The 57358-nt window shown below is 47.6% G+C and carries 55 protein-coding genes and 1 pseudogene (1 of these 56 cut by a window edge); 21 read left to right on the top strand and 35 right to left on the bottom strand.

Features of this window, described 5'->3' with window-relative positions:
• Positions 1 to 3: the 3' end of a LexA family transcriptional regulator gene (locus tag Q0323_RS04250; RefSeq protein ID WP_298051835.1), read on the top strand. It extends 726 nt beyond the left edge of the window; the window shows 3 of its 729 coding nt (coding positions 727-729); the start codon falls outside the window, past its left edge; its stop codon occupies positions 1 to 3.
• Between the two features lie 23 nt (positions 4 to 26).
• Positions 27 to 1100 (top strand): type I restriction endonuclease, encoded by a 1074-nt coding sequence (locus Q0323_RS04245; protein ID WP_298051834.1) that lies wholly within the window; start codon positions 27 to 29, stop codon positions 1098 to 1100.
• Positions 1101 to 1406: 306 nt separating this feature from the next.
• Here Q0323_RS04245 and Q0323_RS04240 read toward each other — a convergent pair whose 3' ends face one another.
• Both Q0323_RS04240 and Q0323_RS04235 read right to left on the bottom strand, forming a co-directional pair.
• Entirely contained in the window at positions 1407 to 2789 is a 1383-nt protein-coding gene (locus tag Q0323_RS04240) for an FAD-linked oxidase C-terminal domain-containing protein (RefSeq protein WP_298051831.1), read from the bottom strand.
• The gene (locus Q0323_RS04235; protein ID WP_297995600.1) at positions 2782 to 3510 is read right to left on the bottom strand and encodes a plasminogen-binding N-terminal domain-containing protein; all 729 of its coding nucleotides are present in this window, start codon (positions 3508 to 3510) and stop codon (positions 2782 to 2784) included. The genes Q0323_RS04240 and Q0323_RS04235 overlap by 8 nt, the downstream gene beginning before the upstream one ends.
• Positions 3511 to 3648: 138 nt before the next feature.
• Here Q0323_RS04235 and Q0323_RS04230 point away from each other — a divergent pair, with 138 nt between their 5' ends.
• From Q0323_RS04230 to Q0323_RS04180, 11 genes and pseudogenes are all read left to right on the top strand, one after another.
• Complete coding sequence (locus Q0323_RS04230; protein WP_005871954.1) at positions 3649 to 4818, top strand: peptidoglycan DD-metalloendopeptidase family protein; 1170 nt, start codon at positions 3649 to 3651, stop codon at positions 4816 to 4818.
• Between the two features lie 8 nt (positions 4819 to 4826).
• Entirely contained in the window at positions 4827 to 6206 is a 1380-nt protein-coding gene (gene mgtE / locus Q0323_RS04225; protein ID WP_298051828.1) for a magnesium transporter, read from the top strand.
• A complete protein-coding gene (locus Q0323_RS04220; RefSeq protein WP_298051827.1) occupies positions 6191 to 6778 on the top strand; it encodes an NUDIX hydrolase in 588 nt (195 codons plus the stop codon). Before mgtE ends, Q0323_RS04220 begins: the two co-directional genes overlap by 16 nt.
• Before the next feature lie 67 nt (positions 6779 to 6845).
• Positions 6846 to 7892 carry an alpha/beta fold hydrolase gene (locus Q0323_RS04215; RefSeq protein WP_298051825.1) on the top strand — a complete coding sequence of 349 codons (1047 nt, stop codon included), beginning with the start codon at positions 6846 to 6848 and terminating at the stop codon, positions 7890 to 7892.
• A gap of 598 nt (positions 7893 to 8490) precedes the next feature.
• Positions 8491 to 9108, top strand: coding sequence for a TRIC cation channel family protein (locus Q0323_RS04210; RefSeq protein WP_295151609.1), 618 nt, complete (start codon positions 8491 to 8493; stop codon positions 9106 to 9108).
• Positions 9105 to 10274: an acetylornithine transaminase gene (locus Q0323_RS04205; RefSeq protein WP_298051821.1), complete on the top strand. Its 1170-nt coding sequence runs from the start codon at positions 9105 to 9107 to the stop codon at positions 10272 to 10274. The genes Q0323_RS04210 and Q0323_RS04205 overlap by 4 nt, the downstream gene beginning before the upstream one ends.
• A complete protein-coding gene (locus Q0323_RS04200) occupies positions 10271 to 11362 on the top strand; it encodes an SAM-dependent methyltransferase (RefSeq protein WP_298051819.1) in 1092 nt (363 codons plus the stop codon). The genes Q0323_RS04205 and Q0323_RS04200 overlap by 4 nt, the downstream gene beginning before the upstream one ends.
• Positions 11362 to 11694, top strand: a complete 333-nt coding sequence (locus tag Q0323_RS04195) for a hypothetical protein (RefSeq protein ID WP_298051816.1) — start codon at positions 11362 to 11364, stop codon at positions 11692 to 11694. The genes Q0323_RS04200 and Q0323_RS04195 overlap by 1 nt, the downstream gene beginning before the upstream one ends.
• Positions 11687 to 12052, top strand: a pseudogene (locus Q0323_RS04190) (RsmD family RNA methyltransferase); the annotation flags it as partial. The gene Q0323_RS04195 and the pseudogene Q0323_RS04190, both read left to right, overlap by 8 nt.
• 180 nt (positions 12053 to 12232) lie before the next feature.
• Positions 12233 to 13060, top strand: a complete 828-nt coding sequence (locus Q0323_RS04185) for an RsmD family RNA methyltransferase (RefSeq protein WP_366939551.1) — start codon at positions 12233 to 12235, stop codon at positions 13058 to 13060.
• Complete coding sequence (locus tag Q0323_RS04180; protein ID WP_298051813.1) at positions 13057 to 13824, top strand: TIGR02757 family protein; 768 nt, start codon at positions 13057 to 13059, stop codon at positions 13822 to 13824. The genes Q0323_RS04185 and Q0323_RS04180 overlap by 4 nt, the downstream gene beginning before the upstream one ends.
• Before the next feature lie 8 nt (positions 13825 to 13832).
• On the opposite strand, the gene Q0323_RS04175 is transcribed toward Q0323_RS04180, so the two are convergent.
• A complete protein-coding gene (locus tag Q0323_RS04175; protein WP_297920886.1) occupies positions 13833 to 14453 on the bottom strand; it encodes a hypothetical protein in 621 nt (206 codons plus the stop codon).
• A 110-nt stretch (positions 14454 to 14563) separates the two neighbouring features.
• Here Q0323_RS04175 and Q0323_RS04170 point away from each other — a divergent pair, with 110 nt between their 5' ends.
• Positions 14564 to 15325: a TSUP family transporter gene (locus Q0323_RS04170; RefSeq protein WP_298051810.1), complete on the top strand. Its 762-nt coding sequence runs from the start codon at positions 14564 to 14566 to the stop codon at positions 15323 to 15325.
• Between the two features lie 453 nt (positions 15326 to 15778).
• On the opposite strand, the gene Q0323_RS04165 is transcribed toward Q0323_RS04170, so the two are convergent.
• Entirely contained in the window at positions 15779 to 15994 is a 216-nt protein-coding gene (locus tag Q0323_RS04165; protein WP_298051807.1) for a hypothetical protein, read from the bottom strand.
• Positions 15995 to 16501: 507 nt separating this feature from the next.
• Between Q0323_RS04165 and Q0323_RS04160 the strand changes: the two genes are divergently transcribed.
• The 3 genes from Q0323_RS04160 (at position 16502) to Q0323_RS04150 (ending at position 18721) form a co-directional block, all read left to right on the top strand.
• Positions 16502 to 16876, top strand: a complete 375-nt coding sequence (locus Q0323_RS04160) for a RidA family protein (RefSeq protein ID WP_298051804.1) — start codon at positions 16502 to 16504, stop codon at positions 16874 to 16876.
• 214 nt (positions 16877 to 17090) lie between these two features.
• Complete coding sequence (locus Q0323_RS04155; RefSeq protein WP_298051801.1) at positions 17091 to 17672, top strand: hypothetical protein; 582 nt, start codon at positions 17091 to 17093, stop codon at positions 17670 to 17672.
• A gap of 32 nt (positions 17673 to 17704) precedes the next feature.
• A complete protein-coding gene (locus Q0323_RS04150) occupies positions 17705 to 18721 on the top strand; it encodes a hypothetical protein (protein ID WP_298051798.1) in 1017 nt (338 codons plus the stop codon).
• A gap of 808 nt (positions 18722 to 19529) precedes the next feature.
• Here Q0323_RS04150 and Q0323_RS04145 read toward each other — a convergent pair.
• From Q0323_RS04145 to Q0323_RS04135, 3 genes are all read right to left on the bottom strand, one after another.
• The gene (locus tag Q0323_RS04145) at positions 19530 to 20216 is read right to left on the bottom strand and encodes an MOSC domain-containing protein (protein WP_298051796.1); all 687 of its coding nucleotides are present in this window, start codon (positions 20214 to 20216) and stop codon (positions 19530 to 19532) included.
• Between the two features lie 147 nt (positions 20217 to 20363).
• The gene (locus Q0323_RS04140; RefSeq protein ID WP_298051793.1) at positions 20364 to 21776 is read right to left on the bottom strand and encodes a sodium:alanine symporter family protein; all 1413 of its coding nucleotides are present in this window, start codon (positions 21774 to 21776) and stop codon (positions 20364 to 20366) included.
• 232 nt (positions 21777 to 22008) lie between these two features.
• Positions 22009 to 22839, bottom strand: coding sequence for a class I SAM-dependent methyltransferase (locus Q0323_RS04135; RefSeq protein WP_298051790.1), 831 nt, complete (start codon positions 22837 to 22839; stop codon positions 22009 to 22011).
• A 354-nt stretch (positions 22840 to 23193) separates the two neighbouring features.
• Here Q0323_RS04135 and Q0323_RS04130 point away from each other — a divergent pair, with 354 nt between their 5' ends.
• Positions 23194 to 23832: a Crp/Fnr family transcriptional regulator gene (locus Q0323_RS04130; RefSeq protein ID WP_005871915.1), complete on the top strand. Its 639-nt coding sequence runs from the start codon at positions 23194 to 23196 to the stop codon at positions 23830 to 23832.
• Between the two features lie 281 nt (positions 23833 to 24113).
• On the opposite strand, the gene Q0323_RS04125 is transcribed toward Q0323_RS04130, so the two are convergent.
• Genes Q0323_RS04125 through Q0323_RS04075 form a run of 11 tightly spaced genes read right to left on the bottom strand, consistent with a single transcriptional unit; the run spans position 24114 to position 34506 of the window.
• A complete protein-coding gene (locus tag Q0323_RS04125) occupies positions 24114 to 24977 on the bottom strand; it encodes a formate/nitrite transporter family protein (protein ID WP_005871911.1) in 864 nt (287 codons plus the stop codon).
• Positions 24978 to 25430: a hydrogenase 3 maturation endopeptidase HyCI gene (locus Q0323_RS04120; protein ID WP_297897443.1), complete on the bottom strand. Its 453-nt coding sequence runs from the start codon at positions 25428 to 25430 to the stop codon at positions 24978 to 24980. It lies immediately after the preceding gene.
• Positions 25430 to 25774 (bottom strand): formate hydrogenlyase maturation HycH family protein, encoded by a 345-nt coding sequence (locus tag Q0323_RS04115; protein WP_291936431.1) that lies wholly within the window; start codon positions 25772 to 25774, stop codon positions 25430 to 25432. Before Q0323_RS04115 ends, Q0323_RS04120 begins: the two co-directional genes overlap by 1 nt.
• Positions 25771 to 26595 (bottom strand): NADH-quinone oxidoreductase subunit B family protein, encoded by an 825-nt coding sequence (locus tag Q0323_RS04110; protein WP_177386901.1) that lies wholly within the window; start codon positions 26593 to 26595, stop codon positions 25771 to 25773. The genes Q0323_RS04115 and Q0323_RS04110 overlap by 4 nt, the downstream gene beginning before the upstream one ends.
• On the bottom strand, positions 26592 to 27131 hold the full coding sequence (locus Q0323_RS04105) for a formate hydrogenlyase complex iron-sulfur subunit (protein WP_177386902.1): 540 nt from the start codon (positions 27129 to 27131) through the stop codon (positions 26592 to 26594). Before Q0323_RS04105 ends, Q0323_RS04110 begins: the two co-directional genes overlap by 4 nt.
• Positions 27128 to 28864: an NADH-quinone oxidoreductase subunit C gene (locus Q0323_RS04100; protein ID WP_005871901.1), complete on the bottom strand. Its 1737-nt coding sequence runs from the start codon at positions 28862 to 28864 to the stop codon at positions 27128 to 27130. The genes Q0323_RS04105 and Q0323_RS04100 overlap by 4 nt, the downstream gene beginning before the upstream one ends.
• 2 nt (positions 28865 to 28866) lie before the next feature.
• Positions 28867 to 30348, bottom strand: coding sequence for a hydrogenase 4 subunit F (locus tag Q0323_RS04095; protein ID WP_298051787.1), 1482 nt, complete (start codon positions 30346 to 30348; stop codon positions 28867 to 28869).
• Positions 30349 to 30350: 2 nt separating this feature from the next.
• Positions 30351 to 30995 carry a hydrogenase 4 membrane subunit gene (gene hyfE / locus Q0323_RS04090; protein WP_297879995.1) on the bottom strand — a complete coding sequence of 215 codons (645 nt, stop codon included), beginning with the start codon at positions 30993 to 30995 and terminating at the stop codon, positions 30351 to 30353.
• Between the two features lies 1 nt (position 30996).
• Positions 30997 to 31926, bottom strand: coding sequence for an NADH-quinone oxidoreductase subunit H (locus Q0323_RS04085; RefSeq protein ID WP_298051785.1), 930 nt, complete (start codon positions 31924 to 31926; stop codon positions 30997 to 30999).
• A gap of 10 nt (positions 31927 to 31936) precedes the next feature.
• A complete protein-coding gene (locus Q0323_RS04080) occupies positions 31937 to 33910 on the bottom strand; it encodes a proton-conducting transporter membrane subunit (RefSeq protein ID WP_298051783.1) in 1974 nt (657 codons plus the stop codon).
• Positions 33907 to 34506: a 4Fe-4S dicluster domain-containing protein gene (locus tag Q0323_RS04075; protein ID WP_298051780.1), complete on the bottom strand. Its 600-nt coding sequence runs from the start codon at positions 34504 to 34506 to the stop codon at positions 33907 to 33909. The genes Q0323_RS04080 and Q0323_RS04075 overlap by 4 nt, the downstream gene beginning before the upstream one ends.
• 394 nt (positions 34507 to 34900) lie before the next feature.
• On the opposite strand from Q0323_RS04075, the gene Q0323_RS04070 reads away from it, so the two are divergent.
• Entirely contained in the window at positions 34901 to 37168 is a 2268-nt protein-coding gene (locus tag Q0323_RS04070; RefSeq protein WP_298051778.1) for a molybdopterin-dependent oxidoreductase, read from the top strand.
• Positions 37169 to 38055: 887 nt separating this feature from the next.
• Here the strand turns inward: Q0323_RS04070 and dctP are convergent.
• The 4 genes from dctP to Q0323_RS04050 all read right to left on the bottom strand — a co-directional run bounded on the left by dctP (position 38056) and on the right by Q0323_RS04050 (position 42011).
• Entirely contained in the window at positions 38056 to 39249 is a 1194-nt protein-coding gene (gene dctP / locus Q0323_RS04065; protein WP_298051775.1) for a TRAP transporter substrate-binding protein, read from the bottom strand.
• A gap of 1067 nt (positions 39250 to 40316) precedes the next feature.
• Complete coding sequence (locus Q0323_RS04060) at positions 40317 to 40559, bottom strand: hypothetical protein (RefSeq protein ID WP_298051772.1); 243 nt, start codon at positions 40557 to 40559, stop codon at positions 40317 to 40319.
• On the bottom strand, positions 40549 to 41601 hold the full coding sequence (locus Q0323_RS04055) for a 3'-to-5' oligoribonuclease B (protein WP_298051770.1): 1053 nt from the start codon (positions 41599 to 41601) through the stop codon (positions 40549 to 40551). The genes Q0323_RS04060 and Q0323_RS04055 overlap by 11 nt, the downstream gene beginning before the upstream one ends.
• Positions 41598 to 42011 (bottom strand): Rrf2 family transcriptional regulator, encoded by a 414-nt coding sequence (locus Q0323_RS04050; RefSeq protein WP_298051767.1) that lies wholly within the window; start codon positions 42009 to 42011, stop codon positions 41598 to 41600. The genes Q0323_RS04055 and Q0323_RS04050 overlap by 4 nt, the downstream gene beginning before the upstream one ends.
• A 104-nt stretch (positions 42012 to 42115) precedes the next feature.
• On the opposite strand from Q0323_RS04050, the gene rpsO reads away from it, so the two are divergent.
• Complete coding sequence (gene rpsO, locus Q0323_RS04045; protein ID WP_005871877.1) at positions 42116 to 42388, top strand: 30S ribosomal protein S15; 273 nt, start codon at positions 42116 to 42118, stop codon at positions 42386 to 42388.
• 458 nt (positions 42389 to 42846) lie between these two features.
• Here rpsO and cmoA read toward each other — a convergent pair whose 3' ends face one another.
• The 13 genes from cmoA to nadE all read right to left on the bottom strand — a co-directional run bounded on the left by cmoA (position 42847) and on the right by nadE (position 56480).
• Positions 42847 to 43551, bottom strand: coding sequence for a carboxy-S-adenosyl-L-methionine synthase CmoA (gene cmoA / locus Q0323_RS04040; RefSeq protein WP_298051764.1), 705 nt, complete (start codon positions 43549 to 43551; stop codon positions 42847 to 42849).
• Between the two features lie 868 nt (positions 43552 to 44419).
• Positions 44420 to 45802 carry a bifunctional riboflavin kinase/FMN adenylyltransferase gene (locus Q0323_RS04035; RefSeq protein WP_298051761.1) on the bottom strand — a complete coding sequence of 461 codons (1383 nt, stop codon included), beginning with the start codon at positions 45800 to 45802 and terminating at the stop codon, positions 44420 to 44422.
• Entirely contained in the window at positions 45802 to 46314 is a 513-nt protein-coding gene (locus tag Q0323_RS04030) for a lipocalin family protein (RefSeq protein WP_298051758.1), read from the bottom strand. Before Q0323_RS04030 ends, Q0323_RS04035 begins: the two co-directional genes overlap by 1 nt.
• Complete coding sequence (locus Q0323_RS04025; protein ID WP_298051756.1) at positions 46304 to 47488, bottom strand: SAM-dependent methyltransferase; 1185 nt, start codon at positions 47486 to 47488, stop codon at positions 46304 to 46306. Before Q0323_RS04025 ends, Q0323_RS04030 begins: the two co-directional genes overlap by 11 nt.
• Positions 47485 to 48060 (bottom strand): hypothetical protein, encoded by a 576-nt coding sequence (locus Q0323_RS04020; RefSeq protein WP_298051754.1) that lies wholly within the window; start codon positions 48058 to 48060, stop codon positions 47485 to 47487. Before Q0323_RS04020 ends, Q0323_RS04025 begins: the two co-directional genes overlap by 4 nt.
• Positions 48057 to 50063, bottom strand: a complete 2007-nt coding sequence (ligA, locus tag Q0323_RS04015; RefSeq protein ID WP_298051751.1) for an NAD-dependent DNA ligase LigA — start codon at positions 50061 to 50063, stop codon at positions 48057 to 48059. Before ligA ends, Q0323_RS04020 begins: the two co-directional genes overlap by 4 nt.
• The gene (locus Q0323_RS04010; RefSeq protein ID WP_298051748.1) at positions 50060 to 50248 is read right to left on the bottom strand and encodes a hypothetical protein; all 189 of its coding nucleotides are present in this window, start codon (positions 50246 to 50248) and stop codon (positions 50060 to 50062) included. Before Q0323_RS04010 ends, ligA begins: the two co-directional genes overlap by 4 nt.
• Positions 50238 to 50960: a 3-deoxy-manno-octulosonate cytidylyltransferase gene (gene kdsB, locus Q0323_RS04005; RefSeq protein ID WP_298051746.1), complete on the bottom strand. Its 723-nt coding sequence runs from the start codon at positions 50958 to 50960 to the stop codon at positions 50238 to 50240. Before kdsB ends, Q0323_RS04010 begins: the two co-directional genes overlap by 11 nt.
• Positions 50957 to 52495 carry a threonine synthase gene (gene thrC / locus Q0323_RS04000; RefSeq protein WP_298051743.1) on the bottom strand — a complete coding sequence of 513 codons (1539 nt, stop codon included), beginning with the start codon at positions 52493 to 52495 and terminating at the stop codon, positions 50957 to 50959. Before thrC ends, kdsB begins: the two co-directional genes overlap by 4 nt.
• A gap of 119 nt (positions 52496 to 52614) precedes the next feature.
• Positions 52615 to 53472, bottom strand: coding sequence for an acetylglutamate kinase (gene argB, locus Q0323_RS03995; RefSeq protein WP_298051740.1), 858 nt, complete (start codon positions 53470 to 53472; stop codon positions 52615 to 52617).
• Between the two features lie 18 nt (positions 53473 to 53490).
• Entirely contained in the window at positions 53491 to 54537 is a 1047-nt protein-coding gene (locus tag Q0323_RS03990; RefSeq protein WP_298051738.1) for a tetraacyldisaccharide 4'-kinase, read from the bottom strand.
• Entirely contained in the window at positions 54530 to 55666 is a 1137-nt protein-coding gene (locus Q0323_RS03985) for a DegT/DnrJ/EryC1/StrS aminotransferase family protein (protein WP_297948298.1), read from the bottom strand. The genes Q0323_RS03990 and Q0323_RS03985 overlap by 8 nt, the downstream gene beginning before the upstream one ends.
• A gap of 10 nt (positions 55667 to 55676) precedes the next feature.
• The gene (gene nadE / locus Q0323_RS03980) at positions 55677 to 56480 is read right to left on the bottom strand and encodes an NAD(+) synthase (RefSeq protein ID WP_298051735.1); all 804 of its coding nucleotides are present in this window, start codon (positions 56478 to 56480) and stop codon (positions 55677 to 55679) included.
• A 95-nt stretch (positions 56481 to 56575) separates the two neighbouring features.
• Between nadE and Q0323_RS03975 the strand changes: the two genes are divergently transcribed.
• The gene (locus Q0323_RS03975) at positions 56576 to 57175 is read left to right on the top strand and encodes an MBL fold metallo-hydrolase (protein WP_298051732.1); all 600 of its coding nucleotides are present in this window, start codon (positions 56576 to 56578) and stop codon (positions 57173 to 57175) included.
• The last annotated feature ends 183 nt before the right edge of the window (positions 57176 to 57358 follow it).

Below are 57358 nucleotides of genomic sequence, written 5' to 3'. Positions count from 1 at the left end.
TGAAATCAATATAAAAGGATAAATTTATGGATTTATATGAGGATTTACAGCGCCTGGGTGCTCGAATATCGAGCATCAAGGACTCCGTGCAAACCGAAGAGGCCACGAAACACTCGTTTGTGATGCCGTTTTTTCAAATTTTAGGCTACGATATATTTGACCCTAACGTCATAGTGCCTGAATTTACCGCGGACGTAGGCATAAAAAAGGGCGAAAAGGTAGATTACGCCATAATGTATGATGGCAAGCCGCTCATCATCGTAGAGGTCAAGAAGCACACCGAAGTGTTAGACAATCATTCAAGCCAACTCTATCGATATTTCGGCGTTACGGACGCTAAATTTGCATTGCTGACCAACGGCGTAGAGTATCGCTTTTACTCCGATATCAACAAGGAAAACAAGCTCGACGATAGCCCCTTTCTTATCGTAAATCTCGATGACCTCAATAAACGTGATGTAAAGGCCCTTGAACGTTTCACAAAAAGCGATTTAAATATCAGCTCGATACTGGAGATGGCGAATAAGCAGCGCCGCATACTTGAGATAAAAAAGATATTTGAGGAAGAAACCGCTAAACCTAGCGATGATTTGGCTAGAATGTTTGCCTGCAGAATACTTCCACAAGGAACGCGCATAACCGGAAGTGTGCTAGAGGACTTTAAGAGCTATACAAAAACCGCTCTGAGTGAGATAGTGACCGATCTTGCCTCAAAAAAGATAAATTCTGTACGTGCGGGCTTAACGGCAAATATCACGGACGAGGATGACGAAAGTAGTAATGATGAAGCCAAGATTGTAACTACACAAGATGAGCTGCAGGGCTTTTTTATCATCAAATCAATACTGGGCGAATATGTGGAGCTTGATAAAATTTATGCAAGGGATACTCAAAGCTATTTTGGAGTACTCTTTGACGACAATAACCGCAAATGGATAGCTAGATTGCACTTTAATACGGCGAAGAAATATATTGGCATTCACGAGATAGAAAAACAAGAGACTAGATATCCGCTCGAAAAGCTCGAAGATATTTATAAATTTAGAGATAATCTTATCGCCACGCTCAAAAGAGTGCAGGGCACAGAGAGCGCGGAATGATAAAATGCTTTTAATGCCCATTTAAACGGGTGTTAAAAGCGGTGTAAAATTTCGTAAGGTTTTTGTCAAAAAATTTAAATCGAATTTTGCCACTTTGATTTTGAATAAATTTGCTCCCAATCCCTATCCTTGGGCGACTATCTCAAATTTTTTCTCACTTTGACTTCTGACAAAACTTTACAAATAAACCAAATTGTAAGCAAGATAAATTTTAAGTAGGCATATTGTAAGAAAGTAAAATTTTAGATGAGATAAGTGGAATAAATCGATTTCAAATCACCGTAGAAGTTGGATGACAGTCCTAATTTAAAGCCCCATTTTTCCGGGATTTAAGATGCCTTTTGGATCGAAAGCCCTTTTGATTGTGCGAAATAGCTCCATCTCTGCTGCGCTAAAAGCTAGTGGCATAAATTCTGCTTTGCTTAGCCCGATGCCGTGCTCGCCGCTGAGCGTACCGCCAAGATTAACTGCAGCTTTGAAAATTTCGGTGATTGCGTCATGTCCGCGTCGCACCTGAGCTTCGTCCTTTTTGTCGGCGACCATGACGTTGGTGTGGACGTTGCCATCGCCCGTGTGCCCGAAGCAGGGCACGCGCACGCCGTATTTATCGCCGATGCGCGCGATACGGCGCAGTAGCTCGGGCAGCTGCGAGCGCGGGACGGTGATGTCCTCATTTAGCTTAAGCGTGCCGTAGATATTGATCGCCTGCGAGCAGTTGCGTCTCGCAAACCAAATGCCCGCACGCTCTTCTTCGCTTTCTGCGATGCGAAAGTCGCTCGCGCCGTTTTGAACGAAAATTTCTTTTATGAGTGCGAGCTCCTCCAAAAGCACTGCTTCTAAATTGCCGTCTGTTTCGCAGATCAAAATCGCGCCCGCGCCCTTCGGCAAGCCTTTATGAAATTTCTCCTCGACCGCGGCTATGCACAGCGCGTCTAAAAATTCCATCGCCACGGGCGTGATACCGGCTGCCATTGTCTTATACACGGCATTCATTGCTGCATCTACGCTAGGAAAAACGCCCATCGCGGTCTTTTTAAGCTTTGGCATCGGGATTAGTTTGAGCGTGATTTCGGTGATGATGGCAAGCGCGCCTTCGCTTGCGATTAAAATTCCTGCCACGTTGAAGCCTGCGACATCTTTTATAGTGCGTTTGCCCGCTCGGATCACCTCTCCATTAGGCAGTACCGCACGCAGTGCCATTACGTAGTCTTTGGTGATGCCGTATTTTGCGGCGCGCATGCCACCGGAGTTTTCGGCGACGTTGCCTCCTAGCGTGGAATAATCCTGGCTTGCGGGATCGGGCGGATAAAAAAGCCCGCGCGCTGCGGCTGCTTTTTGCAGATCGATATTTATGCAGCCGGGTTGGACTACGGCGAGTAGATTTTGCATGTCGATTTCTAGAATTTTATTCATATGTTTTTCAAATGCTAAAATCACTCCGCCGTTTGCGGCTAAAGATCCGCCCGTAAAGCCGCTACCTGCGCCTCTTGGAACTATGGGGATTAAATTTTCGTTGCAGAATTTTAAAATTTGACTGACATCGTCCTCACTTCGCGGGAAAAGCACGCCGTCCGGCAGACAGCGTCTTTTCGTCGCGTCGTAGCAGTATGCCGTGCGATGAGCCTCGTCAAAATAGGCGTTATCCGCGCCTAATAGATTTGTAAAAAACGCTCGCGCAGCGCTATTCATCGCCGTCTAAGCCCAGCAAATAGCGGTAGTGCTTGTCGTAATCGCTGATCGGGCCGTTAGTAAAGTCCCAAATGACGGTCTTTATCTCGCCCACGCGTGAGTAAAACGGCAGCTGATAATAAGCCACGCTGCCGCTAGCGAACGTGCGCAAAGGCTTGAAGCTGCCGCAGTCGGCAAATACGCCTTGTTTATCCATCGCGATAAAAATCAGTCCGGCGCTGTTTTGCGCGCAAATTTTACGAAAATCGTCTCGGCTGGGATTTGGCTTGTGGTTGTAGCTAAGATAGGCGCCGCCAAGATCTGGGTGGATAAAATTTATATTAGGGAAAGCCTTGATAACCTGCTCGTAAATTTCAGCGTTAGGCGCGACGATTATGGCGCGGTCATAGAGGAAATTTAAGATCACTTTATCGCCGCTTGAGGGTAAAATTTTAGGCAGTGGCAGTGCCTCTTGAGCTAACATATCAAAGACCTCAAATCGCACCTTTGCCTTGCCTGCGCTTTTTTGTGTCACGACGGCACGCGCGATGATGGAGCTTGCGCCGCTACCGAAATTATGCATCACCACTCCGCTGCTACCTACGGCAATCGTAGGGCTATCTGTGATCTCGCCCGAACCATCCGCTACGCTAAGTAGGGCGGTTTCGTATCGCGGCATGTTAAATTCCGCCCCTATCGCCGCGCTTAAAAATAGACCTAAAATAAGTAAAGCTTTTTTCAAAATTCTACTCCTGAATAAAATTTCGGCTAATTATACATAAAACTTTGAAATTAGCGATAAAATTCCGCGGTATTTACGAAATATAAGAGTTTTTTCGTTACAATCCCGCCTTAAAATAATATTTCAAAGCGGTTTTATATGACTAGAATTTTTATATTGCTTTTTCTGTGGATAGGCGTAGTTTTTGCGAATAACCCCAGCGTAGAGAAGTTTGCCTGGCCAGATGGCGTGAGTCTGCTGCAATTTATGGAAACCGCGGGCATCCCCGCATCTGTATATTACGACCTGGATAAAGAAGACCAAGAGCTTGCCGCTGAGGTGCGAGCGGGCGTGGAGTGTCAAATTTTGCGTGATCCAGCAGGTCGCGTCTCCCAGCTGTTAATCCCCGTCAGTGAGGAGCTTCAGATCCACATTTACCGCGATAAATTCGGCACTTTTAGATTCGTTTATACTCCGATAGTTTATGAGGAAAACAGCTACTCTTTAGGAATTCAGATCGAAAGCTCGCCCTATCAAGACATCATCAAAGCTACGGGCAATGCGGCTTTAGCGAATGAGTTTATGCTTGTTTTTAAAAATGAGGTAAATTTTAAAAAGCTGCAAAAGGGCGATCGGCTTGTGATCTTGTATGAGCAAAAAACGCGCCTTGGCAAGCCTTTTGGCGGAGTAAATATCACCGCAGGAATGATCGAGGAAAATAAAAAGCCCAAATCGCTATATTTTTTCGATGATAAATACTACGATCGAAGCGGTAAAAAGGTCGAATCTTTTCTACTTATCACGCCGCTTGTTTATACTAGAATTTCATCCTATTTTACCCCTAAAAGATTTCATCCGATTTTAAAGCGATATCGTGCGCATTTGGGCGTGGATTATGCAGCTCCCAAAGGCACTAGGGTAAATGCAGCAGGAGCGGGTAAGATTAGCTTCGTAGGGCGTAAAAACGGCTACGGCAACACCGTAGAGATCAACCACGGCGGCGGTATCAGCACGCTTTATGCGCATCTTAGCGGCTTTGCTAGCGGCACAAAAGCAGGCGTTAGTGTCAAGCAAGGTCAGTTAATCGCCTACGTAGGCTCGACCGGGCTTAGTTCGGGACCGCATCTGCACTTCGGACTTTATAAAAATAAGCAGGCTATAGATCCGCTCAAGGTAGTCAAGATTGAAAAAACTAACGTCATAAGCGCCGAAGAGCTTAAATTTAAAGCTCTCGTCAAAGATATGGACGCCAGAATGGCTGCGGCTAAAGACGGCTCGAAAAACCCTGCTAAATTTGAAAACTACGAGTCGCTTATCACGATAAATTAAGGCTGAAAATGGAAAATAAAGAGCAGCTGGACGACGTCGAGGAAGCCAAAGCGCTTCTTGATGCGCACTTGGACGATACGCTTGAGCATGAGCTGAGTGCCGCCGATCTTACGGAGCATTTAAAAACTCTAAAAAAGCACGACGAAGAAAAATACGTAGAATTCTTAAAAAAGCTAGATCCTGAGGATCTTGCCGATGCTGCGCTTGAGATGCCCGAGCATATGCTCGAAGATGTCATCGAAACTCTGCCTCACGAAAAGATCGTCAAAGCGATCGAGGAGCTCGAAAGCGACGATCAGGCAGAGCTTTTGCAAAACATCGGCGAAATCGACGAGGACAAGGCCGAGCAGATTTTCTATGGGCTTGACGAGGACGATCGTCACGATATTCTTACTATCTCCAAATATAGCGAAGATGAGGCGGGCGCGTATATGCAGACCGAGGTCTTTAGCGCGAGGCAGGATCAGACCCTGGGGCAGGCGGTCGAGATGCTACGCGTTATGCGCGAAAAGGATGAGATCGAGAATGTCTTTCAGCTCTTCGTGCTCGATAAAAAGGGGCATCTGCTTACTACCTTTTCGACGTCCGATCTGATTTTATATGATTTTTCGCTCACGCTGGAGCAAATTTCACGAAAATTCGGCGCCGAAAATAAAATCCACTTCGCCACCGATACCGATAAGATCGACGATGTGATCAAGGACTTTGAAGAATTCGATCTTAACGTCATCCCCGTTGTCGATGCTAACGGCGTGCTTATCGGGCGTATCACCGCCGATGATATCCACGATCTCATCCAGGAGCGCGCTACTGAGCAAATTTACAACCTCGCGGGCGTCGATGACGAAGCCGAAGACGACGAGACTACGATCTTTAAGGCGGGTCGCGCGCGCGCTGTGTGGCTAGCGGTAAATTTATGCACGGCGATCGTAAGCTCCACGATCATCGGACTTTTTGACGCCACTATCGAAAAGCTGGTCGCACTTGCCGTGCTTATGCCGATAGTTGCCTCCATGGGCGGCAATACCGGCACGCAGGCGCTTACCGTAACCGTGCGCCGCCTAGCCTTGGGCGAGATAGCATTTAAAGACAAAAAGCAGGTTCTCTTTCGCGAGATCACGATCGCTTTCATAAATGGTCTAATTTTTGCCACGCTAATGGGGCTGGTGGCGTATTTTTGGTTCGGCATTAAGCTTTTGGGGCTGGTGATTGCGATGTCGATGGTGCTAAATTTAACGCTAGCGGGGCTTTTCGGCGCCGTCATTCCGATCACGCTTAAAAAATTAAATATCGATCCCGCCGTCGGTAGCTCCGTGCTGCTTACTACGGTGACGGACATCGTGGGGTTTTTTAGCTTTTTAGGACTTGCGACATGGATACTACTATAAAAAATTTTAAAATTTCCGAGCTTAAAAGCTCCAATTTCGTTAAACCCTTTCGCTTAAGCTTCGAAATGGACGGCGTAGCGCGCGCGTGGGACTGCGTCAAAGTGCACGATAGCGTCTCGATTTTGCTCTACCATATGCAGCGCGACGCGCTTTTGCTCGTTAAGCAGTTTCGCCCCAGCGTGTGGTTTTATCAAGAGGAAAATTTAATAAATTCGCCCGAAAAGGGCTACACCTATGAGCTTTGCGCTGGCATTTTGGACAAGGGTATCAGCGAGGAGCAAACGGCGATCGAAGAGGTACTCGAAGAGACTGGCTATGCCGTGAAGGATCTGAAATTTATCACGAGCTACTACAGCGCCCTGGGCTTTGCGGCGAACCGTCAAATTTTATACTTCGCGCGTATCGACGAATCGATGAAGCTAGGTCGCGGCGGCGGCGTGGACGGCGAGAAGATCGAGCTTTTCTACCTGCCTGCGACCAAGGCGCGGGAGTTTATGTTTGACGAAAAGATCGTGCGCGCGCCAGGGCTGATCTTGGCATTTCAATGGTTTTTGAGCGAGTTTAAAGCTTAGCGGCGAGACGGAATTTCGCGTGCTGCTGCGCATTTTTGCGTCTCGGCTTTAAATTTAAAGGACGGCGATGAGGGTTTTACTTAGGCTGTGCGTTATCGCGGCGTGCCTTTATACGGCGATCGCGGCGGGACTTTATATCTTTCAGGAGCGGCTGATATTTTTGGGCGAGCCGTTAGATAAAAACTTCAAATTTAGCTTTGAAAATTCCGAATTTGCAGGACTTGTAAACGCTCCCGAGAGCGGCGCACATTTAGATATGCAGGCGTCCGTTACGCAAAATGACGCCTCTACAAACGGCGGCGCGGACGAAAACGCTTCGGCGGCGGGTGACGTAAAGGAAAACGGCGCCGCTGCGGGCGAGATCAAAAATAAAAGCGCTCAAACTAGCGGCGAGCAGGGCGTAGAAAACATCGTAGGAAACGGCGCTGCAGGCAATAACGCAAACGCCGCTTCAGTAAAATTTCAAGAGATCAATATCCCGTTTGGGGGCGGGTCTATAAACGGGCTGAAATTTAGCGCGGCAGAGCCTAAAGGCGCGATTTTGTTCTTTCACGGCAACTTCGGCGACGTGAGCGGCTGGGGCGCATACGGCGCGGATTTTGCGGCTTTGGGATATGATTTTTATATTTTCGACTACCCTGGCTACGGCAAATCGGACGGCAAAATTTCATCGCAGCAGCAGCTTTTGGCGAGCGCGGATGCGATGAGCCGTTACGTTTTGGCGCAGCATTCGCCCAAGAGGCTCGCGATGATAGGCTACTCGATCGGAAGCGGCATCGCGGCACAGCAGGCTGCGAAGTGGGATGCGGCGCAGCTGATTTTGCTCGCGCCATATTTTAGCTTCGAGCGGCTCGCGCACGAAAAGATCCCCTTTGTGCCGAAATTTTTGATCCGATATAAGATTCCGACCGCGGAATTTCTGCAAGCGGCGCGCAGCACGCAGATCACGCTCATCCACGGCGCCGCCGACGAGCTGATACCGGTGCACCACTCGTATGATCTTGCGGGATCTCTTAAGGCGGGCGATCTATTTTACGAAATAGCCGCCGCGCCGCATAATGGACTGCTGGCAATGCCAGGTATTTGGGAAATTTTAAAAGAGCGGCTGCGCTAATTTAACGGCGGCTCGGCGTAAAATTCCATGCAGAATTCGACCGCTAAATTTTAAAATTTTACGTAGAATTCCGCGCGGGCTAGGTCAGCGTAAAATTTCATGAAATTTTATAGCGGCAAAGCACGGCGCCAAAATAAGGGCGCAATTTCAAATCAAAATTTATGCGCCGTTAGCTGCCAAATATAAAGCCGGTCTCGTTGGCGCTAAATTCTTTCTAGCGCGCACGTACCGTAAATTTAAAACTAAAATTTGCGCCAGGCCACGACGCTGTATGTTTTAGCCGCTATAAAATTCTGTGAAATTTTATCCCGCGGGCATTTATAAATTTCAAGAAATTTCAAGTCCAAATTTTATATTTGCGCGGAAGCGACGCCGTATGTTAGCCTTGTAGAATTCTGCCGCGTAGAATTTTACCTAGCGAAATTCTGTCTCGCAAAATTCTATCTCGTAGAATTTTAATTCGCTACGCTCAAATTTTATCCGCCGCTCTGAAATTTATACCGCCGCACCTAAATTTCTCCAGCCCGTCGCGCTTTACCGAAATTTATATTTAGTTGTTGTAAAATGCGTTTTTAAAAGGATTTTAGCGGGTTGTGATATGAGTATTTTGGAGCTTACGGAGTGCGTAGGCATCGCTTCGGCGGCGCTTAGCGGGTTTTTATTCGGCGTAAAGAAGGGCTGCGATTGGCTTGGGATCTTTATCGCGGCGTTTTTGACAGCGCTTGGCGGCGGGATCATGCGCGATACCTTGGTAAGCCGCGAGATCTACTCGTTTACGCACTATGCGCCCGTAACGATCGTGCTTGCGGTAAGCGCCGTAGCCATTTTTGCCAAACTTTACGAAAACCGCGATTTGGAGGGTAAATTTTTATTTATTCTAACCGATGCGATCGACGTCGTAAGCTTTTCGATCGTGGGAGCGATGGTCGCGCTAAGCTACAATCACAACGTTTTCGGCGTGGTGCTAATCGCATTTTGCAACGGCGTGGGCGGCGGTATTTTGCGCGACGTGTTGCTGAACGAAGTGCCGTGGTTTTTGCATACGGGGCTTTATGGCACGATAAGTATGGGCGTGGGCTTGATATATTTCGTGCTTGATGGATTGGGGCTTAGCGGCGTAGTTTCGGTGCTTATTTTGCTGGTTTTAGGGGTTGCGTTTCGCATGATGGCTTATTACAAATCTTGGCATCTGCCTAAAGTGGAGTATAAAAAATGAACTATTTGATGGATAATTTCGCGCGCGTAAACGTGGCGCTAGTAAGAGGCGAGGGCTCGATAGTCTATGACGAAGCGGGCAAGGACTACGTGGATTTCGGCGCAGGCATCGGCGTAAACTGTCTGGGGCACGCAAATGAAATCGTGCTGGAAGCGATCGGCACGCAAGCCGCGCAGATCATCCACGGCTCGAATATCTATAGAATTCTGCCCCAAGAAGCCCTGGCTCAAAAGGTTAGCGAGCTTTTGGGGTATCGCAGCTACGCGGTGTTTTGTAACTCTGGCGCGGAGGCGAACGAAGCGGCTATCAAAATGGCGCGCAAATACGGCACCGTAAATTTTCCTAATAAAAAATTTGAAATTCTAACTCTGCGAAATTCCTTCCACGGCCGCACGCTAGCGACGTTGCAAGCTACGGGGCAGGAGAAATTTCATCCCGAAATTTTTGCGCCCTATATGCCAGGATTTAAATTTTTCGACGATATCGAGGAGATCATCGCGCACATCGATGAAAACAGCGTCGCCGTGATGATCGAGCTTGTTCAGGGCGAGGGCGGTATCAAGCCTCTGGATAAGGCGAGCGTGCAAAGGCTGGCGGCGGTTTTGAAAGAGAAAAAGCTGCTTTTGATCACCGACGAGGTGCAGTGCGGCGTATATCGCACGGGCGAGTTTGCGACGTCGCAAATTTACGGCATCCGTCCCGACATCATCACCTTTGCCAAAGGGCTTGCGGGCGGCGTGCCGATCGGCGCGTGCGTGGCGCAGCAAAACATTTTCGCTCCGGGCGAGCACGGCAGCACCTTCGGCGGTAACTTTTTGGCGACCTCTACGGCGCTTGCGGTGCTTTCGCAGCTTCAGTTTTTAAAAGCGAGCGGTAAGCTTGATAAGACTATAAAAAGATTTATCAAAAAACTAGACGCCATCGCCGCAGACTATCCTAGCCTGATCGAAAAGCGCGTGGGGCTCGGTCTGATGCAAGGCCTCGTGCTGCGCGATGAAAAAAATCTGGGCGAGATCTTTAACAAAGCCCTGCAAAACGGACTTTTGATCCTAAAATCCGGCAAGCGCACCCTTAGATTTTTGCCTGCGCTAAATATCAAAAAACCGGAGATCAAAGAGGGCTTTGCGCGTCTACGCAAGAGCTTGGATGAGATAGTGCGGGCGTGAAATTTAGCGATTTTTTCGAGGGCTGGCTAAACGAGAGCTACTACGCAAATGCTGCTAAAATCGGCAAGAGCGGCGATTTTTACACTGCCGTAAGCATAGGGAGCTTCTTCGGTATCTGCATCGCGCGCGAAATTTTACGCCTAAGCGCGGATTTTTGCGCGACGCAAGAGTTAAGCTTAGACGCGGCGCCGAGCTCAAATAGGTCGCGGCAAAATCTTGCGGCGAGCGAGCTAAATTTAGACGCTGCGCCTGCAAAAAAGTCGCAAAATAGCGCCAAAATCGCTATCGTAGAGATCGGCTCGCACGACGGGCGGCTGCTTTGCGACATAGCGCAAGCTATCTTTACGCTGGGCGGCGCGGCGGCGCTTGATAAATTTAGCTTTGCGATTATCGAGCCGCACGAGCGCCTGCGCGAGCTGCAGCGGGCGAGCTTTGCGGAGAGCTTCGGCGACGAGATCGCGCTAAAGCATTTCACAAGCGCGCATGAGGCGAAATTTAAAGATGCGATCTTTGTGGCAAACGAGCTTTTCGACGCCTTTAAATGCGAGGCGGTGGACGGCGAAAATATGCTTTTTATCGAAAGCGGCGCGGCAAAATTTGCTCCCATAAAAGAACGTGAAATTTTAACCCTCGCGCGCAGATTCGGCATCTCGCGCGGCGAAATCCCGGTCGGATACTTTCGCTTCGCCCGCGAAATTTGCGCCAGCGCGCAGCGGTTTTATTTCATAGCCTTCGATTACGGACAGATGGGCGCTAGCGGCGATTTTAGCCTGCGGATCTACCGAAACCACGAGGTTTTTAGCTTCTTTGAGGTGCAAAGTTTAAGCGATTTTTACGGCAAGAGTGATCTTACCTACGACGTAAATTTTGAAATTTTGCGCGCAGCGTTTGAGGATGCGGGCGCCGTGACGGCGGATTTTAAAAGACAGATCGCGGCTCTCATAGACTTCGGCGCGGTCCAGCTTTTAGAGCTTTTTATGCAAAAAAGCGGCGAGAGGGGCTATCATAACGCGCTTTTGGAGTTCAATCACCTGCGCGCTGAGTTTGGCGAGAAGTTTAAGATGATAAAATTTAAAAAGGGGCTTTGATGAAAGCTTTTATCGATTGTGACTGCGAAATTTTGCAAAAGACGCTGGAGTTGTTTTTAAAAGGTCATGCTGCAAGTGCGCAGGATTGCGACTTTATGATAAGCGACGAGCCGCAAAGCTCGGCAAAACCGCTATTTTTGATCGGCGAGGACGGGGATTTGGCGCTGCCGTTTTCCAAGCAGATGTTGTTATCGAGGCTAGAGGATTTTCAAAGCTCGCTACGGGTGGATCTTAGTGGATACGACGCGGCGAGTGCGGAAGATGAAATTTGCGCGCTATTTGATGAGTTCAAGGCAAAAATCATCGAAATTTTAAGAAGGCAAAATGGCTAAATTTTCCAAATCCGGCGGCATGCTCTTTACGCAAATCTCAAGCGGCATTTATAGGGGCAAAAAGCTCGCTCTGCCCGCGTTTTCGAGTACGCGCAGCACAAAAAGCATCGTAAAAGGCTCGTTTTTCGATACGTGGCGAGCGCAGTTGCGCGGCGCGGCGTTTATCGAGTGCTTCGGCGGCAGCGGTGCGATGGCGCTTGAAGCGCTAAGCAACGGCGCAAAAAACATTTATGCGATCGAAAAGGACGTCGCCGCGCATAAGATAATGCGGAAAAATTTCGAGCTTTTCGGGCTCGGCGCAAATGCGATTTTGGGCGATTGCTTCGAGCGACTACCAGAAATTTTGCACGAGCTGCAAGCGAATGTGAACGGACACTCGGGCGCGAATTCGTTAAATTTAAGCGGCAAAAATTTCGAAAACCATGCCGACGACGGCACCTGCTGTAAAAATTCAAGCAGCGAAAAAGAGGGCTGTCGCAAAAGCTTTAGCGACGTAGAGCAGGGAGAGAACGGATACCGCGCCGCGCAAAACGTTGGAATGGAAGGCGGCACGCAAAGCGGCGTAAAAAATTTAGCTAAATGCGGCATGCGAAGCAGTGTGCCTGACAGCGCTCAAAATGGCGCGCAGAGCGGCGTAAATGATGATTACGCAGGAGTGGAGGGCTTTGGCGATTGTGCCCAGATTGGCGATTGTGCGGGTGCTTCTAGCATAAAATACCGCGTGAATTCGCTAGCCACGGACGCCGCAAGCTTTGGCGAAAAGGTTGACGCTAGCTCCGCTTCGAAATACGACGCTAGCGGCACCGAGACCGCTAATTGCAACTTAAATTTAAGCTCAAAATGCGGCGAGAGCTCTAATTTTGACGCAAATCGCGGTACGGGCTTAGGCGCGAGCTGTGAAGAGAAAGAAAGCTTAAATTTGAGCGAAAATTTTGACGCGGGTTGTGGAGAAAATTTACATTCAAGCATAAATTTAACCCACGATTCAAGAAAAAATTTCGCCGCTAATTCCCACGAAAATTTTGTCTGCAGTTTAGGTGAAAGTGCTGCCGCAAATGGTTTAAGCGAAAGCCCTGCTGAAAATTCTAGCGAAAGCCATACCGCAAATTCCAAAGAAAATTCCATCTCCGATCCCGCGCGCAGAGTGTTTGTATATCTAGACCCGCCGTTTGCGATCAGGCAGGGTTTTGGCGAGATTTACGAGCGCGTGTTGGCGCTGATAGCGCGCCTAGGCTCCGCGCAGTGTGAGCTGCTAATCGCGATCGAGCATATGAGCGAGCTTGAGCTGCCGCCGAAAATCGGCGATTTCACGCTGCTTAAATCGCGCAAATTCGGCGCTACGACGATGAGCTACTACGCAAAATGAAAAGCTTAAAGCAAATTTTAGATTATTACGCTGATTTAAAAAATTGCGACGTGGATCTTTTCGGCGCGCCCGATCCGCTGCAGGTCGCAAAGGGACATCGAAACGACGTCGTAGCGCTTATCTGCGCGCTGTTTGCTTACGGTAACGCGGCTCAAATTTTAAAATTCCTCCACTCGCTTGATTTTTCGCTTTTAGACGGGAGCGATGAGCGCATTGGCGCGGAGCTTGCGGGCAAAAAATATAGATTTCAAAGCCCGCGCGACGTCGCTGAAATTTTTATAACTTTAAAGCGGCTTAAAAATAGCCTTAGCATCGAGGAGAGCGTGCTTTGCGGCATGCAAAAAAGCGGACGGATCGAGGATGGGATAAATTTTTTAATCGGCGAGATTTACAAATTAAATCCTTATCGCAGCCCAGGATATGAGTTTTTTTTCGGGCGCGGCTTCGCGCAAAAGCCCACGTCGCCGTATAAGCGCTACAATCTTTTCCTGCGCTGGGCGGTGCGCGACAGCGACATCGATCTGGGGCTGTACAAAAAGATCGAAAAATCGCGCCTCCTCATCCCGCTCGATACCCATACGCATAAAGTTTCGCTTAAGCTTGGGCTGATCGATCGCAAGAGTTACGATTTTGAGGCGGTTTTACAGCTTACGCAAAGCTTAGGACGCTTCGATCCGAGTGACCCTATCAAATACGACTTCGCGCTGTATCGCCTCGGACAGAGCGGCGAGATAGATAAAATTTTACCTTCACTGCTTGATTAATTCTAGCTTTAATTGCACATACCGAATGGACCAAAACACTCAGAGAATAATCTATTCTTTTGAATTATATTTTCTCCTGGATAGATAATAATTTCGTGTCCTTGCTTTTGCCAGATTTGTCCATTTTTTGCGCTTATGGTAGATACATCTAAGTGAGCTGTTGAGCCATAGACTAAATATATTTTATCAAATATATCACTATAGCCTAGATAATGAAAAAACGGCGCAGCAAACGTGATTTTTTTGAATTCCGTTAGATTGCTATCTTGAGCGACACAATTGGATTTATTGGAGGGTTTGTAGCCGTTTTCAATGAGTTTTTTTTCTGCTATGCCGTTAGTAGAATTTAACTTTACGTAATGAACATAGCAGATTTCATCTAGACTATCTGCGGCATTTGGTTGAATTTTTCTACGATACAAAAGTAATCCATCCATATCTGCATTGTCTGTTAAAATATTCAATTCTTCAAAATTATTGCTCTTTACGTTCCAAAAATCATTATATGGTTTTAAATAAATTGACGCAATAATAAATGCTATTATTAATATGATGATTGCCCCTAAAATAGATACGCTTATGATGAAAATTTTTAAAATCAGATCTATGATTTTTTTGAAACTATTCATTTTTATCCTTATTTTTTACTATTATAGCATACGATTTGCTATTGCGATGTACGGCGGTTAAAATTTAAGTTCACCTTTTGTAAAATATTGGAAATTAAAAAGGGACAAAAATGGAGCTTGAGCTTTGGCAGTTTGCGGTGCTTTTTGCGGCGGCGTTTTTCGGCGGATTTATCGACTCGATCGCGGGCGGCGGTGGGTTGATTTCGCTGCCTGCGCTGCTTGCCGTGGGCATCCCGCCGCATGTAGCGATCGCTACAAATAGATTTCAAGGCAGCTTCGGAAGCTTCACCGCCGCTTTAAATTTCATCCGCAAGGGCTATGTCGATGCTGCGGAGATCTTGCGCGGCGTGATTTTTACGTTCATAGGCGGACTCGTCGGCGCTTATGTCCTGCTTCTAATCGATGCGAAATTCCTAAACTACCTCATTCCGATCCTGCTGCTGGCGCTTTTCTTTTATATGATTTTTTCGCCAAACCTAGGCGAAGCGCCCGCCAAACCCAAGATGTCAAAAAATAGCTTTTACGCGATTTTTGGGCTTGTTTTGGGCTTTTACGACGGGTTTTTCGGTCCCGGTACAGGCTCGTTTTGGACGTTTGCGCTCGTAGGAATTTTAGGGCTTTATATGAAAAAGGCGGTCGCGCACACGAAGGTTTTAAATTTCACCTCAAACATCGTCTCTTTGGGCGTTTTTATCATCGGTGGGCAAATTTTATGGCTCGTCGGAGCGGTGATGGCGGTCGGACAGATCGCGGGCAGCTTCGCAGGCTCAAGCTTGGTGATGCGATGCGACGTAAAATTCGTGCGCAAGATGCTTCTGTTCGTCGTTGCCGCGACGATTTTAAAGCTACTTTACGGACTGATCGCAAGCTGAATACAGGACTGATTGGCGGGCTGATCGCAAGTTAATTACAGACTGGTTGAGGGCCGATCATAGGCCAATCTAAAGTCAAAATCATAGAATTTTATACAGGATTTCGTATAAAATTTCGCGTAAAATTTTATGAACCCTCGCCGATATGTTTTGATGACGCTGATCTTACTGCCGCGGCAGTGCTGATTTTGCTGCTGCGGCGTCGATTTTGCCGCAGTATCGCACCAAACTTACTGCGACACTGCAAATTTTAATTGTAGTGTCGATTTTATCGTAGTGTTACGCTGATCTTGTCACGACTACGCTAATTTCCCGCTGCTGCGATGTTGATTCTGCTGCCGTTGCGTCGGAGACCTTGCTTGTTGCGAGGTCTTTGATTTTATTATTTCGATATCGCTGATTTTGCTCCGCTACATCGACAACTTCGTTGCCGCGCTTGCTACTGCGAGAATTTTAATTGCGTTGCGCGGTGCCGCACTGTTTTTTTATGACGGCGCTGTTTTTTCTGCTGTGATGGTAGCGATTTTGGCGCTGCGGTGTTGCTTTTACCACCCCGTCGCCCGTATCACTACCGTGGGCAGGCTCGGTTTTGCTGTCGCGACATTGATGGTCTTGATGGTGCAAGGATTTGATTTGCTGCCGCAACGATGCCGATGAAGTTTCGTCCATTCGCATCGGTTAAATTTAGCCACACTGCCCGTATCTATTTCGTCGTATCGCCATGCATTCATTCGGTGCCGCTGATAGAGTCGTTGTATTGCCGAGCGCGCGGCGTTATCGTGCCCGTGCTATGAAATTTTATATGTTTATGCCCACGAAATTTTAAAATACCCTCCATAGATCATTTCGCCATGCCGCCCGTACGTACTACCAAATCCACTCGCAGCGATTAAATTTAGCCGCACCGCTGTGCCTGCCGCTTCATTCTGCTATCATAGGCGAAATTTTGTCCATCTATGCCATTTAAATTTCACCGCATTACGGTGTTTGCATAAACGAAATTTAGCCGCCCCGCGCTTATTAATTTTACCGTGCCGCCGCTTTTTCGCCCATTAATTTTAGCTGCACCGTCGCGCCCGCTGCACCCACAACCTCGCTCGCAAAATTCCGCCACCTAAAGCAATGCTAAAATATTTTGCGATAAAATGGACGAAATTTTTCACAAAGGATTTTACTATGCAGATCATCTCGACTCCCGATGCGGCGCAGGCCATCGGACCGTACTCTCAGGCGATCAAAGCGGGCGGGCTCATCTTTACCTCGGGGCAGATCGCGCTTAAGCCGGACGGCAAGTTTGTCGCGGGCGGCGTGGAGGCGCAGACGAGGCAGGTTTTGCAAAACCTCGCCGCGATCTTGAAAGAAGCGGGCGCAACGCTGCAAGATGCCGTCAAAACTACGATTTTCCTAGCCGATATGGACGATTTTGCCGCGGTGAACGAGATATATGCGGCAGCGTTCGGTGAGCATAAGCCTGCTCGCAGTACGGTGCAGGTCGCCAAGCTCCCTAAGGGCGCGCTTGTGGAGATCGAAGTAATAGCGCTGGCTAAGTAGCGCTAAATTTAGATCGCAGGAATATTACCGTTCGTGTTTGCGGTTAAAATTTAGACGCGGGCTGCTGAAATTTTAAACGGCTCGCCTTGGTTTTGTAGCTGCGCGAGCTTTTAAATTTAGATTTTAAAAGCCGCGCCAAACGCCTGTGGGTTTATGTAAACAGCGCGTCTGGTGTGCTAAGGCGTTAAAATTTCTCACTCAAAATGGGATCAAAATGATAGAAAAGCTTATTCAAAAATCTAAAAATATCACGGCAGCGGGGCGCAGCGACATAAAGCCCGCATGGATTGCGCAGGCGCAGCGGAAGCTCGGTTTTGCGCTGCCTGCGAGCTACAAGCAGATGCTGCTAAGATATGCTAGCGTCAGCGCGGCGGGAACGGAGCTAAAAACGATCGCTCCGCCCGAGTTTGCGGAGGACGCCGACGCCGACATCTGCTACACGTATGAGGTAAATCTAAAAAATGGCCTATTTGCCGCGGACGAGCTCGTATTTTTGCAGCTCGAGGACGAGGAGTATTATTTTAAAATTTTGCCAGCAAATGGCATGGCAAGCGACATAGCAGATGGCTCGCCAAATACGGCGCGCGGCAAGACGGCGGAGAGAACGAGCAGCGAAGCTGCGGGCGCGACAACGAGCGAAGCGGCAGACGAGACGGCAGGTGGGGCGATGAATGAGATAGCAAGCGAGCGGGCAGGCGACGCACCGTGCGAATACAAGGTCTTCGTGCGCGACTACGCGGAGGGTGAGGATAGGCTTTTCGCAGACGATTTTTACGGGTTTTTGGAAAAATTTTAAGACGAAATTTAAGGCAAAATCAGGAGCGATAAATGGGACTGTTTGACATTTTTAAAAAGGATAAATTTGACGTTGACGTACGTTCGGACGGTGTTTTCATCGGCGGCGTAAACTGCGGGTTTGATCTAGCTAAATTTAATGAAGCCCTAGGTCAGCCGCGCGTGATCGATGACGGGGAGGGCAAAAGCCGCTATTTTTGGGATGAGGCGGGGATTTTCGCATTCGTGCGCGCGGGCGAGCTCGCAGAGCCGAAGCTTGCCGAGATAGTTTTGATGCTTGAGGTCGCAAAGGGCGTGCAGCACGAGGTTCCGCGCAAGCTCTACGGCGGCGCGTTCACGCTAGAGGGCAGACCGCCGCTTGAGGCCGTGCCAGAGCAGGAGCTACGCGGCGCATATATATTTTTGGAGCTTAGCCTGGGCAAATTCGAAGTATCGCTAGCTCTAGCCGAGACCGTGCAGGAGCGCATAGGCGCGATGGATTTTGCCGAGCGCTTCGCTAAGCGCGACACAGACGAGATCGCAGACATCGTGCGAGCTGCGAAAATGCCGATAGGGCGCGTTTGCATCAATCAAAAAGAGAAAAAGCTAAAGCGAAAGCCGAGCGATAAATTTAAGCTTCCGCGCGCTGCCGGCGAGACGCTAGCGTTTAAAAATTTCAATTTCAAAGTCGCCGTGATGAACGAGCTGATGTATGAAAAATCCCTGCTGGAGCCCAAATTTGACGTGTTTGAGTACTGCGAGGAGCGCGGCATCGATCCATATGCGGATTTTGGCGCCCTGCCGCAAGCTAAAAAGTGGTTTAAGGACTATCCGGTCCCCACAAATCTGGCGGAGCAGGTGAGCGAGCTCTATCTTGACGGCGGAAACGAAATTTACCTGCAAATCGCGCCTGATTGGGACGGCGAGGACGAGCTTTTCGATATCAAAAACATTGACGCCGCCGAGCTTGCACAATTCAAAAATCTTAAAAAAATCGAAACGAGTGGCATCGGCATATCCAAAAAGGCGCGAAAAGCTTGTGCGGATGCGGGGATCGAGGTAGTTGATTAAGTGCGTGAAAATGGACTTTGAGCCATACGGCGCGCGCTTTTAAAAAGCTGAAGTAGGCTTTTAAACTGCGGTCGCGCTCTTAAAAGGTTGTAATTGTTACCGCGCCGCAGAAAATTCCACGCAAAATTCTACTTATAGCGAGCGCTATGAATGAGCTTTGAAGGCGGTCGGCAAGGCTTTGGCGCTTAATTTGGCGCGCTAAAAGCTTAGGAGCTCGTTTGCAACATAAGAGCTGCGTCGCTGAATGCGCGAGATGAGTGCGTCGCGCGAGTAAATAATTTTCTTTTTGGCTTTTATGGAAAATTTACTGCGCAGCAAAAGGGTTAAATTTACCGCTTTTAAATTTTAAAATTTACAAAGAGCGGCGTACGCGGCTTTGAATGCGCGATTAAATTTAGACTTCATATAGATTAAATTCTAGGCGCGGTTAAATTTGCATTTTTAATTCCGTTTGTAGCTGTATCATGTCATAAAATAGGGCAAGAGAACAGAGCGCGATCAAGAGCAGATCAAATTAAAATTTCGTCTTTGGAATTTAGCCTAAATTTATGCTCGCACTTAAGAAGTGGTTTTTCGCGCTGATCCCGAAAGCCTAGAAGATGTTTTAAATGCTCAAGCAAAAAAGTATTTTGTAGGCTGGCTCGCAAGAAAGCGTTTTTTATAAGTTGATTGATGGGCTAGAAAGTGTTTTGAAAACTAGCACCAGCGGCTTAGAAAGTATTTTGAAATCCGCACCCAGAGTGTGTTTTAAAACTAATAGAGCGCGGCGCTACTTTGCTGTTTTAAAACGCCGCTTCGAGGCTAAATTTCATAGCCGCATAAAGCCGTCGTCGTAGCTGCCTTCTAGCTTGCGGCGCATATCCTCGCGCCATTTTGGCGTAAGCGTCGTAAGCCGGTTAAATTTTGCTAACAGCCCTTCATCGAGGCGATCGCCGTAAAATAGACGGTTGAGCTCCATCACGCTCATCATAGCGGGGTCGCGCTCTACGACGTAGATCTCGTCGCCCGCGCGGCACGAGCCCGCCTCCAGCACGCGGTAGTACCAGCCGGTAAGTCCGCTACGTGCGATCTCTGCCGTCATCTCCGCGTTGCCCCAGCGCATCGAGAGCTTGTAGCAGGGCTTGCGCGGCTGGCTTACTTGCAGTACCAGCGAGCCTATGCGGTGCACATCGCCGATGCAGACGTTTTGTTCGTGTAGTCCGCTGATCGTGAGGTTTTCGCCCATTGCGCCGTAGGCTAGATTTTTAAGTCCCAAAAATCTCTCCCACGCGGCGTAATTTTGCAGCGAGTTAGCAAAAATCGCCTTTTCCTCTCCGCCGTGATGCAGCGTGTCGGCTACCGCGTCGCCCTCGAACCCAAGCTCGTTCGCGCGCACTTCACTCATTCTAGCTTGCTTAAAAATCGCCGTCTCCCAGCGCCTTTTTAGAGGCTGCATGGCGCGCTCGTCGCCGTAAGCGCGCGGTTGCCCGGTCAGCAATGCCTTTAAAACGGGCATTTTTCGCTCCTTAAAATTTGCATCCGTTCTCCTTAGATCATAAAATTTTAGGCAAGAATTTTAGCTCGAAAAGAATTTTAAAATTCTAAATTTTGCGGCGATTTTGCGCTAAATTCCAAGTGCGGGCTTGAAATTTAGCGCGCGGCGTCATTTGTAGTCGTTCGCGTCGTAGCTTTTGCCGTCGTTAAAGTCGCTCAAAAGCCGCACGACGACGGGGCTAAGCAGGATGATCGCGATTAAGTTGGGGATCACCATCAGTCCGTTAAACATATCGGCTAGCCCCCAGACGAGGTCGATCTTTTGCACGCTTCCTATAAATACGAATGCGACGACTAAAATTTGCAAGAGCTTGACGAATTTTGCGCCCAAGAGGTATCGCACGTTGATCTCGGCGAAGTAATACCAGCCCAAAATCGTGGTAAATGCGAAGAAAAACAGGCAGATCGCCACGAAGCCGTAGCCGCCGCTGCGACCCAAAATTTGCGATGCGAAGGCTTCTTGCACCAGTGAGATACCCGAAAATACCGCCTTGCCGTTTTCGAAGGCGACTACGTCAGTGCTAAGCACGACAAAAACGGTGATATTAAGCACGATGAATGTATCGACGAAAACGCCCATTATGCCGAGCACGGCTTGATCTACGGGGTGTTTGACGTTCGCCGCGGCGTGTGCGTGCGGCGTCGAGCCCATGCCCGCTTCGTTTGAAAAGAGTCCGCGCGCGATGCCGTATCTCATCGCAGTGGCGATCGTAGCGCCCGTAGCGCCGCCCCAGGCAGCGGATGGATCAAACGCGGCTTTGAATATCAGCGCGATGACAGATGGAATTTTATCGAAATTTGAGCCGATGATGACGAGACCGACGAGCACGTAGCAGATCGCCATTATAGGCACGACCTTTTCGGCTACGCGCGCGATCGCTTTGACGCCGCCGAAAAAGATGACGCAGCAGATGAGCGCCAATGCTGCGCCGCTCACCCACTTCGGGATTCCAAATGCACTGCTAAAGCCGTCTGAGATGGAGTTTGCCTGCACCATATTGCCCATGAAGCCCAAAGCAAAGATGATAGCTAGCGCAAAAAACGCCGCTAAAGGCTTAGCAAAGGGGCTTTTGAGTCCGCGGCTGATGTAAAACGCGGGTCCTCCGATCATATGTCCGCTATCATCCTTGGTGCGGTAAATTTGAGCCAGGCAGATCTCTGCGAAATTCGTCGCCATGCCCAAAAACGCCGCGCACCACATCCAAAATATCGCGCCCGGTCCGCCCATGACTAACGCGGTGCTGGCGCCTACCAGGTTGCCCGTACCGACCTGTGCCGCGATCGCCGTGGCGACGGCTTGGAACGAGCTCATGCCGCTTTTGCCTGCAGCTTCGCCGTGCAGGGAGAAGTTGCCGAAAAGCTTGCGCGCGCCCATTTTAAATTTAAAAATCTGCACCAGGTGCAAGCGCGCTGTAAAATACGCGCCGGTGCCGCAAAGTAGGGCGATTAGAAAGTACGGACCCCACAAAAAGGAGTTGATTGCGTCAATTGTGGCGGTGAGTTTGTCGAGAAAATTTTGCATGATCTTTTCCGTGAATTTAAGATGCGAAAATATATTTTAAAAACTCTTAAATTCCTATAAATCGAGGTAAATTTAAGCGAAATTTTAAAGCGTTTTTTATAATTTTACTCAAGCATTAAGTAAAGCGGTATATGCCGTTTGCTCTGCATGCCAGCTTGCCAGATAAGCAGCTTAGAATTCGCGCCTTAGCTGTCGAAATTTGCAAAGCAATCAACTGAAATTTTAAGCCTTATTATTCATCACCGCCGATTTTGAAAACGAACATCTTGCAAGCGTTACAAAAGGCAGGGATCAGGCTAAAGAGGCGTGCTTTGAGGCTCCAGTGCTCGCGATACATTTTCATCATCGCGACCTCTTTTATGAAGCGGATACGCTCAGGCTCCCAGCTCTGCACCTCTGCACCGCCGCTGATGCCCATTTTAAAGGGCGCGTTTTGCATGTGCCGCATCGCGTCGTGGCGCTTGGAGTCGAATTTTTTAACCGAAAAATCGCTCATAAAGTCGCTCAGCACGTAGCCGCGGAATTTTTGCGCAAGCGCGATAAAAAATTTTTTAAATTCCTCCTTTTCAAAATACATACTCACACCCTCTAAAATGAAGATGTAGCCCGCGTTGCCGTGCTTTGCGACCAGCTCGTTCATCCACGAGGAATCTAGCATCGAGCGGGGCAGACTGAAGTTATTCTTTGTTTTGGGCAACAGCTCGTCGCGTGTGGCGATGACGTCGGGCAGATCGAGGTCGTAAAATAGGGCACTCGGTAGGGCGTGCTGGAGCCTAAGCGGGCGGGTGTCGAGCCCGGCACCGAGCTGCACGATGATAGGGCGGTCGAATTCCGTCGCGAGCCGCAGCGTCTCGTCGTCGAAAAATTTCGCTCGGATCACCGTGCCTGTTTTGCTAAGGCGCGCGTCGTTAAATTTCGCAAAATCATAATCGATCTGCTCTACGACGGCGCTTGAAAAGGGATCGTTTAGGATCGGATCCGCGTCTTTGAAATCCAAATGGCGCATATAGACGTTGATTAGTAGCGTCTCGGAAACGTTATCTTTAAAATTTAACTTTTGCATGAAGTGCCTTTCTTGCGGTATCGTTGCGAGCAAAATACCGCTTATTTTTAATATGCATTATTATATCCTTGCTAAATAAAATTTCAATAAAATGATATGAATTTTTATTTAGAGACAGAATTTTAAATTCGCGCCGCGGGTTTTGGCTATAATATTGCCGTGTAAAGCTTCAATAAATTTTTGAAATTTTACGCGATGCAAAGCGCGGGCAAAATTTAGAATTTTAAAAGCTATAAAATTTATTAGCTTAGGCGACCTAGATGCGCAGCCATAGTACGGATAGTAAATTTCATCCGCACAGCTTTATCTTTGTCTAAATATTTCATTGTATAATTCTTAGCTTTTGGAGGTTATATGGAAAAATCGCGGCTAGGACTACTGCAAACCGAGGCTATCGCCACGCTTAGCGACGAGGAGCTTGCAATGTTCGAGCACCAAGTCATCAAAAAAGGCTATGTTTTTTACAGCGAGGCGCCTAAAGTTTTTATTTTTAAAAGCGGACAGGCGAAGCTTTCGTTTTTTGAAGACGGCGAGGAATTCATCATCAACTACCTAAATAAGGACAATATTACCATTCTTAATGAAATTTGCGCGCTTGAGTTTTTAGAGGACAGCGAGATTTACACGATCGATGCGAGCGGACTAGGGGAGATCTTGGCAAATCGCAGCTTTTGCGAGGCATATATAAAAATTTTAACAGAGATAATTCTGCTGCAGCGCAAGATCACACGCTCCATACTTTTTGAAAATGCAAAAGGGCGCATAGCGAGCTTTTTGATCGAGCTTGCAAACGAGCAGAATTTTCATCAAAACGGCTACAAATACGTCTTTTTGCCCTTTTCGCTAAAGGTGCTTTCATCCTTCGTGGGGCTCAAGCGCCAAAGCGCGAGTACCGCGTTTAACGAGCTTGTAAAAGATAACGTAATTCAAAAAATTAGTCAGCACGAGTTTTTGATCCTGGACTACGACAGGTTGCTTAGCTACTGTGTTTAGGCGCGGACTAGAGTTTTGAGAGCATTGTGCGGCTTACGTTACGGCTTAAGCGCGAAATTTTGTCTAAAGTCAAGGCACAGGATTTTACCTAGATTTACAGCGTAAAATTTTTATCAAGAGCTTGGTTTTGGAATTTCATCCCGAATTTCGCTTAGGATTTCGTCTAAAATTTTGGATCGAACGAAATTTTATGTATGAGAATTTTTAAAATTTAAGAAATTAAAAATGCGCGGCAAAGTGCCGCGCCGTATTTTGTTTATATCGTGCTGAAGCGCGATAGATTAGTCTTTCTTTTTCATATCGTATTTATTTACCATAAATCCAACCAAGCCTACGAAAAATAGACCGCCGCAGATGTTGCCTAGCGTAACCGGGATCATATTTTTAACGATGAAATTTCCCCAGTTTATTGAATCTATTTGAGCCGCCGTTACGCCGTGAAGCGAGCTTGCAAGAGCGTTTACATCGCCACCTGCAGCCGCAAGGTAGTGGCCTTTAGCGATGATGCCTTCAGTTAGGATAAACATATTTGCCACGCAGTGTTCCATCGAGCAAGCTACGAATGCGCCGATCATCCACATAATTGCAAAGAATTTACCCGATAGATTACTCTCGCTGGTCGCAGTCCAGATAGACATACATACAAACACGTTACAAAAAATTCCGCGGATGAATAGCTCATGAAAAGGTGCGTTTATTTTGCCTGCTGCTGCAGGAATGAAGTGCTGCAAGATGTAGCCATCATATTTAAGCGGAAGTCCTGAGTAATAATACATATACGCGATTAACGCGCCACCTACAAAGTTAAAGCACCAAACGATAGCCCAATAGCCGATAGTTTTACCTAGCGGTAATTTGCCATCGGCGGCAGGTACGCCCGTTAAAACTGAGCTGGTAAATAGATGCCCACCGTAAAAAACCACCATCATCAGACCGCAGCTAAAGGTAATACCGCCGATGAAATTCGATAAGCCAATAGATTGCTTTTCGGCCATTCCGACGGTCGAGTGAGCCCAAAAAATATCGCCCATAGCGATTGCAGCGCCCGCCATTATAGCTAGAAAAATTATGCTAATTAGCGGGGTATGCGCCTTGTGTTGCATCGAACTAGACACCGCTTGCGCGGTTTCTGCAGGATTTAACATTTACTCCTCCTCATTTAAATTTGAATCAATTTCTAAGATACGCTCATAAGCTTTTTTCGCGCTTTTTTTTGCGCTCTCGCTTAACCCTTCTTTAAAATCAAGGACATTATCGAGCAGCACGCTTATGCCCAAAAACAATGTCTTTGGGCAAATTTTGCGCAAATAGCTTAGAAGCACCGGCGTAGGTAGGTTATGCGTCGAGTAGATATAGTCGCGATCGTTGCTGAGGTCGAAAAATTCTATCTTATCCTCATCAAAGCCGCTCATCGCATCTACTACGATCAGAATTTCAGGGGCGAATTCCCTAAGTGCTGCAAATTCGTTTTCGGGCACATCCTGCCCATAAAAAACGCGCCAGTCTTTTAGATTCGCCTCGACTATTCGCCCTGTTTCATTGCCCACGTCGTCGTCGCCGCGAAGGGGATTGCCGATACAAAGCAACGCCTTTCGCATCAAAAATCCTTCCTTAGCACGAAGTATCCTTCGCGCATATTTTTTAGCAGATCTTTAAGCTCACATTCGCAAAGCTGAGGGATTAGCTTGGCTGCGTGCTCGGCAAAAATTTCAATCTCGAAATACTTGCTTAGGTTACCGATCTTAAATTTAACGTAGTCGCCCGAGTTTTCGACGATGCGTTTAAATTCTTCATCGTCTATCTCAAGTACCTTTTCGCTAAAATCTATCGTACCTACGCCGTGACCGACGCAGGTGGAAAAAACCTTGATATCCTTTAGTTCTTTGGGTAAATTTTCGTTTTCGTCCATATGCCGCTTTGTAAGCTTAAAAACCTCAATCATCGTTTGCTCCAGACCTCTTTTTGCGGATCGATCTTAAATTCCTCCGTAGCGCGGGCGTATTTTAGATATACGTCGTTGTGTAATAGCGCCATGCACTCCGCGTATCTAGGATCCTCTTCGGTGTGGATAGCGTTAAGTAGAGCCTCGCGAGAAGCTTTTGGATCGTGAACGTCAGATGAGGTTTTGATCGCATCCATATATTTTGCAAATAAAACTCTTCCGAAAATATAGCTCATCAGCCTCTTAGCTTCAGCTTGCAGATCGCGCTCGAATAAAATATCGCCGATAACTGAACTCTTAACCGGTGGCGGAAGAGTGCTATCTTGCTCATAGCTCTTCTTTTGAAGCTTTTGATCGATGATGCCAAGCGCCATGCCAAGACCATAGATGATGCTAGCAGGATGTGGAGGGCAGCCTGGGATATAAACATCTACCGGTACAATCTTATCGATACCGCTCCATACGCTATATGCGTCGTGAAAAATTCCACCAGTACTTCCGCAGGCTCCAAGAGCTACTACGATCTTTGGATCAGGTGCAGCCTCATAAGCGCGAAGCAGTGGATAATACATCTGTCGAGTAACCGGACCGGTGCAGACTAAGATATCTGCGTGGCGAGGGTTAGCTACGAGTTTAAATCCGAAGCGCTCCGGATCCCACATCGGCGTGATAGAAGCAAAAATTTCAATTTCACAGCCGTTGCAACTTCCGCAGTCGATACGATAAACGCTGAAGCTTCGTTTGATATTTTTCAAAAGCTCCAATTTTGCGGTTAGATCGTTTGCATTTTTAATATTTTCGGGGACTTGATACAAACTCATTTTATTGCCTCCTCTATACCTTTGGTCACTCTTTCGACCGCTTGAGCTTTTTTGCATTCAGGGCAGATATAGAGGTACTTTTTAGCCTCTTCTAATCTGCCTGGGAGCAAATTTGCAGTACTTAACTTTTCTAGCGTGTAATTGATGAGCCTTTTTGGGGTCATCGGCTTGCCGCAGCAGCTGCATTTCTCCATCTCAAGCTCGCCGTGTTGGATAAGCGCGCTTTTATCAAATTTTACCGCTAGCTCAAAGCTATTGCCTAGCCTTACTGCTCCCGTAGGGCATACCTCGTCGCAGCGACCGCAAAATATGCAGCGTCCGCAATCAAATTCCCAAATTAGTTTAGTTTGGGCTTCATTCATCTTAAGCTCAATCGCATTGGATGGGCAGGCGATACCGCATGCAGCACAGCCTATGCAAAGCTCGTAGGTGTATTCAGGCTGCCCGCGAAAATTCTCGGGCACGATGTATGGCTCAAACGGATAAGCATAGGTCGCCTTACCATATTTTTCGGTAATGTCGAATAATTTCATCATCTTAAATCCTTTTTGCTAACCTTGCCGTCTTGGCAAAATTTCTTAAGGTCTTTTTCGGTTAGAATTTTACTCTTTCCGCTATTAATATCGACTAAAGTTACGCGCTCGGTGCATGAGTAGCACGGATCCATCGAGCATACGATTAGCGCCGCATCGGAGATGTTATTTCCGCGGAATTGAAATCGCAAGCTCGGCCAGTTGTTATACGTAGCGGCGCGACATCTCCAGCGGTAAACCTTCTGCGCGTTTCCTTGCATGATCCAGTGGACGTTTTCGCCGCGTGGCGCTTCGTCGTGACCCAAAGCGTAGTTTTCCGGTCTGATCATAGTCTGTGGATCGATCATTATCGGAGTTTGCGGCATTTGATGCAAGCACTGCCTGATAATGTGGATCGATTGTTTAAGCTCTTTATATCTTACGACTTCGCGGCTAAATACATCGCCACCGTGCTCTACGGCTACTTCGAATTCTATCTTATTGAAGAAATCATAAGGGTGATCGTAGCGGTTGTCGCGTTTAAAACCGGAAGCTCTCATATTCGGGCCTACCGGGCTAAAATCACGCGCCACTTTGCGATCTAATACGCCCACACCTTTCCAGCGACCGATTTGGCGTTTATCCTCCATAACGGCGTCCCAAATTTCAGAAATTTGAACGTCGAGCTTGTTGATGATCTCGATGCTCTTGCGGATTTCGTTATCGGTCATATCGCGGCGAAGACCGCCCATAATGACGTTGCCGTAAGTTTTGCGACCGCCGGTTACGAGCTGGGCTAGCTCCATGGAGTATTCGCGCACCCTAAAGATATGCATGAAAGCGTTGTAGTTGCCCGTTACCTCGCAGGCTAGACCGATATTTAAAAGATGGCTGTGAAGGCGTTCGATCTCAAGGCAGATGACGCGGATGGCTTGCGCACGAAGCGGAATTTCAAGCTTGATGGCTTTCTCTGCTGCTTCAATACACGCAATCGCGTGAGCGTAGCCGCAAATTCCGCAGACACGCTCTGCTAAGTAGCCCATTTGATCGTAATTCATTCGGTTTTCAGCTAGCTTCTCCATACCGCGGTGCTGATAAAACAAGCGGTAGTCTGCATCGATAATCTCATCGCCGTCGCAAAATAGTCTGAAGTGTCCCGGCTCGTCACTAGTTACGTGAAGAGGTCCAAGTGGAACATCTACTACGCCGTCGCCGCTAGGAAATAAAAACTCTGCATTAGGCTCGTCTTTATGATCTACAGGATCGGGTCTATAGCGGTAGTCCATTGCGTCTTTGCGAAGTGGATGAAGCCCATCTGGCCAATCGTCGCTTAGCACCAAGCGGCGTTTATCAGGCAAGCCTTCGGCGATTAAACCAAACATATCGAAGGCTTCTCTTTCGTACCATACGCAAGCAGGCACTAAAGGAGTAACCGACGGGAATGTCGGATCCGATCCTGGAATTAGCGTCCTAACGGTGATGAAGCATTTATCCTCTGCGGCGAAATCCTCCGCTTCGGTCATCTTTCCACCTTCCATAGATATCGCATAGTAAAGCGCGAAATTTCCGTTTAGCTCGCGCTCATCGTTAGGGATCATCGTGCTGATAAAACCGCCGATGTCATAATATAGCGTCTTAACCGCAAGCGGTAGATCATTTCTATCCACTAAAACGGTGATTTGATCCTCGGCTTGGCGGGTAACTTCTAAGACCTTGACTTTAGTCTTTAAAATTTCTATAAATTTATCGCCTCTCATTTTTAACCTCTCATCATTATTCTAACGCCGTTTTCGACGAGCATCCAAAAATCACCTACGTGCCATACGCCGAAAATTATCACTAAAGCGCAAAGCAAGATTAGCGGTAAATTTTCAAACAAGCTCATCTCTTTAGCATAAACCACTTCACCTTTAGGCGTACCGAAGCTCGCAAGATTAAAGTGCGCGAAGTCTGCGATGAAAATAATTACGAGCGCGATCGCAAATAATGCTACGGCTATGTATTGACCGCTGGCTATCGCGCCTTTGAAAACGTTAAATTCGCTTACGAATATCGCAAACGCAGGAACACCTACGAGCGAGCAGACCGCAGCACCAAACATTATCGTAGTAAGCGGAGCGATTTTTACCATACCGCCCATTCTAGACATATCTTTGTGACCATAAATTCTAGCGATATTACCGGTAGAGCAGAATGCAAGAGCCTTGGTAAAGCTGTGAGCCAAGCAGTGAAAGATCGCGGCAAGCAAGCCGAAATATCCGCCGATACCTAGCGCAAATGCAATAACACCCATATGAACGACCGAGTGGTAAGCAAACATCCTTTTTACGTCGTGTTGACGAACGAGGAAAATTCCTGCTATAAATAGCGTGATCGTACCGGAAATTAACATCACGGATTGAACGAAGTCAAAGCCTACAGCTTGAGCTGTGATAGCGTAATATCTAAATATCGCTAGCATCGCACATTTTAAAAGCACACCCGAAAGTAGTGCCGAAATCGGAGCCGGACCTTCTGCGTGAACGTCAGGAAGCCAAGTGTGAGTAGGAGCAAGTCCTGCTTTGGTTCCAAAGCCGATTAGAGCGAATATAAAGATAAGCTTAGCGGCATCGCCGTTTAAATTTTTGGCATTATCCATAATGCTCGTCCAAAGCATCGAAGCCTCGCCGTCGCCTGTGATTTTGAATGTAGCCGCATATAGTAAAACGGTCGCATAAAGCGCAAACGCTAAGCCGATCGAGCAGATAACTATATATTTGTAACCGCTCTCGGTAGATTTTTTGTCTTTATGAATAGCGACTAAAAATACCGATGCTAACGTAGTAGCCTCTACTGCAGCCCACATAAACGCGACGTTGTTACAGATCACGCTAAGCGTCATCGTAAAAACGAAAACATGGCAGAGCGCGTAGTATTTTCTAAGGTCGCTAAGATCTAAATGACCGCCCTGTATCTCCCATTTCATATAGGTGGTGGAGTATAAATTTACCAAAAAGCCCGTTACGGCGATTAGCACTAAAAATACGCAACCTAGGCTATCTAGGAATAGGAATTTATCGTATGCGTAAAACGCCTCGGCATTGCCGCTTAGAAGCTTGTCTACATTACAGAGTAGCCCTGCAGATGTAACTGCAGAAATCAAAACGTGTAGCGTGCTTAGGAGCTTGAAATTCTTAGGGCATAAGAATAATATCAGCGCTCCGAGCAACGGAAAAATTAATATAAAAGCTAAACTATTCATCATTAACCCCTTAAATTCGAAGCTTTAGACGTATCAAGTCCGTCATAAGCTTTGTAAAATCTAACTGCCAAAACGCTCATAATAATAACCGCAAAGATTGCATCGGTTAAAATTCCAAGCTCGACTAGCTCGTGAGAGTTATAAGCCATAAGCGCAAGGCTTAGGTGGATGCCGTTTTCAAATAGGCAGTAGGCTAGAATTTGCTTGATGAAAGAATTTCTTAGCATGAAGCCAAAAATTCCCATCATAAATACGGTTACCGCCGCTATTAGAACGATTCTTTCTTGAATAAGAGAGAATTTAAGCAAGATCGGATTGATTGTCATCGCAATCGCTAGCGAAAATCCCATCGCAATAACGGGGCTTACGAAAAAGCCGCCTACCGGCTCATCCTCGCTGATCACATCCAGCTTTTTAACTAGCCAAAATAAAATTCCCGGCACGAAAATGACCTTCGTAAAAAACGCCACTATCGCCCAAATTCTAAGCTGCGGTGCATTGAAGTTAGAATACAGCATAAAAAATATGCTTACCAAAAGTAGCGTCTGAATCGCGTAAATTCCGATCGAAAGTTTTAAATTTCTAAGTCCGAATACTGCAAGTGACGTTACGATCATACAAATTGCTAAAATATCGATACTATTCATCTTAAAATCCTACTACGTAAAGCGTTAATGCCGCAAAAGCAATGGCAAGAGCACCGCATGAAATTTTGCGCATGCTCGAAGTCATTCTAAAGCGCGGTCCAAAGTTGTCGATGAAAACGGCTGCTACGTAAAATACGCCGGTTTTTAGCACAAAGATTATGATCGCTAAAAGCGGATTGCTAAAATTCCACGGCTCAAATATCGTTAGGAATAATCCGATCATCGCAAATTGCTTCAAAATAAGCGCCGCTTGCACTAAGCCGAGATCGCTGCCTGCGTATTCGCCAAGTAGACCTTCTTGAAGCTCTTGCTCGGCTTCGGCAAGATCAAATGGCTTTCTGCCAGTCTCGACATACATACACCATAAAAACGCAATCGAAGCGACAGCAAAGCTTGGAATTTGATAGCCGATCTGACCGCTGCGTACCATCTGCTGGATCTCAACTAAATTTGAAGTTCCCGCAGCCATCATTACTACGATTAGGCACATTATCATCACAGGTTCGACAAAAACGGCAAGCATCTGCTCGCGTCCACCGCCGGTTGCCGCAAAAGGGTTACCGCTATCTAGCGATGCCGCACCGAATACGAAGCGCAAAAGCGCGCCTAGATATAGGATAACGAAAATATCCGAATACGCTCCGAAAAGGGTATCTTTGCTGTATGTAATAGGAATAGCCGCCAAAATCGCCGCCGAAGTAGCGAAAAGGAAAAACGGCGCCCATCTAAATACCCAGTGGCTGCACGCAGGAACGGTTCTGCCGCGCTTAAAAAGCTTAATAATATCGCGGTAAGTCTGGAAAAAATCGCTTCCTTGTTTCGACTGAAGCTTGGCTCGAAGTTTTCTAGCCATACCGTCGAAGAGTGGAGCGACTAGGACGATAACCGCGACTTGAAATATCATTAAAAATATAGTTTGTATAGTCTGCATCTCAAACCTCCTAGATCAAGAAATATCCGACGCCCAGTATCGCGCAAAGATAGATTAGGATGTAAAGCGTATATAAATTTGCATAGCCGCTTTGAATAATTCCTATCTTATCGGCGATCTTCTTACTCCAATCGATTACCGGTTGATAAATCATTGTCCACCAAATGTCTTGTGGGTGGTTGTGATACTCGATCGGTCCGAAGTAGCTGTTTTGCTCTATTCTGCGTTTATGACCTCTAAATAACCAGTCCATAATCTTTCTTAAATCGCCGGTAAAAGGACCGCCGGTCATCTGCATGCGAGGGCTATATTTAAAGCCGCATGCCCAAGGATCGGTTTCACGAGGTTTGTCGCGATTTGCTTTCATAACTGCTAGGATGATAAACGGAAGCAGCATTGTAGAGCACAAAATCACTGCAATAAGAGGAGTTGAGACGATACTTCCCAAAGGCGAAGTGATTGACGAAGCGCCTAGGCTTGCAACATACCCGCTATTGGAAGTGATAGAATTTACCGCCTGCATGATGTAATCGACTATGAAGTGTGCGCCTACACCAAATCCCACGCAGCCTATCATCAGTATGATCATTCCTAAAACCATCCCAAGAGGACTTTCTTTTGCATTTTCCCAAATTTTTTCATCTCTCGGGGTTCCTGCAAAGATTACCGCATAAAGCTTAAGGTGCATACCGACCAAAACGCCGGTAAGTGCAAGAGCGACTACTGCTAGCGAGAAAGCGTATCTGATGAAAATTCCGCTTTCCTTAGCGCCTTGAAGCATTCCTTGATAGGTAAACCACTCTGAAACGAAGCCGTTTACCGGAGGAAGCGCTGCGATACCCATGATACCGATAAACATACCGATAGCGGTTAGAGGCATTTTTTTAGCTAGCCCTCCTAGCACGTCCATATTTTGCGTATGAGTAGCGTGGATTACAGAGCCCGCGCATAAGAATAGCAAGCCTTTGAATATCGCGTGGTTTACTACGTGGTAGCAGCCTGCTAAAAATCCGACTGCGGCTAGCGTTACATTGCCTGCTGCGACGCCGTAAATTCCGGTGCCAAGACCCAGCAAGATAATGCCGATATTTTCAACCGAGTGGTACGCAAGAAGTGCTTTAAAGTCGTGCTGGCACAACGCGTATAAAACGCCAAAAAGCGAGCTGGCTGCTCCTAGGATCAAAACTGCAAGCCCAAAATAAATGCTTAGTGGCAAAAATAGCGTAAATTTAACAAGCGTAAAGAGCGCTACTTTAATCATAACGCCGCTCATTAGCGCGGAGACGTTTGACGGAGCCGCAGGGTGAGCTTGCGGTAGCCAAACGTGAAAAGGCCACATTCCCGCTTTTGAGCCGAAGCCGACCAAAAATAGCACGAAAGCAGCCACGGAAGCGCCCATCGGCATATTTACTTTTCCCCACTCCGCAAATTCGAAGCTTCCTGCGTAGTTTGCAATGATGAGTAATCCACAGGTTATACAAAATGCACCGATCTGCGCTATACCTAGATATACCATAACAGCTTTGAGCGTGCCTTTGCCATCGTTTACTATGATTAGAAATGACGAGATTAGCGTCATAAGCTCCCATAAAACAGCGAAGCAAAATACATTATCCGCACTGATGACTAAAAGCATAGATAAGATGAAGGTATTAAATAAACATGCAAAAACGCCGATATTTGCCTTTCCGATATATTCCTCAGCATAGCTCATACCGTAAACGCTGCTTGCAAAGCCTATAAAAACGACTACGAAGCTGAAGAAATTTCCAAGCGGACTTAAAGCAAATTTTGGCGCATATAAGAAAGTGCCGCCCAAAACGAAGCTATCGCTTACGCCCATATTGGCTACGAAATGACACATCGCGTAAAAACAGCTGATAGCACCTAATCCAAATCCCACCTTAACGGCAGTTTTTGGAGCGCAGTATAAAAGGATACTAATTACTGCACTGACGATAAATAAAGTATAGACGCTTATCATTTTGCGCCTCCTTCTTTTTTGGCGACGCAACTGATTTCGCCGTTTAATACGTCTTTTGCAAAAGCATTAGCCGCATCGTAGTCTATCGCAAAGCCCAATTTATGCTTACCCTCTTTAGGATCTATCATAATGATAGCGCTGGTTGGGCAAACCTCGACGCATGCAGGACCGTTCTCGCGTCCGTTGCATAGATCGCATTTGATGGCGGTGCTTTTGGCACCCGCTTGGCTTTCGATCTCGAGATAATACTTCGGTTCGACCGCATAATTTACTGACGGCATAAGCTCGGCATTCGGGCTGATCGCGCCATAAGGACAGGCGAGCGCACACATCTTGCATCCGATGCAAATTTCTTCGTGTAATTCGATATAGTTATTATCGAAGCGAAGCGCACCGGTAGGGCAGACATTTGCGCATGGTCCGTCATCGCACTGCCTGCACTGCGTAGGCATAACGCCGTAAGCCTGTCTAAGCACGGTAAGTCGCGATTTAGCAAGCTTACCGCGCTCGTAGGCACTTGAGTAACAGGCTGCCATGCACGTCGTGCAACCGATACATCGTTTGTAATCGCAGATTACAAATTTATGTTGTTTCATACCTTTCTCCTTGACTTAAGGAATTTTAAAAATTTTTTACTAAAAATTTTGGTGTAATTATATTTAAGTCCGTAAAAAAATTCCGTCATTTATCTGACGATATTTGGAATTTATTTGATAAATTTGCTTTAAAAGCTTAAATTTAAAAACTAATTTCTTTTTTAAACCGGTTCATTGATTATTTGCTTTAAAAGTCTAGTATATCAGTATTAAAGTATATTTTAAAATTTAAATTGCTACTGAAATTACCCCAACTTACTCCTAATTATAATTGAAAAAATTCTTTTTGCTTAAGGCAAAATTTCAATTTTATTTTAGGTAAGAATTTATATAATTGTGCCGAAATTGCATATATGGTAATTTTGCATGTTTAGTATTTTCGAAAGGAGAAAATATGGCGAATAAAGGCAAGGTCATATGCCCTTATTGTGGCACAGGCTGTCAAATTGAGCTGACTGCGGAAGACAATTATATCAAATCCGCAACCGGCGTAAGCGACAACCCCGTAAATCAGGGTTGTTTATGTTTGAAAGGTTATTACGGATGGAATTACGTAGGCTCTAGAGATAGACTTACTACTCCGCTAATTCGTAAAAAGAATGGCAAATTTAGTAAAGATGGCGATTTGGTCGAGGCTAGCTGGGACGAAGCGCTTGATTTGGTTGCTAAAAAGATGCTCGAGGTTAAAGAAAAATACGGCGCTGACGCGATAGCCGGAAACTATTCCGCACGCTGTACGCATGAGGATAACTACGTAGCGCAGAAGCTACTTAGAATTTTAGGCACGAATAATATCGATCACTGCGCGCGCATTTGACACGCTCCGACTGTGGCAGGTCTTGCCAAAACAATCGGTAACGGAGCGGCTACAAATAGCTTCACGGAGATCGGAACTCACAGCAACTGCATTATGATGATCGGCTCAAACCCGGAAAATGGTCACCCGATCGTAGCTATGCACGTTCAAAGAGCGCTAAATAGAGGCGCCAAACTCATCGTCATTGACCCGGTTAAGACGGAATTTGCAAATCGCGCAGATATCCACCTCCAGCTTGAGCCGGAGCATAATATCCCGGTTATAAACGCTTTAATCCATGCTATTATCGACGAGGATTTGGTAAATCACGAATTCGTTGAGAAATACACCAAGGGTTTTGAATATGTAAAAGAGGCGGTTAAGGATTATTCGCCTGAGGCCGTAGCTAAATACACTAGGCTAAACGCCGAGGATATTAGAAAAGCGGCTAGAATTTACGCTACTACGCGACCTGCGGTTATCACGCACGGGATGGGTGTAACTCACTTCAACCACGGCGTGGGCGCGGTCTGCGACATTTCAAATTTAATGCTTGTAACGGGCAATGTGGGCGAGCTTGGAAGCGGTGATCTACCGATCCGTGGACAAGAAAACGTCCAAGGCTGCTGCGATATGGGAATGCTTCCTAACGTATTTACCGGCTATAAAGCTGTAACCGACGAGAGTGCCCGTGATTGGTTTGAGCGCCAGTGGAATTTGCCGAAAGGTCATCTAAATGGCAAGATCGGTATTCATAAAACCGAAGTGCCTGACGCAATTCTTGATGGTAGGGTAAAATTCTTCTGGACGATGGGCGAAAACCCGGTTATGACCGATCCGAACGCAAACCACTTCTTGCGCGCGATTTCGCAGGTAGAGATGTATGTGATCCAAGATATTTTCTTAACCGAGACGAGCCGCAAAGCAGATGTCGTGCTTCCTGGAGCTTGCAGCGGCGAGAAGGAGGGCACTTATGCTAATGCCGAGCGCCGCGTACAGCATAGTGAGATTGTAGTTGCCCCTCCGGGACAAGCTAGACAAGACTGGGCTATCATCTGCGAGCTTGCCAGACGCCTAGGACTAGGGGATTATTTCACATTCCAATCTCCAGAGCAGATTTGGGAAGAGGTGCGCAGGGTAGCTCCACACAACTACGGCGGAATGAGCTATTACCGCATCAAAAAATACCACGGACTTCACTGGCCGTGCCCTGATGAGAATTCTATGGGCGGACCTGCATTGTACCTTGATAAAAAATTCTTTACCCCGGACGGTAAAGGAAATTTCGTCCCAGTTCTATTTGTGGATGATAAGAGCAAGATCGAAAGCGCCAAAGAGGAATTCACAAAGCGTATGAATATGCCGAAAGATTATCCTGTAATGGCGGGCTCCGTGGACGAGAAGACCGATGCAGAGTTCCCAATCCAGCTTCTAACTACGCGTAAGGTTTACGAGTACGCGGGAGGCGCGATGACTAGGCGCTCTAAGACCGTCGAGCAGGGCGGCGACGCGATAGGACCGATTGCGGAAATGAATCCGAAACTCGCCGAGCGATATGGAATTTCGCAGGGCGATTTCATCGTCGCGTGGAGCCGCTACGGCTATATCGCGATCAAGGCGGACATCACCGATTGTATAATGGATGGTATCATTCAGATGTCTTATCACTATTGGGAAAGCTGCTGCAACGAGCTAACCAGCGGCGGCTGGGATCTAATTGCCAAAACGCCTACGTTTAAGGCAGCGATTCAGATCAAAAAGATCGACGAAGAGGAATTTTTGCGTATCCGCGAGCTTAAGCGCATTAAATTTCAAACCAATAAAGTCGTTTACGACGACTTCCACCACCATCCGATTAAATTCTAAGAATTTAATCTTATCCGTAGATTCGGGGCTATGCTCCCGAATCTACTTTTTAACAATCAATTCAAATAATATGAAATTTTGGCGATCTAGCCGTCTTGCAGTATTTTAAAGATCAAAAATTTCAAGAATTCAATAAATTTCGCGGTATTTTAATACGCTTTTTTTGCGTAGTTGCACTATCGATAAGAGGGCAGTTGAAATTTATCTGCTATTGCGTTAATAGATGCGGCTGCAAGAGATCAGCCGTTCGTGATTTATCAAATCCTAATAAATTTAGTCTTAATCAGAGCGGCATAATAGAGTAAATTTTAAAGATAAGCATGATAATAAGACTATTTTATCGCGACAAGTCTTGCCAAATTACATTATTGATTAAATTTTAACGCGCGCAGGCTGATTTTATGCGAATTAGCCTATATTGCCAATAAATGCCATAATTTTAATAACGCAAATGCAATTTTTGTGATTTTAATATATAAATGCAAAAGGCTCATGGGCTTTTAAAGCGCTAGACGCGGCTTTTAGTCTTAATGGTCGCAAATGCCGGTTTCTAGCATAGCTGAGTAGCTTCGCGCTTCGTCTGAAATCCATAAATTTTGATTTTAAAATTTTAGATTTAAAATTCCGAATTCTGTCGTGCTTGGAATTAGGAATTTTTAGAATTTTATTTTATCGCGTATTTTTGGCGTTCTATTTCACGCGGGAGCCCTTTGCTGCGCTAGATCGCGCCGCTTGCGATGTTAAAGCTATTGCGCCAAAGCTGCTGCGGCAGAATTCCATCTACTTTATTAAAAGTAGTTAGAATTTTAGCCGCTTGTCGCACCTGAGTTACTTATTGTGCCGGTCTGTTCGTCGCGCCTTAATTTTTATCGCTCGCAGCGCCCGCTTTACTTTGTCGCGCCTAAATTTTTGCCGTCCGTCGTGTTAGAATCGCTCGCAGCGCCGTGATTTTCGCTACTTGCAGAATCTGAGCTCGTCGCACCGCTAGAGCCTGCGGAGATTGGATTTGCTATGCTTTCGCCCGCGATACCGCTTACGTTATTTATGTAGGCTACGGTGCTTATTTTATTCCATTCTCTACCGATTTTCAAAAATGCGCGCTGGCTGTCTAGGATCTCTTTAAACATCGGATCTTTCGCCGCTTCCTCGTCTAAGATTTCATTCGTTGCTTTTTTAAGCGCGGCTATCACGTCCGCAGGGAAGTCACGCACTTGCACGTCCGGAAACTGCGCTTTTAGCTCCGCCCAAATGCGAGCGTTTTCGTAAAAGCCCTTATTTTGGAAGTTCTCTCCGGCAAGTCTTGCTGCAGCCTCTAAGACCGCTTGAAGATCCGCAGGCAGCTTCTCTAGCGCCTTTTGATTTACCAGCAGCTGGCAGTCTCCCATGGGTTCTTGCCAACCTGTGTAGTAGTATTTAGCCACTTTATGAAATCCAAGTGGCATATCATAGACAGGGCTTACCCACTCGACCGCATCGATCGTACCCATTTCTAACGCCATAAATAGCTCGCCCGTAGGCACCGTGTTTATAGTGGCACCCAGCTTGCTCATCACCTCTCCGCCTAGCCCCGGTATGCGGAATTTAAGCCCTTGCAAATCTGCGACCGAGTTGATCTCTTTTTTAAACCAGCCGCCCATTTGCATGCCGGTAGATCCCATCAAAAAGGTCTTCATGCCGTATTGCGCGAACATCTTATCGTTAAGCTCTCGCCCACCACCATAGTAATACCACGCGTGCTGCTCATCAGTAGTCATACCGAAAGGCACCGCCGTCCAGAGCATAGTTTTGGCGTCTTTGCCTTTATAATAATAAAGCGAAGTATATCCTAGATCGTATTGACCGCTTTTGACGAAGTCGAATACGCCAAAGCTTGCCTTGTGCTTGCTCGGCGTATCGATGCGGATCTGAAGCCTGCCGCCACTAAGGCTTTCGGCATAGTTTTTAAAATCCTCGGCGGCAGCGCCCAAAACGGGCGTAGTCGCCTCCCACGTACTAGCAAGTCTTAGGCGATATACCTTATCGTCGCCGAAAAGCTGCGAACCCAAAAGCATGAGACATGCAAACAAAAAAATCTTTTTCATTTCTATCCTTTCATAAAGTTTTAAATTCATAAAATTTCAAAATTTAGTGCGACGTCTGCTTAAAATTTAATCGCGTCCTGCGTTACTGCTACGAAATTTTGCTTCGCGGTGTCTATTTTATCGACACATTGCTTTCTATTCTATTTTACGACGCTTCATCTTATAGGCACCTTGCTTTGCAGGCGTCTTATTTCGCGATATTTTGTTTCTAAACGCTCAGCCCAAGCTTTTTATTTTACTATGCCTGGCTTTGCGACGTTAGAAGCGCCACGTTAGTTTTATTCGCCGCATTTGGGCGTATTTACTTGCACCTGCGCCATATCTAGCGATAATATTTTATCAAGCGCGCTTGCTTAAAAGCCTCCAGCGCGGATCTTTTTCGCTTAGAAACAATAAAAGTATCTTAAAATGCCATCTTTGCGCTTTTGCAGATAAAATTCTCCTTTTCTTTCAAAGCGAGCTTTGTCATTTCAGCAAGCTTAGGTGCTATGCTATTTCTTTGACCTTAGACGGCAGAATCGTGCTTTTAAATTTAAAATTCCGCAATCTGCGCAATCTTTGCGCCGCACTGGCAAGCAAAGATTTAGCCTTTATATTTAAATTTTGCGCCTTAGTTGAGCACAAAATTCCGCGCGGAGTTTTGATGCAAATTCTGCGCGAAGCCTAGATTAGAATTTTAAGCAAAGCTGCCACGCGTTGTCTAAAATTTTTTGCAAAATTCCGTGCCGCAAAATGCACTTAAAATTTTAAATTTGCTATTGCGCGGAATTTCTTAGCTTAAATTCTAAGCCTTGAAATTTTGCTCTTGTTTGACAGAATAAAATTTTAAAATTAAATTCTGCAACTGCCATGCCATAAAATTTTATTTGCAAAACATGCTTGCTAAATTTTAAAATTTTAAATCTAAGCCGTAAAATTCCGTATTCCGCATTTTAGAAATTCTATTTCGTAAAATTTTATCTCGCAGATTTCTCGCTTTATAAATTTTACGCTCGATGAAATTCTACTCCGCAAGTTTGCGCTTCGTAAAATTCTAGCTCGCAAAATTTCGCTTAAAATTTCGCGAGCTAGTCCTTGTTTTCGAATAGCTCCGCGTGTTTGCTACGCAAAAACTCGACAACGGCGATCACCTCGTCTGCACCGCTAGCGTCCGAGTTCGCAAGCACCGTGTCGATATTTTCGATGTATAGCTGCGCCGCATCGGCGAGCCGCTCGCGCTTGATGCCCGCATAAAGCAGCATCGCGTCAAGCAGGATGTTGATCTCGTAGATGAGGTCCTGCTCGGCGATTTTTTCGTCATTAGTTTTCATCTTCTTCCTTTGAAATTTGAGTTTTTTTCTCGATTAGACCCACGATTTGCGCCTTTACGGCTTCGTACGAGCTCGCATCCTTAAAGCCTGCAAACATCCCGCCGCTTGCGTTTACGTGCCCGCCGCCGCCCAGGAGCAGCTTTGCCATTTCGCTAACGTCGATCTTGCCGTCAGCGCGGAAGCTGAGCGTTTTTTTGCTCGTTACGTCGATGAAAAAATCGACATCGGGGTTTTGCGTCAAAAAGTCGTTGCCGATGACGCTTACGTTGCCGATATTGTAGGTCAAAATGCCCTTTTGATCGAGGTAGCTGATCTCGAAGCGCTGCTTTTGCGCGCTTAGGCGATTGACTACGAAGTGCGAGACGAGATTGCTTAGCGTATCGTCGCGCTCGCTTTTAAAAAATTCTTTCTTTATGCCGTGCAGTGCGCTATCTAGCGCGATGTGTGCATCTGGTTCGTCTTGAAATTTAAAAATTTTTTCTAGCAAGTAAAAGATATAATCCCTGCTCTCCCGCTCGAACATGATCTTGTTGATCTCTTTCGCGCCCGAGACCATGCCGAGGCAGACCTTGCCGAGCTCAAACTCGCTTTCATCCTTTAGCCAGATATCCACGGCATTTACGACGCGCACGAGTTTATCCAGCCGCGTCTTGCCGCCGAACATCGCGCTGAAAAAATCATAGGTGATCTTCGTGGCGCAGCGCGAAGAGTCCAAAAAATACCACGGGAATTTTTTCGCGCACTCAAGTCCGCTTTGATGATGATCTAAAAGGATCATGCGAGCGTTGCGACGTGCCAGCTCGCCGCTAAATTTCTCGCATTGCGCGGGCAGCAAATTTAGATCGGTGATCAAAACTAGGCTTTTCTCGTCCGCGTCTGCAGCGAGCCGCTCGTCGATACTAGCGAGGATGAGATCAAATTTTTCGTTTATCTCCTTGCCGTAGTTGGCGTTGAAAAATTCCACGTCCGTCAAGTAGTGCGCCGCGACGAACTGCGCGCCGTAGCCGTCTAGATCGGTGTGGCTTAGGTGATATATTTTCATTTGCGTTCTTTGCCGATGACGTCTGCTAGCGTGATCGTATCCATATACTCATCGACTTTCTCTTGAAGCTCGCTGAACATTAGATTGACGCGGCATAGCGTGCGACCGTTCGGGCAGGCGTCGATCCCCTCGGCGGTGCAGTCAAATACCGTCGCCTTGCGTCTTTCGGCGCTTTTGATGATCTCGCTTAGCGTGATCTCGTCCGCATTGCGCGCGAGTACAAAGCCGCCCTTAGCGCCTTTGAAGGAATTCAAAAGTCCCGCGCGAGCCAAATTTTGTAAAATTTTAGCCAAAAAGCTGCGTGAAATTCCAAGCTCGTTAGAGATCGAATCGACATCCATCGATTCCTCCTTGCCCGCGATACAGATCATTGAAAGCAGGGCGTATTCGCTTGCTTTTGTAAAAAGCATTTATTTTCTCCTTTGGTGTCAAAGCGTGCATTTTACACAAAGAAAGCAAAAATTTAGGTTAATTAAGTATAATCGCTTCCTATTTTACCGATCAGGAGGTCATCATGGCTTTAGACACGGCTCAAAAAGCACAGATAGTTGCGAAATTCGCTAGAAGAGAGAAAGATACAGGTTCTGCGGAGGTGCAAATTGCGCTTCTTACCGAGAGGATCACGCTTCTTACCACTCATTTGCAAGCAAATCCGAAAGATTTTTCATCTCGCTTAGGACTGCTAAAGCTAGTAGGTCAGCGCAAAAGGATGATGAAATATCTTAAAAACAAAGACTACGCAGTTTACTCCAAGCTCGTTAGCGAGTTAAATTTAAGAGATAAATAAGCTTTTTTGCTCGTGGCGGCGTTTATTTCGTCACTGCGATTTATACACGGCGTCCGTCATACGGCGGGCGCTTTTTTTATACCCGAAATTTTAGACGGCTACACTTTTTCAATTTTTGAATTTTTTGTAAAATTTATGAATTCTGTTTGGATTATGAAATTTTAAAATTTCATAGAAATTTTGAAATTTTGCCGAATTCTAATAATTTGCGTAGTTCACATCCGCGACGGAATTTTGAAATTACGAGCGGCGATAAATTTTATCTGTGCCGTCTCGCATATCGCTAGAATTATACATTCGCGCTGTTTGGATCATCTAATCTGCATCAAAATTTAATTATAAAATTCCAAAGAATTTAGATAAAAATCCTTGCCGTATCGCCTGAAAAATACGGCGAGTATAAAATTTCATTTTTTGGAATTTTTTAAAAATAATTTTGCTTCTTGCAATTTGAACTTTTATTTAAACGCCGCGAAGCTCATAAAATTTGCCCACTTAAAGATACTCTCGACGCGCTTAAAGCCCGCGCTTAGCGCCAAGGCGCGGTTTTCCGCCTCGGTGTAGGGCACTAGCACGTTTTCAAGCGCCTCGCGTTTTTGCGCGATCTCGTAGCGCGAGTAGCCCTGCGCGCGCTTGTAATCCTCGTAAATTTCGATCATCCGGCGCGCCAGCGCAGGCTCTTCGTAGACGATCTTTTCGCTAAAGATCAAAACCCCGCCCTCGCGCAATCCGTCGTAAATTTTACTCACGAGCGCAGCCCTACGCGGCGGCCTGATGAACTGCAGGGTGTAGTTTAAAATCACGGCGTCGCAGTCTGCGAGGCTCGCATCCAGCACGTCCGATACGCTAAGCTCGAGCTCGGCGCCGAACGCCGCCGCCTTAGCGCGAGCGTTTTGTATCATCGCCTCCGAGCTGTCGATGCCGCACAGCCGTAGATCTGGGCGCAGCGCAAACAGCGCCAGCAGCGCGGTCGCAGTCGAGCAGCCAAGATCGATCACGCGTGCCTTTTGCGGCAGTATCCGCGCCAAAAGCTCGCTGCTAAGCCGCGTACTCGCCTCGTAAAACGGCACGCTGCGGCCGATCATATCGTCGAAAACCGACGCGACGCTGGCGTCGAACTCAAACTGTTTTTTGATAGGCTCTTTAAAAATTTCGTCTTTCATCCATTTCCTTTTAGTTTCGCTATTCGCACAGCACTCGATTTATACTTCCTGCGCATGCTAAGCGCAGAATTCTCACGCCGTGCTTCCTGCGCTTGCACGACACTCGATTTGCGACCGCTACGCATGGAATTTTTGTGCTTAGTTTGCCCCGCGTGTAAGCATACCTAAATTTTAAACGCAGCATGAGCACTTTTGATGCAAGCGAGCTGCATCCCAGTTTGCGCCCAACTTCTAGCCCGGATATGCTCGATGCATGATTAAATTTCACGTCTTGCTTGGCAGACCCTAAAATTCCGCACCGCGCGAATACATCCTTAAAATTTTGCGCCGTATTTAGCGGGCTTATAATTTCTCAACATTAAATTTTACGCCACCAAATCTCGCACTGCTAAAACAGCTTCTTTAAATTCTTTAATTACTAACTTAAACTAAAAGCATAGTCAAAGCTCCATTGGTAGAATTTCGCGCCCATTTTGCGATTTTATGCGCCGTAAATGGAGGCGCTTGGTAAAATTTACGTTTGACTATGCGCATAATTTAGCCGCTTGGCTCTTGCTCGGCAGCTTATCCCTGCTAAATTTTAAAGCTTCGCAGCGCAACTAAAATTTTTTATCGCCCTCGATTCTCAGCGCAGCTTGCACTTGCCTAGTCTTGCATAAACCCAAGCTCAAGGTGCGTTAAAGCCCTACAGGCGGTGCACCGTTAAAATTTAACGACTTTTTATCGGCTTGCGCGCCGCTTTTGTGCGCACTTCCCATATGACATCGCAGACGGCTAATATAATGCGCCGTAGATGCAAAACGCGGGCAGACGCATCAAATCAAGCGTACAGCCCGCAAATTTCGTTTTTAAGCTTACAAGCCGTAGATTAAAATTTACGGCTTCGTAGTATCGCCTCCGCCTCTGAAACGTCTTTTAAAATCTGCTCTTTAAGCTGCGCTAGATCGCTAAATTTGCGATTTTCACGTAGGAACTTTATAAATTTCACGCAAGCAAATTTCGCGCCGCTGTTTTTGTCCGCAGCCTCTAAAATTTTATTTTCGGCGTCCAAGCTCTCGCTCGCCGCAAAATTTTGTGTAGAAATTTCTACTGAATTACACGCCGAAATTTCATCTAAATTTCGCGCAGAATGTGCGGCTTGCCCCCCGCAGCACGGCGCGTGATCTTGCGCGGAATTTAAACCCGCCTCAAAGCCTGAAAAGTCTCCTAAAATGTGCGTTTCAATCGCAAAAGCTCCGTCGGTGCTAAGCCTGTGCCCCAAGAAGCTCACACTTGCAAATTCCTTGCTTCCGGCGCGCGTTAGGCTCGCATACACGCCACTTTTTGGCATAAAATAGCCGCTCGCATCAAGATTTAGCGTCGCTACAAACTCCCGCGCCCCGCGCCCCTGACCGCGCACGATCCGCCCGCAGATCTCGTAATCTCGCCCCAAAAGTTCCGCCGCCTCTTCGCACCGTCCGCGCGATAAAAGCTCTTTGATCCTGCTTGAATGCACGCCACCGCCGCTTAAGCAAAACTCCCCTACGACGCAGGTTTGCCCGCGAAATTCGCGCCTTAAAAATTCCACGTCCCACGCCCGATCACGCCCAAATCTAAAGTCCTCGCCGACGACAATTTTTTGTAAATTTATGAAATTCTGCCTTAAAAGTGCGATAAATTCGTCTCCGCTAAGGCTTTTGATAGCGCGTAGATCGCAATAAAAAGTCTTTTTGTCCGTAAAAGCCTGCCGCGACGCAAAAGGGGTTAGCTTCGTGCCACCACCTGCTAGGATTACGATTATCGCGCCGTGCTCACCTAGGCGCTCAAATAATTTTTGATGCCCAAGGTGCATGCCATCGAAGTTGCCGATCGCTACGGCGCACACGTCATCGCGGTTTGCGCTTTGTAGCGTTGCGAAAATCTCGCCTCGTGCGAACTGCTCGCTTAGGCGCGCACGCAGTACTTCCGCACAAGCAGGAAGCATGCCCTGGGCTTGCGCGTCTACGCCATTGCCGCAAGTGCCGCCATAAGCCGTTTCGTTACTGCAAGCGGCGTCGGTGTCTGCTTCATCTGCGCGGTGCGCATCGTCGGTTTTATTTTCACTGAGCTCTTGCCTTGTATGTTTGATATTTTGAGATGAATTTTCTCCATTGCTTGTGAAATTCTGTTCCGTAAAATTTTTCAAGCTGGAATTCTGCGATACGAAATTTTGCTCTTTAAAATTCCGTAGCGAAGCCTCTGTATGGTCTTTGCCTGATTTTTGATTAGCCATTACTTTTGCTTCGTCCAGATAATTTTTTTGGTGTCGTAACCGCTATGCTTCGCCTTTTTGAGATATAGGATGCGGATCGGCTCGGGCAGGGTTTTGGTGCGCGAGAGGATGTAAAGCTCGCTCGTATCGGCGCCGAAGATCAGGGCGTAGCGATAGTCGCCGTCCACCTGCGCCACGCGGTAGAGGGAGTCGGAAATTAGGCCTTTTTGATAGAGCAGGCCTACGTTTTTATCGCCTGCAAACTCCAACACGTGCTGCTCGTTTTCGATTTTGCCCGAGCTTGTTTTGGCGGTTTTTAGAAGATTGATCGTGGAGTTTTTATCGATGAAGCACTCGTACGCGGTGTTTTGCAGATCGCCGCCGCCCTTCATACGAGCGATCTCATACCAGCCGCCGCTAAATTTAGCGATGTCGAAGTTTTTTACCAGCGGCGCTTTTGGGCTTAGGCTTTTGGCGCATGAGCCCAAAAATAGCGCGCAAAACGCCAATATAATTAAGTTTTTAAATTTCATCGTTCATCCTTTTTAGAAGATAGAAAAATTCCCTATTTCCCTCTTTGCCCGCGATTTTGCAGGCGCTGGCATATAGCACGGCCAGCCCCAGCTCGGCGCATAGCTGCTCAAATTTCGCCCGTGCGGCGCGCACCGCTTTTTCATCCTTGAGCACACCTTTTTTATTTCGCTTAGCCTCTGCGCCTACCTCGAATTGCGGCTTAAATAGCACGATGAGGGCGCTTTTCGCGAGGCTCGCGAGACTTTTTAAGATCAAATTTAGCGAGATAAAGCTCACGTCGCAGGTGATGAGATCAAATTTCTTCTCGCTTGCAAACTCCCTGATGTCGGTGTTTTCGCACACGATCACGCGAGGATCGCGCCGCAAAATTTCGCTTAGCTGCGAGCTGCCGACGTCAAGCGCGGTCACGCTCTTTGCGCCGCGCTGCAGTAAAATCTGCACGAACCCGCCGGTGCTACTGCCCACGTCCAAAACATCGGCTCCCGCTAAATTTAAAATATCTTTTTGCGATGGTTTTGTTTGTACCAGCTCCGCGCCGCCTTCGTTGCGGCACGCGCCCACCTTGCCGCCCGATTTGGAGGCTTTCGCCGCATTTAAAATCTCTGCCATCTCGGCGTCTGCGCTCGTCTGTAAAAATTCCACTGTTTGCTTGCCTGTACCGGTTTGTAAAAGCTCCGCCGTATCGGCGCTAGTTTTTGCGGTACGGATCGCCTCGGTAGTCGCTTTCGCGCTCTTTGTCGTCGCGACAGCCGCGCTTGGAATTTTATCAGCCTCATTCGCGCCTAAAATTTTATCCGTAGTCGCAAAATCGACGCTTGAAATTTGGGTCGTTACTTCGCCCGCTCTTTGCGTCGCTGCCGCTTTGCTATCCGCGCTCTTTGCGTTGCTATACGGCTTTGAAATTTCTGCTGCCGAGTTAGGCGATTTTGCGCCGCAGCTTGCCAAAAGCCCGTTTTCGGCGAGCTCATCCAAAAAGCCCGCAAGCTTGAGCGCGCCCCTGCTTACGTAAATTTGATCGGTCGCGCTGATTTCGCCGCTCTGCTCGGGCGCGATCTGCGCAGAGGGCCTGTTTTGCACGGCGCCTCGTAGCAAAATTTTATCCTGTTTTATTAGCGCGGCAGCCTGATTTCTGCTGATTTTAAGCGTATTTGCGACGAGCAGATCAAATCTCATTTTGCTTTTCCTCCGCGTCGCGATGAAATCTTAAAGCTCACGCAGTTTTTGCGCGAGCTTGAGTTTAAAATTTTATCGCGCATAGCAAAGTCTCGTGCAGCAGTACTACGCGGCTCAAATTTCAGCCGGCTGTACGCCGTAAATTTAGCCATACTGCGCATTGTAAATTTTGGCTCGCCGTGCGTTGCAAATTTTATCTCTCCGCTAGCGAAAATTTTAAAATTTTTCCTATCGGCGCAGTGTTTGAGCGGCGCAAAATTTGAGATATTCTCGCTTACAGCCGCATCTATCGGCATCGCGCCCGCCGTTTTAGCGTCGCGACAAGTGGGGCCCGCGCGCTTCGCAGAAACCGCCTCTCGGTTTGCCGCTTTTGCACATGCCTTGAAGCCCAGCGATCTTACATCGACCGCTCGATTTATCGCTTTTGCTCTTGCCGCTTGCTCGTGCGCTACAAAATTTTTAAAATTCTCGCGCCTTGTAAAAGATATAAGCGCCGCAGGATGAAGGTTGCTTTTGAAATTTAACCCTGCGCCGTTTGCGTGCGGGTTTGGCGCCAAACAAAATACCTTCACTCGCCGCTCCCCGCAAGCGTTTGGGGCTCTCTCTTGCCGGGTGAATTTGCACCGGGCGTCGCCAAGCTCGCAAGCGCTTCAAACTCGCTTTCGTCGATTACCCGCACGCCAAGCGAGTGGGCTTTTTGCAGCTTGGAGCCTGCTTCTGCGCCTGCAAGCACAAAGTCGGTCTTTGCCGATACCGAGCCCTGCACCTTCGCGCCCATCGCCAAAAGCCTAGCCTTAAACTCGTCGCGCGGACGACTGAGCGTGCCGGTGATGACGACGCTGCGGTCCGTGAAGGCGCTTTTGACGGTCTGCATCTGGGGCGCGCGAGGCGTGATGATTTCGCTTAAATTTAGAATTTTTTCGCGATTTATCTTGCAAAACTCCGCTAGGCTCCTTGCCATCGCCTCTCCAAAGCCCTCCAGCCGCAAAATTTCATCCTCGCTCGCATCTAGCCAATCCTGCCCGAATGCCGCGGCGATCTTGCGCGCGGCCACTTCGCCGATGTGTTCGATCCCCAAAGAAGCGATGAAGCGCTCAAGCGGCGCGTTTTTGCTCGCATTTATCGCGCCCAAAAGATTTGAAATTTTTTTATCCGCAAAGCCCTCAAGATCCGCCAAGTCCTGCGCGCCGAGGGCGTAAATGTCGCTGATCTTTGAAATTTTGCCGCTTTCAAAAAGCTGCGTGATCGTCGCGTCGCTTAGCCCTTCGATATTCATGCATTTTTTGGAGCAGAAATAGATCAGCGAGCCTATCACGCGCGCTTTGCAATCGAGGTTTTGGCACTTTATGAGCGCGCCTTCGTCAAGCAATTTCTCGTCGCAAACCGGGCAGCGATCGGGGCGCGAAATTTCGCTCTGCGTGCCGTCTCTGCGCTGTTTGTAAACGCTCGTGATCTTCGGGATCACGTCGCCGCTACGGATGATGCCTACAAAATCGTTTTTCATCAGCCCAAGTCGCGCGATCTCGTCGAAATTATGAAGCGTCGCGTTTGAAACGTTCGCGCCGTCGATATTTACGCTATCTACGACGGCTACGGGGGTTACCGCGCCGGTGCGGCCGACCTGCAGATTGATCTCGCGTAGCCGCGTTACCTTTTCGACCGCAGGAAATTTATACGCGACCATAAAGCGCGGGAATTTCACCGTATAGCCCATCTGCGCGCACTTTGAAAGCTCGTTTACGCGGATTACCATGCCGTCAAGCATCAGGTCTTTGCTCGCACGCATGCTATGCAGCGCCTCGTACGCACTCCTGATCTCGCTCGCGCTCTTGCAGATGCGGCAAAACTCGTCGCGTAAAAAACCAAGGCTACGCACAAACTCCATTATCTGCGAGTGCAGCGCAAAGCTTAAGGAATGCTCGCCCACTCCCCACGGGATAAATTTTAGCTTCCGCTTCGCTACGATCGCGCTATCCAGCTGCCTTAGGCTGCCTGCAGCGGCGTTGCGCGGGTTTGAAAACAAGCTCTCGCCGTTTGCGGCGCGCTCGTCGTTTAGCGCGTCAAAATCGCTCTTGGCGATCAGCGTCTCGCCGCGGATCTCGATCCTTCCCGCGTAGGGGATCTGAAGCGGCACCGATTTGATCGCTCTTGCGTTTTGCGTCACGTCCTCGCCTATAAGCCCGTCGCCGCGCGTCGCCGCGCTTATCAGCACACCGCCTTCGTAGGTCAAATTTAAGCTCGCGCCGTCAAATTTCGGCTCGACGTAAAACTGTGCGCCGCTCTTCTCGCCGCGAGCTAGCCACGCTAAAAGATCCGCGTCGTCGAAAATATCCTCCATCGACCACATCTGCGCGCCGTGAGCGAGCTTAGAAAAGCCCTCGCTGATCGCGCCTCCGATTCGCCGTGTAGGCGAGTAGGGCAGCGCGAGCGTAGGATTTTGCTGCTCGAATTTCTCCGCTTGCGAATAAAGCTCATCGTACTCCTCGTCGCTTGCGATCGGTTTATCGTCGGTGTAATATGCTCGCGCCCACGCATTTAGCGTATCTACTGCGGATCTGTATTCATCGTAATTCATCTTGCGCTCGCATCTTTAAATTTTAAAATTCCGTGTGCCATTAGAATTTCATGCGCCATTAGAATTTTACGCTCCGCGGCAGACCCCTGCATCCCAAATTCCGTGCCGCGTAGCTCGTTATCGTTAAATTTTGTGGGTCCGCTCGCTTTAAATTTAGTGCTTAAAAAGGCGCGATCAAATTCCATTTCCGAACTCCTTTAGCGCGCGCTCGTAATCAGCCGGCGTGTCGATGCCGATGCTCGCAGTTTCGATCCCAAGCATCGCGATCTTCTCGCCCGCGCTTATGGCGCGAAGCTGCTCGAGTTTTTCGGTATCTTCCAGCGCTGAGGCGGGCAGGGCGCAAAACCGCTTTAAATTTCGCACGCTGTATGCGTAGATACCGATGTGTCCGAGGTAGCACTCGCATGCCGCGCGTGGATAGGGGATGAGCGAGCGCGAAAAATAGATCGCAAAGCCTGCGTTATCAAGCACTAGCTTGACTAAATTCGGATCCTCTGCCGCCTGCTGGCTTATGTATTTGTAGCAGCTCGCCATAAATGCGCCCTTTTGCGTGATCATAGTGTTGGCGAAATCTTTAAATTTAATCAAATTTTCGCTCTCGAAAAAGGGCTCGTCGGCTTGGATATTGATGATGATCTCATCCTCCGCAAGCGCTGCGTTTGCGACCGCTTCAGCGATGCGGTCGGTGCCGCTTTGATGCTCACGCGCGGTGAGAACGGCGTCAAAGCCGTAATCTTGCGCGATCTTTAAAATTTGCGGCTCATCCACGGCGATTAGCACGCGGTCCGCCTTAGTGGCATTTTGAGCCGTTTTGATAAACATCGGCACGCCGCCAAACTCACATAAAATTTTATTTTTAAAGCGCGTCGAAGCAAGGCGTGCAGGGATTACTATCATTTTTTGATCCACTCCATTATGGCGTTTTTGATCTCGCTTTGCTCCACGACGCTAGAATGCACCTGCGGCGCGCTAAAAAGGCGCGAGATCTGCGGCGGAATGTCGCTGCGAAATTCCTTCGAAAGCGCGATCATATCGGCCCTTTCATCCTCGCAAGCCCTGCCTTTGATCGCGCCGATCATCGACGGCGTAAATTTAATCCACTTCGCGGTCGAGATGACGAGATTTAGGCGGCTTTCGTCAAGTAGCTTAAAGCAGGTCGCCGTGTGCGGATCGATCAGCACGCCGCGGCTACTCTCTTGCTTGATAAATTTAGCGCACTGCGCATCGTCGCAAAAATCCGCCTCAAAAATCTCCTGTAGCTTCGCAAGCTCGCTCGCGCTAAGCTTATAAAATTTATCTCGCGCCAGGCTTTGCATCAGCTCGCTCGTGCGCGCATCGCCGAACATATCGCTAAGCAGCCGCTCGACGTTGGAGCTAACTAAAATATCCATCGCAGGGCTGATCGTGCGGATGAGCTCTCGCCCGCGCAGATCGTAGATGCCGCACGTAAAAAGCTCGGTTAGGATATTGTTCGCGTTTGAAGCGATCTTGATTTTGCCGATCTTTGCGCCCATTTTTTTGGCGAAATACGCTCCCAGCGCGTTGCCGAAATTTCCGCTAGGCACTATGACGTCGAAGGTGTTAAATTTAGCCCTCTGCGCGCTGTTTGTGCCCGCCGCGTCAAAATTTTTGCCGCACGCCGGACACTGATCGCTTTGCTTTAAATTTTGCTCGGGGCTCAATACGCCGTGCTTTGAGAAATAGATACTAGCATAGAGGTAGTAGATGATCTGAAATAAAATCCTGCCGAAATTTACTGAGTTCGCGGCGCTTAGATTTAAATTTGCTCGCGCGAGCTCGTTTTTGAAATCATCGTCAGCCAGCAGCGATTTTAGCGCGCGTTGCGTATCGTCGAAGTTGCCGCGCACGCCTAAAATTTTAAGATTTGCCGCGCTTTGTTTGACCATCTGCTGGCGCTGTATCTCGCTCGTGCCGCCCTGCGGATAGAGGCAGACCGCTTTGATGTTTTCGTCGTCCGCAAAGGCCTCTAGCGTCGCAGGCCCCGTGTCGCCGCTCGTGGCGCACATTATTAAGAATTTCTCGCCTCTGGATTTTGCGATGCTTTTTAAAAGCGCGCCAAAGGGCTGCAGCGCCATATCTTTAAACGCAAGCGTCGGGCCGTGGTAAAGCTCCAAAATATAGGCGTTTTCGCTTAGCTTTTTGATCTGGACGGGGCAGGCGGGGTTTTCAAATTTATCGTAGCGCTTTAGCGCACTCTCAAAGACCTCGCTGCTTACGTCAAAATCGAAACTCTTGATGATTTTAAGCGCGATCTGTTTGTAGCTCAGATCCTCGCACTGCTTAAAAAAATCCTCGCTCAAAAGCGGCAGCCGCTCGGGGCTGAAAAGCCCGCCGCCGCTCGCGCTCGGATTTAGCAGCGCGTAGCTAAGATCCGCTTTTTGCGAAAAATCTCTCGTAGAAACCAGTTTCATCTTTTTCCTTTTTAAAATTTTAAAATTTATGCCCGCTTAGGCGCTTTAAATTTGATCGTTTAGACTTTTGCACTGACTTGCGGCATTGCGGTTTTAAGCCCACCACATCCGCCTCGCGCCTAAATTTCTTCCTTTATCAAACTTCCTATGCCGCCGTCCGTGAAAAGCTCAAGCAGGATCGAGTGCGGAATTTTGCCGTTGATGATATGCGCGGCATTTGCGCCGTTTCGCACGCATTGCAGGCACGCATCGACTTTGGGGATCATGCCGCCTGCGATCGTGCCGTCCTTTTTGAGTTTCGAAATGAGCGCGGCATCAAGCTTGCTGATTAAATTTCCCTCTTTATCAAGCACTCCGTCAATGTCGCTTAAAAATATCGCCTTGCTCGCTTTTAGCGCGGCTGCGATCCTACTGGCGCAGAGATCGGCGTTGATATTAAAACTCACGTTTTCGTCCGTCTCACCGCCCGCAAGCGGGGCGATCACCGGCAGATAGTCCTTTTGCAACAGGTCGTTTATTAGCTTGGTGTTTACCTCGGTGATCTTGCCTACGAAGCCGTATTTTTTCTCATCGAGGAATTTCGCTTTCAAAAGCCCGCCGTCCTTGCCGCTGATGCCGATCGCGGGCGCGCCGTTTTGGTTCAAAAGCGCCGTGATCTCTTTATTCACCGCGCCGCTTAGCACCATTTCGGTAATTTCGATCGCGTCTTTATTCGTTACGCGAAGCCCGTCCTTGAACTCACTCTGCACGCCGATCTTATCCAGGGTCTGATTGATCTTTTTGCCGCCGCCGTGCACGACGATGATCTTGATGCCGACCATATGCAAAAGCACGATATCGCGGGCAAAATCAAGCTTGAGCGCATCGTCGGTTTGCGCCGCGCCGCCATATTTGACGACGAAAATTTTATCTCTAAATTTACGGATATAGGGCAGCGCGGAGATGATGACTTCGGCGGTTTTGCTCTTTTTTATCATAAAATTCCTTTAAAAACCTTATTTTATCATAGTTTGGTTTATGTAGTTTTGAATTTTGCGGATAAAGTTTTCGCTTAGCTTTAAATTTAGCAAAATCACCGAAATTTCCGCGCCCAAATCCCTTAATTTCACGTAATCTTTTGCCGTGCATAGGATATGCTCCGCGTCCTCGCTCCTTAGCAGCTCTAAAATATGCTCTTTTTTGAAATCGTAATGATCGGGGAAAAACGCGTGCGCTTTTGCGAGCGGTAAAAACTCTTGCAAGCGCCAAGGCTTGGCGATAGCGCTGATTAAGATCGTGCGGGATTTTTCAAAACCAGCCTCTTTGGAATTTAAAATTTTATCCGCGGCGGCGGGGTTTAAATTTGAAATTTCATCTGCGTCGAAATTTAAAATTTCATCCGTGCCGTTTAGCTTACTTTGCAGATCCGCCGCCGAAATGATTTTAAGCTCCTGCGAAATATCGCTCGGCGCGGGTATGAAATCCGCAAATTTATAAAAAAACGGCGGGTAGCGATACGCGGCAAAGGGCAGGCAAAAGGGCAGCTTCGGCGCGTATCGCGGGCGCAGCAAGATATCAAATTTAGTGATATTAAATTTAGAAAACCCGTCGTCTAAGATCACCAGCTCAAAGCCGAGAGTTTGCGCGCGCAAAATCCCTGCGGCGCGATCTTCGCTGACGATCACATTTGCGCCGCGTAAAAACAGCGCGTATTCCATCGCCTCATCTCCGCTTTGCCCTACGTCGCAAAGTATCCGTCCGCTGAGCGCCACTTCGAGCAAGCCTCTACTTTTGCGCCCGTATCCGCGAAGGATGATGCAGGTTTTGAGCCCCCCGTTAAATTCTTTAAAAAGCGCCCGCACTAGCGGGGTTTTGCCGCTTCCACCGAGGGTTAAATTTCCGACGCTGATTATTGGAATTTTAAATTTTTGCGGCTTAGCAAAGAGCCTTTTTAGGTAGACGATCAGCGTATAAAGTAGCGAAAGAGGTGCTAAAATCACCCCTAGCGCAAGCCACGCGGGGCTCGGGTCGTATAGGTTTCGCTCGATTAGGAGTTTAAACACGATTTTGCGCTATCTCTTTAATCTGCTCGCAGATGTAGCTCACATCGTCGTCGCTAAGCGCCGTGTAGATCGGTAGGGATAAAATTTGCTGATAGTTTTTAAGCGCATTCGGAAAATCATTGACCTTGTAATTATATTTGCTTTTGTAGTAGCTTAGCAGATGCACCGGCACGTAGTGCAGCGAAACGCTCACTCCGCGCGCTATCAGCGCTTTGGCGAAATCGTCGCGGTTTTTGTCGATCTTTACTATGAATTGAGTATAGATATGCTCCTCACTGTCGCTTGGAAGCGTCACGTGCGGGCAGTTTGCGAGCTGTTCGCGGTAGGCTGCGGCGATCTGCTTGCGGCGCTTTATAAAGGTATCGGTTTTTTCAAACTGTGCGATGGCGTAGGCGGAATTTATAGCGTTAAGATCGTATTTTTGACCGATGCGATCGACGTCGTAGGTAAAGGACATATTGCCGTCTTTGTAAAAGGCGTCCCCTACGATGCCGCCGTTTCTTAAAATTTGTGCGGCGTTTGCGATCTCATCGTCGTTCGTGACGAAAAAGCCCGCCGTAGAGATCGCGTCTTGCGCTTGAGGATTGATCTGAAAGCACGATATGAGCGAGCTTTTAAGCGCTCCGATTTTTGCGCCCTTATAGGTAGCGCCCATAGCTCGGCACGCATCGTCTATAAGGATGATATTTTCGCTTTTGGCGACCTCGCTGATGGCGTCTATATCCGCAGCAAGCCCCGCGATGTGCGAGATGAAAGCGCATTTTAGTTTCTTGTGGCGGTTTTGATCTATCGTGCGAGCAAGGCTTTCGCTCGTGATATTAAAGCTTATCGGATCGATATCTACGAAAACGGGCTCTGCGTCGAAGTGGCGGATAACTTCAGCAACGTTAGGGAAGGAATTTACGGAGCATAAAATTTTATCTCCGCGCTTAATATCCATCGCGCAAAGCGCCAGATGCAGCGCCGTCGTGCCGCTCGTGGTAGATACGGCGTGCTTTACGCCGAAATATTTACAAATATCCTCTTCAAAAATTTCGCTATATCTTATATCGCTGTTGTAGAGGGCGCTTTTAATTAAGTCTTCCTCTTTTTTATCGATTTGAGCCTTATAAAACGGTATCTCTTTCATAAATCTCTCCTTAGTGCGCAGGCTCTATGCGAGCGACCGCGGGCGCGCGAAGCTTAAAATTATTTTTAAGAATTCTACGGACGATAAATTTTACCAGCTCTTGATTGTGGTGCGAGTTTTGCAGATATTTTAGATCGTTTGCGGTTATTTGCTCGCCTGAGCGAAATTTCATCCGCAACGCTTCGTGCGAAAAAATATCTCTTAGCACGCTATCTAAGATCTCGTAGCTGTATCCAAGCTCACGTTCGTCGCTTTGGTTTTCCCATAGATCGGCGCTCGGCGCTTTTTTGATGATCGCATCGTCTATGCATAAAATTTTTGCAAATTTAAACAGATCGGTTTTTAAAATTTCTCCAATAGGATTAAACGCGCAGGCTAGATCGCCGTAGATCGTGCCGTAGCCGAGCATCCTCTCGCTAAGATTGCTCGTGCCTACGACTACACCGCGTTTAGCCGCGCTGTAATCATAAAGCAAGCTCATTCTCACGCGCGCGGCGAAATTTCCGATGCGAAGCGGGCTTGCGCCCGGATTTAAGGCGATGAAGCTCTCTATAAACGGTGCGATCTCTTTGATCTCGTAGGGGATATTAAAGGATTCGCAGTGAAAGATGCCGTCTGCCATATTTTCTAAATTTGAACCTGCACTAGGTAGGATAAGCCCGTAAGTGGGGATCTCAGTAAGTGCACAAAGCGCAGAAACCACGGCGCTGTCAAGCCCACCGCTGATACCCACTACAAAGGCGTCCGCGCCCGTTTCATCGAGTCTCTCCGATAAAAAATCGGTCAGTTGCGGCAGCAAATCGTCCAAAAACATAATATTTAGCCTTAAAATTTTACGTTAAATTGTGCGAATTTTAACTATTTTTGGCTAAATTACGGCTTTAATTTAAGCTTAAAAGGAGGATTTAAATGCAAATTTTAAAAAAAGCTTTCGGCGAATATGTGACGAATTGCTACATTCTAAAGGGCGAGCAGAGCGATCTGGTGATCGATCCGGGGCAGGGCAGCTTTGATTGGGTGATGCAAAATACGGGAAAGATCGCCGCGGTTTTGAATACGCATGGGCATTTCGATCATATTTATGATGACGCGAAGCTGCAAAGGGCGGGCGCTAAAATTTATATCCACGAGGAAGACGCCTTTATGCTGCGGGCGGATCCCTTTGAGACGATGCCCGAGCCCATAGAAGCGGACGTACTCGTAAAAGGGCAGGAGCAAAGCTTTGCAATAGCGGGCTTTAACGTTAAATTTAGTCTTTTTGCCGGACATACGCCGGGCAGCTGTATGATTGAAGTGGACGGCGTGATTTTTAGCGGCGACGTCATATTCAAAGGCTCTATCGGTAGGTGGGATTTTCCCTTTTCAAGCGGCGAGCAGATGAGAGAGTCCTTGTATAAAATTTTGCAGATAAAGGGCGATTTTACGCTCTATCCGGGACACGGAGCAAATACGAGCCTAGCGGCCGAGAGGCAAAATTTAAAATATTTTTTGCAACTTTTTGAGCGTTGATAGTTTAAATTTAACCGCGCTTCGTCGCGCAAAGAGCTGTGTGAAGCTGTGTGAAGCGGTGTGAAGCTGTGTGAAGCTGTGTGGAGCTGTGTGAAGCTGTGTGAAGCTGTGTGAAGCTGTGTGAAGCTGTGTGAAGCGGTGTGAAGCGGTGTGAAGCGGTGTGAAGCGGTGTGAAGCGGTGTG

The sequence above is a fragment of the uncultured Campylobacter sp. genome (genome assembly GCF_938030145.1).
Classification (GTDB): Bacteria; Campylobacterota; Campylobacteria; order Campylobacterales; family Campylobacteraceae; genus Campylobacter_B.
This window is presented reverse-complemented; position numbering and strand designations above follow the sequence as displayed.

Bases quoted from the DNA above. Each gene is read 5' to 3' on its own strand.
- Q0323_RS04245 (WP_298051834.1), top strand. From the start codon at position 27: ATGGATTTATATGAGGATTTACAGCGCCTGGGTGCTCGAATATCGAGC.
- Q0323_RS04240 (WP_298051831.1), bottom strand. From the start codon at position 2,789: ATGAATAGCGCTGCGCGAGCGTTTTTTACAAATCTATTAGGCGCGGAT.
- Q0323_RS04230 (WP_005871954.1), top strand. From the start codon at position 3,649: ATGACTAGAATTTTTATATTGCTTTTTCTGTGGATAGGCGTAGTTTTT.
- mgtE (WP_298051828.1), top strand. From the start codon at position 4,827: ATGGAAAATAAAGAGCAGCTGGACGACGTCGAGGAAGCCAAAGCGCTT.
- Q0323_RS04220 (WP_298051827.1), top strand. From the start codon at position 6,191: ATGGATACTACTATAAAAAATTTTAAAATTTCCGAGCTTAAAAGCTCC.
- Q0323_RS04215 (WP_298051825.1), top strand. From the start codon at position 6,846: ATGAGGGTTTTACTTAGGCTGTGCGTTATCGCGGCGTGCCTTTATACG.
- Q0323_RS04210 (WP_295151609.1), top strand. From the start codon at position 8,491: ATGAGTATTTTGGAGCTTACGGAGTGCGTAGGCATCGCTTCGGCGGCG.
- Q0323_RS04205 (WP_298051821.1), top strand. From the start codon at position 9,105: ATGAACTATTTGATGGATAATTTCGCGCGCGTAAACGTGGCGCTAGTA.
- Q0323_RS04195 (WP_298051816.1), top strand. From the start codon at position 11,362: ATGAAAGCTTTTATCGATTGTGACTGCGAAATTTTGCAAAAGACGCTG.
- Q0323_RS04185 (WP_366939551.1), top strand. From the start codon at position 12,233: ATGGAAGGCGGCACGCAAAGCGGCGTAAAAAATTTAGCTAAATGCGGC.
- Q0323_RS04180 (WP_298051813.1), top strand. From the start codon at position 13,057: ATGAAAAGCTTAAAGCAAATTTTAGATTATTACGCTGATTTAAAAAAT.
- Q0323_RS04175 (WP_297920886.1), bottom strand. From the start codon at position 14,453: ATGAATAGTTTCAAAAAAATCATAGATCTGATTTTAAAAATTTTCATC.
- Q0323_RS04170 (WP_298051810.1), top strand. From the start codon at position 14,564: ATGGAGCTTGAGCTTTGGCAGTTTGCGGTGCTTTTTGCGGCGGCGTTT.
- Q0323_RS04165 (WP_298051807.1), bottom strand. From the start codon at position 15,994: ATGGACGAAACTTCATCGGCATCGTTGCGGCAGCAAATCAAATCCTTG.
- Q0323_RS04160 (WP_298051804.1), top strand. From the start codon at position 16,502: ATGCAGATCATCTCGACTCCCGATGCGGCGCAGGCCATCGGACCGTAC.
- Q0323_RS04155 (WP_298051801.1), top strand. From the start codon at position 17,091: ATGATAGAAAAGCTTATTCAAAAATCTAAAAATATCACGGCAGCGGGG.
- Q0323_RS04150 (WP_298051798.1), top strand. From the start codon at position 17,705: ATGGGACTGTTTGACATTTTTAAAAAGGATAAATTTGACGTTGACGTA.
- Q0323_RS04145 (WP_298051796.1), bottom strand. From the start codon at position 20,216: ATGCCCGTTTTAAAGGCATTGCTGACCGGGCAACCGCGCGCTTACGGC.
- Q0323_RS04140 (WP_298051793.1), bottom strand. From the start codon at position 21,776: ATGCAAAATTTTCTCGACAAACTCACCGCCACAATTGACGCAATCAAC.
- Q0323_RS04135 (WP_298051790.1), bottom strand. From the start codon at position 22,839: ATGCAAAAGTTAAATTTTAAAGATAACGTTTCCGAGACGCTACTAATC.
- Q0323_RS04130 (WP_005871915.1), top strand. From the start codon at position 23,194: ATGGAAAAATCGCGGCTAGGACTACTGCAAACCGAGGCTATCGCCACG.
- Q0323_RS04125 (WP_005871911.1), bottom strand. From the start codon at position 24,977: ATGTTAAATCCTGCAGAAACCGCGCAAGCGGTGTCTAGTTCGATGCAA.
- Q0323_RS04120 (WP_297897443.1), bottom strand. From the start codon at position 25,430: ATGCGAAAGGCGTTGCTTTGTATCGGCAATCCCCTTCGCGGCGACGAC.
- Q0323_RS04115 (WP_291936431.1), bottom strand. From the start codon at position 25,774: ATGATTGAGGTTTTTAAGCTTACAAAGCGGCATATGGACGAAAACGAA.
- Q0323_RS04110 (WP_177386901.1), bottom strand. From the start codon at position 26,595: ATGAGTTTGTATCAAGTCCCCGAAAATATTAAAAATGCAAACGATCTA.
- Q0323_RS04105 (WP_177386902.1), bottom strand. From the start codon at position 27,131: ATGATGAAATTATTCGACATTACCGAAAAATATGGTAAGGCGACCTAT.
- Q0323_RS04100 (WP_005871901.1), bottom strand. From the start codon at position 28,864: ATGAGAGGCGATAAATTTATAGAAATTTTAAAGACTAAAGTCAAGGTC.
- Q0323_RS04095 (WP_298051787.1), bottom strand. From the start codon at position 30,348: ATGAATAGTTTAGCTTTTATATTAATTTTTCCGTTGCTCGGAGCGCTG.
- hyfE (WP_297879995.1), bottom strand. From the start codon at position 30,995: ATGAATAGTATCGATATTTTAGCAATTTGTATGATCGTAACGTCACTT.
- Q0323_RS04085 (WP_298051785.1), bottom strand. From the start codon at position 31,926: ATGCAGACTATACAAACTATATTTTTAATGATATTTCAAGTCGCGGTT.
- Q0323_RS04080 (WP_298051783.1), bottom strand. From the start codon at position 33,910: ATGATAAGCGTCTATACTTTATTTATCGTCAGTGCAGTAATTAGTATC.
- Q0323_RS04075 (WP_298051780.1), bottom strand. From the start codon at position 34,506: ATGAAACAACATAAATTTGTAATCTGCGATTACAAACGATGTATCGGT.
- dctP (WP_298051775.1), bottom strand. From the start codon at position 39,249: ATGAAAAAGATTTTTTTGTTTGCATGTCTCATGCTTTTGGGTTCGCAG.
- Q0323_RS04060 (WP_298051772.1), bottom strand. From the start codon at position 40,559: ATGAAAACTAATGACGAAAAAATCGCCGAGCAGGACCTCATCTACGAG.
- Q0323_RS04055 (WP_298051770.1), bottom strand. From the start codon at position 41,601: ATGAAAATATATCACCTAAGCCACACCGATCTAGACGGCTACGGCGCG.
- Q0323_RS04050 (WP_298051767.1), bottom strand. From the start codon at position 42,011: ATGCTTTTTACAAAAGCAAGCGAATACGCCCTGCTTTCAATGATCTGT.
- rpsO (WP_005871877.1), top strand. From the start codon at position 42,116: ATGGCTTTAGACACGGCTCAAAAAGCACAGATAGTTGCGAAATTCGCT.
- cmoA (WP_298051764.1), bottom strand. From the start codon at position 43,551: ATGAAAGACGAAATTTTTAAAGAGCCTATCAAAAAACAGTTTGAGTTC.
- Q0323_RS04035 (WP_298051761.1), bottom strand. From the start codon at position 45,802: ATGGCTAATCAAAAATCAGGCAAAGACCATACAGAGGCTTCGCTACGG.
- Q0323_RS04030 (WP_298051758.1), bottom strand. From the start codon at position 46,314: ATGAAATTTAAAAACTTAATTATATTGGCGTTTTGCGCGCTATTTTTG.
- Q0323_RS04025 (WP_298051756.1), bottom strand. From the start codon at position 47,488: ATGAGATTTGATCTGCTCGTCGCAAATACGCTTAAAATCAGCAGAAAT.
- ligA (WP_298051751.1), bottom strand. From the start codon at position 50,063: ATGAATTACGATGAATACAGATCCGCAGTAGATACGCTAAATGCGTGG.
- Q0323_RS04010 (WP_298051748.1), bottom strand. From the start codon at position 50,248: ATGGAATTTGATCGCGCCTTTTTAAGCACTAAATTTAAAGCGAGCGGA.
- kdsB (WP_298051746.1), bottom strand. From the start codon at position 50,960: ATGATAGTAATCCCTGCACGCCTTGCTTCGACGCGCTTTAAAAATAAA.
- thrC (WP_298051743.1), bottom strand. From the start codon at position 52,495: ATGAAACTGGTTTCTACGAGAGATTTTTCGCAAAAAGCGGATCTTAGC.
- argB (WP_298051740.1), bottom strand. From the start codon at position 53,472: ATGATAAAAAAGAGCAAAACCGCCGAAGTCATCATCTCCGCGCTGCCC.
- Q0323_RS03985 (WP_297948298.1), bottom strand. From the start codon at position 55,666: ATGAAAGAGATACCGTTTTATAAGGCTCAAATCGATAAAAAAGAGGAA.
- nadE (WP_298051735.1), bottom strand. From the start codon at position 56,480: ATGTTTTTGGACGATTTGCTGCCGCAACTGACCGATTTTTTATCGGAG.
- Q0323_RS03975 (WP_298051732.1), top strand. From the start codon at position 56,576: ATGCAAATTTTAAAAAAAGCTTTCGGCGAATATGTGACGAATTGCTAC.